Below are 57,671 nucleotides of genomic sequence, written 5' to 3'. Positions count from 1 at the left end.
TTGAACTGCGCTAACCATTGGCTAAACGAATCGGAAACTTTTTCAATGGTGCACAGCCCATGGTTATAAAACCATACAGGTACATCTACTTGCTTATTGTCACACTCAGCAAGTTTGAAACAAAACATATTTCCCTTACAATCTGAAGCAAATAAAGCATGCCCTTTTGGCATACCACTCATTTCATATAACTTGGAGAGTGAAGATACATCATCTAGGCTTAAAAAGTCTTGAACATCCGGTATTTCAGCATTTAAATCAACGATTTTAGTTAATACATTGGGTGTATGAACCAAGCCATAAGTCGATATTAAATATTTATATGAGTCGGGTAAATAGGCATTTAATTCTGTTTCAAGTGCTTCAATATCATGTTTGTCAATCGGAACCATCGTATGTTTAGTCCCCCAATTTTTTACAAATAGATCAATACTCTTCACGCAGTGACACTCCAAAACTGATAACACCCTTATTAATGGGTAAAAAATGTTAGCTAAAAATAGGTAGTAGGCAGAAATTAGCCAACTTATGAGAGGTTCATCTTGTACACAACTGAATAGTTGATAACCGTGCTTATAATAACGCACTATTTAGGGCATGGGTTAGAGAATTATTAGAGCGTTTACACGCTAATATTTAAGGCTTGTGGCGTTTTTGAATGAAAGCACATGAAGTAGAATAGAGTAAACCTACTTGAGAAAAGCAATAACCATAACAATGTAAAAATCTGACTGTGTTTGTCTACAAAGTTATAGTTATAGTTACTGTTCGCATGAGCTTATTAATAAGCTATTTCACGGTTAACAAAACTCATTTTCATGACCGTGAACTTAGCTTAAATGGTCAGGTTTTTTAAATATTAAGCTAGACGATGAAGCGCACAAATTTTGTTGTCTGATGGATCGCGTAAATACGCTAGATAAAGCTTACCAATTGCACCATCACGCGGCCCAGGAAGATCTTCACAAGTTGTACCGCCATTAGCGATACCAGCTGCATGCCATGCATCAGCAATAGCCGGGCTTACCGCGGAAAAACCAATAGTAGTACCATTTCCATTACATGCTGGTTTTCCATCTATGGGTTTACTCAGCGCAAAAATACCACTGTCAGTAAAATAAAAGCAGCGACCTTTTTCATCAATTACACCGGTTTCGTATCCCATAGCGCCAAGGATGGCATCATAGAAAACCTTTGATTCTTGTATATCATTTGCACCAATCATAACATGACTAAACATTGTCTCTCTCCTCGTTAAAATATAGATACACCGAGTAGCTGTATAATCTATAACACCCAAAGAATGGGCTAAAAATTGTTTGTTATAACATTGAGTCAGTTACAACTCACCCATTATCGTGGTTATTTTAGGTGTAGACGCTTTACGCTTACCTAAGTAATAGCAATAACTTAAGTCACCAACGATACCATAGAGTTAATAACTATTTCACCATTGATTGCTACATTAATATTGTGGTGTAGAAATATTTTTTGTTCATAACACCACGATAATGTCTAAAAAACTGTGGTTAGGAGACTGAGTTATAGCAGCCCTTTTTACGCCAAACTGCAAGACGGCCTATATGAATTAGTAAACACTGTGAGCCAATATAGAGTGACCAATTTACATATTTCGCTTCAGGAAAGAAGCCTTCCCCACCATTGCCGTAAATCCAAAACTGGCCAATAACCCCATCAGCAACCGCAGCTAACACAAGGCCAATTGAAACAAGACAAACGCCAAGTTTTATCACTGAGTTACGAAACGCAGTGAATAAGATGAATCCACTTATACCGACAAGCGTAATGAGCACAGCATAACTACCCGTTACAATGGAAACGTGTGATCCAGTACCTGACAGATGCATAGAATAAAAGGATGCTACGCCCACTAAAGATCCGATACCCCCCCAAATAAACAGTATTTTGGGTTTGATGTCATTGGCGATAACAAGCCAGCAAGCAACCGTAAGAAATAAAGCGTAACCTGGACCAAAGAAAGTAACTGAATCAGCAAGATAATCATGCTTTACAATGCCGCCATAGCGATAGTATGTCTGCGGTAAATTAAAATTAACCACATCTCCACAAACACACAAAGCTAAAGCAACAAGAGTAATCCAGGCGATAACCCGATGTGATGTTTCTGTGGAATGACGATATACCCAATTTTTCATGGCATAACAATTTGCCAGAAGAGCAAACAGCACTGCGCTTTCAATAGACAGGATAACAAAACGCTCATTTCCGGTAATAGACCAAAATCCAGCAAGGCCACCAATAGATTCTATCGTGGCAACAACCCATATAATGAGTGACGTAACAAGATATCTGTCTATAAGATTCATTGAGTAATATCGATTGAAAATGTCATGTAATAGTAGCCAAACGTACAAAAAAGACGCGCATTAACGCGTCATTTTTGCTTGTTGTTATACTTTATCTAAGGCTTGGCTAACATCAGCAATAATATCGTCGATGTGCTCGATACCAACAGATATTCTGATCAAATCAGAGCTGACTCCTGCAGCAGCAAGTTCTTTTTCGTTTAATTGTCTATGCGTTGTAGAAGCAGGATGACAAGCAAGAGATTTTGCATCACCTATATTTACTAGGCGAAGTATCATTTCAAGCGCATCAATAAATTTGGTGCCTGATTCAATTCCGCCAGTAATACCAAAACTTAAAATGCCAGAAGCTTTACCTGAAGTGATCTTTTCGCAGTTCGCACGATAAGGGCTTTCAGGTAATGCAGCATAATTAACCCACTCAACTTTACTATGCTGTTGAAGATATGCAGCAAGTTTTTCCGCATTCTCGCAATGGCGATCCATACGTAAACCAAGCGTTTCAAGACCTTGTAAAATTTGAAAAGAATTCATTGGCGATATTGCAGCGCCCGTATTTCTTAATGGCCCTACACGACAGCGACCTATGTAAGCTGCAGCGCCTAACGCTTCTGTGTATACCACGCCATGGTAAGCAGGATCAGGCTCATTAAGTACAGGGAAACGTTCTTTATTGGCTACCCAATCGAACTTACCAGAATCGATGATTACACCACCAATTGAAGTACCATGACCACCAATATACTTAGTGAGTGAATGCACAACAATATCAGCACCTAATTCAAACGGACGACATAAGTAAGGTGTAGCCACTGTATTATCTACGATTAACGGCACACCATGTTTATGAGCAATCTCTGCCAAGCGAGAAATGTCTACTACATTACCGGCAGGGTTACCGATAGACTCACAAAAGATGGCTTTAGTCTTTTCATCAATTGATTTCTCAAATCCTTCGAAATCATCATGTTTAACCATGCGAGATTCAATACCTTGCTTAGGTAATGCATGGGCGAATAGGTTATAAGTACCGCCATAAAGCTCACTAGTACTAACAATATTATCACCCGTTTCACAAATACACTGCAATGCGTAAGTAATTGCAGCCATACCTGAAGCAACACAAACAGCGCCTATACCACCTTCCATTGCCGCTATACGTTTTTCCAATACATCAGTGGTAGGATTCATAATGCGTGTATAGATATTACCCTGCACTTTCAGGTCAAATAAATCTGCACCGTGCTGAGTATCATCAAAGGTATAAGAAGTTGTTTGGTAAATAGGAACTGCAGCCGCTTTCGTTGTATCTTCGGATTTATAGCCTTCGTGTAACGCTATTGATTCTAGTTTCATTACGTTTCTTTCCATGGTTAAGTTTAAATTCGTATTTGTATTTAACAACAAAATGCCAGTCTAAAGGGCTATAAATAGTTGGTTATAATATTGAACTGAGAAAAAACCAACTATATTTTGTCTGTTTAATGTCCGTATGGAAAATAATTCATCACTTAATAATTCTGTTTGAATTTTTCACATACCGTGAGGCGACATTGTGATGGCCTACTTTTATTTGCAACCAAAACGCTTTATGCGAGAACTCGATTAGTTGCAGTGCCTTTATTGAGCTATTAATAACAACAATTAACGCTGTATTATTCGCCAAAAACTACGCGAAAATACGTAACTTTGCCACAAGTCAAAATATCAAAGCAGAGTCAGCTTATTATGAATAGCATAAATAATCAAAATGAAATTAACATCGATGATAAAACAGTGCATATCAACCAGTATTTAATGCAGGCTGTTCGATATTTATTTCACTATTAAAAACATTTAAAGTGTTACAAAAGCAAAAAAGATGCTTTTTATTAATGATTTACTTAAAAGAAAAATATGATTGAAGAAACTGATGTCAATAGAACACTCTGTCCTGGATTAGGTAAAATCAATATTGATATTAATAAAATATCCCCTAACTTTACTAACAATCAGATGACTAAACTGAATATTAAACGTAAAAAAGTAAATAATTAACCTAATAAAGACCAGTCTAATAACAATATTTTAACAGGAAATATTTACTACTCATTTAAGTTCTAAGAAAGCTACCGATGTAAACACGATAGCTAACTCAAGATACGACTAAATGAACTGATTTATTGACCCGTTTGGCATAAATAGTGTGGAAGTTGACAGTTTATTAGTGGTTTGAGATTATGATTAGATTAGACTTTTCAAATGAAAAAATTCACTTTCTAGCACCGAATAAATAGGTGGATTTAACTAAATAGTCTGCATTGCAACCGCTGGTTGACAAATTAACAACTGGACTTGCTGGTCTGCAACTGCCTGATTTCCTAAGCTTACCGCTCAACAACAGATGAAGGAATAAACTTTGTGATATTAGCAGATAAGATTATCAGATTAAGAAAACAGTGTGGCTGGTCGCAGGAAGAACTGGCTGAAAAAATGAATGTTTCCAGGCAGTCAGTCTCTAAATGGGAAAGTGCTAACAGCATACCTGATTTAAATAGAATAATTACGTTAGCGGAAATTTTTGACGTTTCAACTGACTTTCTACTAAAGGATGATATTGAAGCATTTGATTCCCTCAAGGAGGCTATTGAGTCTGGTATAACCCAAATTACCTTAGAACAATCATTAAAGTATATTGAGAATAAGGTAGAAGTGGCTAGTTTAGTCACCAAGGGGGTTGTACTTTGTGTATGCTCAGTTGTACCACTCTTTTTCTTTTTGGCAATGGCTGAAACAAATAAATTAAATCTGACAAGCGATGTTGCCGCAGCGATAGGAGTTGTATGCATATTAGTCATGGTCTCTATTGCTATAAGCTTTTTTATTAGAACCAACCAATATGAGAGTGATATCTCTGTGATAGAAAATGAGACATTTGAATTAGCCTATGGTGTGCACAGCGTTTTTAAAGAAAAATTACAAAAATTCAGAAATACCTATAATCTACGATTATCTGTTGGTATATCCATGTTCATCGTCAGCTCTGTACCGCTGATATTTGTCAGCATGTTTTTCGGTGGGTCAGATATAATTTTAATGATGTTAATTGTGCTGCTCCTCATAATAGCAACAGGAATATACATTGTGGCTCCTGTTTCAGCTGAATATGGCGCCTATAACAATATTCTGAAAGACAGTTGTACAGAGACAGAAAAAAGTAAACATACAAAACGTGCAGAGAAGCTTGCAGCTTTCTACTGGCCTTTATTAGTTGCCATATATCTTGGCTGGAGCTTATGGACTATGGATTGGGGTGTAACTTGGATTGTTTGGCCTGTAGGGTCTGTGCTTTTCGCAGCACTAGTTGGATTAATGGAGTTGCTGGATAAAGAAAACTCTTAAAGTCCATTTTATGGCTAATTTCAGCGAGAAGCGGAAGGATAGTGATCATCTCTGCTAGCTACCACTTAGTGCAGTGAACAACCTTTTAATAAAAAGGTTGTTCACATCAAAGTAACCAATTGAATCATCAAATAACCTGAAAAGTGACTACTGTCACCCCGTTGTAGACATTTCTGGTAAGCACTAAATAATGCTTATCAGTCCTTATAACGCGACCACCCCACTTTATGTCACATACTAGTCAGCATCAACTTCTTCTTTATAGATTTTAAAACCACGCGCTTTATAATTTTGCAAAGCACTCTGGTGGTCAAGGCTACAGGTATGCAACCAAACACGTTTTACATCAGGCAGTGACCATGCTGATTTAATGGCACAAGTCAGAAAATAGCCGCCAAAACCTTTGCCAATAAAGTCTTTTGCCAAGCCAAAGTACATGATTTCCACATCACCTGATGAAGTATTTTGTAGTTCAAAATAGCCTGCAATAGCTCCTCGATAATAGGCTACATAAGTACTGACCATTGGACTCTCAGCATAAGTTTTCCATGAATCATCACTATGGGAAAGTTTATCAGTCCATTCCCATGGCTCTCCCACATATTGATATAGAAAACGATTGAACCGAAAATTCTTAATTTCAACTTCTGTAACGGTTAAACCTCGAACATCCGGCTTGGGGTTTACTTCATTTAGAGTGTTCATTTCAAGATAATAAATAATGACTTCAGACATCTGTTAACCTTTTTAAGTAACGAAATACAACCAACACTAATAAGTGCTCATTATGTTGTAAACATAAATCCAAGCATGCCAAGCACAAAGCCTAGTACTGCGCCCATTGGTGGAGCCCAGTGTTTTTCTAGTTTCACTTGAGGAGCTAAATCTTGGAAGATAGAATAGAGAATACCGCCTGAGGCAAAAAGCATGATCGCTGCAATGACTGCTGGGTAATCTGATAACCATAAATAGCCAGAGATACCAGAAATTGGGCCAAGTAACGCCATTAACGTAAACATAATGATGATTTTTCTCGGTTTATAAACCGCTGTAGTACTCAATTCTCGATAAGCGCTAAAGCCCTCAGGCACGTTTTGAAGTGCAATTAATCCAGCAAGTAAATAAGCGCTACTATCTCCCGTAGCAAATGCCGCGCCCAACGCAATTGATTCTGGAATAAAGTCTGAGAGCATTGCTGCAAGTTGACTCGCTGGGGTATCAATTTTTTTAAGATAAATATCAAGGAACATAAAACTAAGTCCCCCGACGATAAACCAAAAACATACCGATAATGGATCAAGCGTAGCCATGCCTTCAGGTACCAAAACTAGCGCAACAGCTGACAATAACGCCCCGCCCCCAAACGCCATGACACTGTGCCTAAATTCTTCTTCAATCCATTTTTCTTTGATACTTTCAAAGTGTGCAATGGCAGCACCTAAAGGCATAGCTAAACCAGCTACTAAGGTTGAAACGATAACGGTTAGTAATAAATACATGTGCTCATCCGTATTGAAGTAAAGCGGCCATTTAAAGGCAGGTAATGGTTGGAATTTAACTGGTTACGTTGTCAGCCATACACTGGAGGCTGTCTCCTTCAACACTATGAACATTTGTAGTGTAGTAATTCAAACTGTATTCAATGTTTAACGAAAAATATAAGCTTTGTTTCAAGTGAGCTTTTATTACCTTCTCTATTTCAGCACTTAACATCTGCGTAAATGCTTTATCTCGGTGCGGCTTTGTTAATAAAGAGACGGTAACAAGCATATGAGAGTATTTATATTGAGAGCAAGGATATGCTCTTGATTTGCATTCGCCTGCACTCATGTCTTTTTTATTGATGACCTCTTCTACAGCATTAAAGATTTTATTCGTATCGAACTCTAAATTATCAGAATATTTAATTTCTACATGAGGCATATGAGTAATTCCTTAAGCGCATAATCTTAATAAAGGGAAAAAATTGATCATTAAATATAGAAAACAATAAAACTGAATTACTACTAATACACTACTATGTATCTACTAGCAGTCTCAATTTAATTGCCGGTTACTTTTTTTAATTGGCGATTATGAATTTTTGATAATAACAGTAATGAAAAAATGGCACCTAACAAAGCTAAGCCCATATCTGACTGAGTATCCCACACATAACCTTGTGTTCCTAAAAAGGCTTCAGCATCTTCGCCAGACATCAACGCAACCCACCATTCAATTAATTCATAGAAAGCACTGAATGCTAAACAAATAGAAACAATAATAACATTTCGCCAAACGTTACCATTGACGACATTTTTACGGATTAAGATTTCTCTCGCTAATAACGCAGGCACAAAACCTTGGAATAAATGGCCAACTTTGTCGTAATTATTACGTTCCGCACCGAATAATCCATCAAAAAAAGGCACTTCAGCGTAGGTATAATGACCGCCAATCATTAACACAATGCAATGTAATAAGATGAAGAAATATAGCATTGAAGTAAGTCGAAACGAATTGTACGTTACCAGTAATAAAACCCCAGCTATTAACGCAGGGAGTACTTCAAGAAACCAAGTGAACTGATCTTTAGGGGATATTCCCGACCAAATCAAAACAGTTATAAATATAACAATCCATAAAGACTTAATGATTAGATACTCCTTATAACGGTAACGTCCACCGAAGAAAACAACTCACTGAATTTCTTCAGTTTAAAATATTGTTAATCACTTTTAAACAAAAATATAGTTCATAACAGAATGGTTTATTCATTGAAATAATTTACCACTTAAATACCGTAATCTCGTTCTACTTTTGAAATACGCACTTTAAAAGAATCATACCAGGCCTCTCGACCTGTCTTTTGAGCTGCTAAATGTTCAGAGTTCGCCTTCCAAACTTTAATGGAATCAAGATCTGCCCAATAAGATACTGTGATACCAACCTCTTCTCTTGCTGATTCCACCCCCAAAAATCCTGATTGCTGCTGTGCTAGTTCAACCATTCTATTGGCCATTTCACCATAACCATTATCCCCTTCAGTCCGTGTAGAAGTGAAAATAACAGCAAAGTATGGAGGTTTAGGTGTATTCGCGATCAATGACATTGTTGCTCCTAGGTAAATTATTTTGCCCCAATAGGGCTAATGTTAATTAAAAATTGTTAGCTAACTTTAGCGATAGCATACAAAAAGAACTAAATATAATATGAGTTAGCGAGTGCTGATGTGACTTACTTCACATTAATTCAAACGGGTTCTCACTATACTGCTAACATAAATGGTGTAAACCCCATTGATTTTAGAGAAGTAATTATGCGCTTAATCATCTCATTAATTTTATTGTCATTCAGTATGAATATATTTGCTAAATCTAATGCTGAAGAAAAACCATGGGGTTTAGGATTACTGGTTAGGAGTGCGAACATTCCATTTGCTGCCGAGGACGATAAGGTTAACAGTATCGTACCTATGATGTTTTATGAAGGTGATACTTTTTTTCTACGCGGCATTGAGGGTGGTGGTCACTTGTTAAAAAGAGCGGATTGGGAACTTAATGCCCTAGGACGTCTGCGCTTTGTCGATATTCCTACTGAATACCAAAATGAAACACAAGCAGATACCTTTGATTTTGGTTTTCAATGGCGTAAAAACACCAGTGACAAGCACCATTTTGATGTGGAAATCTTTAGTGATCTTGACGGTAAACCGTATGCTAACTTCAGCAGTAGCTGGTACTTTCAATACGATAGCTGGGAATTTATGCCGAAGATTTCAGCGCGGTATAAAAGTGCTGAGTTTAATAGTTATTATTATGCCTTGAGTGAATTAACAGATGAACGCATTGGTGCGGGTATTGATGTAAACGCAACTATTGAATCAAGATACCATGTAATTTCAAACTTATACTTCATCGGTTCACTTGGTCTAACTGGATTAGATAATAATGCTTATCAAAGTACTATTGTTGATAAGCGCTGGCAAAGTGAGGCTTATCTCGGGGTTGCGTTTTTTAATGATAAAACTAAAAGTAAAAAAAATACACTCAATAATGGTAGTTACCTGCGCGTTGCACACGGCTGGGCAACCCCATCAAATATTGGCGATATTCTCGCGGGCGATACTGAAAAAGACGAATTTAACAACCAACTCACTTCTGTTTTCTATGGTTTACCGCTAACCGATGAATTATTTAGTTTACCCATTGAATTGTATCTAATAACCGGTTTGGCTTGGCACTGGAAATCTGATGTTCAAGATAGCGAACAAGAATATCAAATTGGAATCAAAGCTTTCTACACCATCCATTGGCCGGTCCGATGGCGCGTAGGTTTTGCCGAAGGGTTATCATATATCTCTGATGTAACTTATATTGAGAGAACTGAGATGGAAGAAAAAGGTTATAGTCCAAGTAAACTTATGAACGCAATAGATTTTTCTATAGATATAAATTTAGGTGATATTTTTAATGTTCATGCCTTAAAAGCTACTTGGCTTGGTTATGGCATTCACCATCGCTCTTCTATATTTGAATCGGCTTCACAATTTGGTCGTATTAAAGGGGGCAGTAATTACAACACGGTTTATCTGCAATTTGCTTTTTAACAACTAATTGATGGAAACTTGATTTTAGTACAGTCTTTAAAAACACTTTATGGCAACACCGGGCGTTTTCTTATTCCCATAGTCAGAATGACATTTATAGCGTAAAATTTACCATTCTTTCAGTATTAAATTCTTCAGGAATAACGTCTTTTCAATGACTTTGAACATTCCACATTATCTCGACACTCTATCAAGGATTTTTAAACCAAAAATCAGACTGTTAGCCGTATCGTTCTTGTCTTTATTTTTCACCGATGTCGCTTTTGCAAGCAATTTAACGGTGACTCTTGATGGCGAACTAGCAAAGGCAGTTGAAAAAAACATCTATTCATATTTAGGTACTTTGCCTGAATCTGATTTAGAACGCTCTGCATTTATCTATTCTGCCAAAGAAAATTCCTTCAAGGCTCTAAATTCATTAGGTTATTACCAAGCAGACATTGAAGTTGCTGTTGAAAAAGATCCCTGGAAACTACTACTGATAATCAAATTAAACGAGCCAACCTTACTTGATAATATCAAGGTCAATATAACAGGCGCTGCGCAAAACGATCCGGCTTTTATTACCTTACTTAATGATATGGACATTCACCATGGCGATAAACTTCATCACGGTAAATATGAAACTATAAAATCTGACTTATTGTCCTTAGCGCTTCAACGTGGTTACTTTAACGGGAGCTTAGTAGACAGTAATATAACCATCAAACAAGGTTATCATTATGCAAACATCAACATTACTTATAAAAGTGGTCCAAGGTATCGCTTTGGTGAGGTAAATTTCAATGATTTTGATCTAAAACCTCAGTTATTAGAGAGTATGATCCCTTTCAATAAGGGGGATTTTTATAATACCCATGATTTTCATAAATTACAGCAACAACTTCAATCGACTCAGTACTTTAGTAACGTGCAGGCACTGCCTGCCGAGAAAGCTGAAGATAAAGTAAATGATGATTACACCATTCCTATTAATGTGACGCTGACCCCTGCAAAAAGTCATCAATTTGATTTTGGTATAGGTTATGCCACCGATACTAAGTTTCGCCTTTCCGCTGGCTGGCGTACACCGCTTATCAATAAATATGGCCACTTTCAAGAAACAAAAATTGAATACTCCTCGATCAATCCTACTGGTAACTTTATTTACAGTATCCCGTTAGGTCACCCGACTGAAGACCTCCTACAATTTAAAATTACGGTCGAAGATGATGAATACCCTGATTTAACGTCAAAAGTTTATTCTGCTCAAATCGGTCGGGTGCTCAGCAAGGATGACTGGAATAGACAAATCTATACCCGATTTCATCAGGAAGCATGGGAGTATAACTTGGACGAAGTCAAGCCTAATATTGATTGGTCTGATAAGGACAATGTTCAATACATTATCCCCGGTATTATTTGGTCTAGAACCATTCGTTCAGGCTCTGCTTTGGATCCAAGTTCGGGCTTTAGACAAATATATAATATAGAAGGAGCGCACTTAAAAGCAGGTTCTGACAATAGCTTTTTTAGAATTCACGGACGATGGAATTACATTACTACGTTAAAACCAAAGCATCGTTTAGTTACCCGCGCGGAATTAGGCGCTATTTACATTGATAGAGACGCCGAATTAGCCCCTTCATTACGATTTTATGCTGGTGGGGATCAGAGTATTCGTGGATTTTCCTATCAGTCCATTGGTTCTACCGTGCCTTCATCATCTGACCCTGAAAACTCTACTCAAGTGGTCGTTGGCGGTACTCGGTTGATGGTAGCAAGCATTGAATATCAATATTATCTTACCAATAAATGGCGTATAGCCTTTTTTTCCGATGGCGGCAGTGTGACAAATAAGGGTGAATTTAATCCGGTCTATTCATTTGGCTCAGGTATACATTACCTGACGCCTGTTGGCGCAGTTAAATTTGATTACGCTTATGGTATTGACGGCGATAAGAAGAATGGGCGTATTCATATTAGTTTAGGTGCTGAGTTATGATGTGGCGCAGAATTAGTTTAGTGGTATCTAAGTACTTGGCAATATCACTTTGCTTTATCACCGTACTCGTTACTACTCCTTGGGGCACAAATATCACCTTAACATTACTCAATAATATTGATGGTGTTACGATTGACTATAACAGCGGAGCTTTAGTACGAGATGTTCGATTAAACTCATTTCAGTTGCAGTTAGATAACCTTGATATTAGGGTAAATGGCTTATCAACTGAGATTAACTTTGCTTGTGTCTGGAATAAAACCTTATGTATTAAATCAGCAAAAGCTGACTATTTCTCTTTACGTTACTTGTCTGACGATGAGAGTGAGGAGCAAGTTTCATCAGTAAATAATACCGCATCTCAACTTTTTGAAATGCCCTTTTCAATTAACGCTGATTCTGTTGAGCTTAAAGAAAGTCTGATAGTTATCAATGATACTGAGATCACAATTGAGCAATTTATTACACAATTGTCGATCAGTAAAAGTGAGTTTAACTTCTTACAACCCAGAGCAAAGCAGCTGACGTTATTACTCGTTGGAGAAGAACAAACAACGCCTGTTACCAAACAGAGTACAACTTCATTAGTTAATAATACTTTTACTCAGTTACCGGAAATTAATCTACCTATTTCGCTGAATATTGACCAATTACAACTTGAGACGTTGGCTGTAGACACTTTGACTGTAAACACTAAGGTTCAGCCAAAACATAATACTTCAAAAGACAATGACCAAAAAAATTATTCACTTTGGCTTTCAAGCAATAATCAACTAAGCGCTACTTGGATTAATACCGATGTAAATATCAGCCAATTTAAAACCACCACATCAGCGTTCTCTATCAACCAATTAACTGCTGAGGCAAAGCTACTACCGCCCTACCAGCTTACAACTCAATTAGAGAGCCAACTGCACAAGGTGGCATGGTGGTCAGAAATTGATAACAGTACTCAACAATTATCAATACAAGGCTCATTTGAAGATTTAACATTTGATGTGATCAGCAAAGGTAACTTAGCGCTTAAAAGCCAAGGTAATATTAACTTCATTGATGAAGCCATGCCGTTTAATCTAACCATGGACGCTCAGAAAATCCCAACACCTTTATCATTAACTGAGTATGGTGAATATTCCTCATTGTTGTTATCACTCTCGGGTAATGTAAAAGAACAAACGATGGATTTAAGCAGTCAGATTAAAGGTTATGGCTATAACAATGCAAAAGTGAAACTCAAAGCGAGCTACCTTAATAATCACGCTACTATTGATGAGTTTATTTTTAACGATGAAGATTCAGTAAGCCAATTACATTTAGCCGGTGATATAGGTTTAGTACCCGACCATATTAGTTGGCAGTTATCAGCTCAATCAACTGGTTTTACCTTGCCTGAAATAAACATACCGGCTTTATCAAAGTTAGGCACAAGTAAAGAACAAGTAGATGTGTTGACAGAGAACCTACCTGATTTAATTACTGGCAGATTACAAGGCAGCATCAACAGTCATGGTGCATGGTCAGAAAAATCATGGTCTGTCTCGCTGAATGATACCGACATTTCAGGAAATATAAATACACTAGACTTAATCATCAAAGCAGATATTGGTTTAAATCAATTAGGTAATTTACAACCAGGTAAACTGTTTATCGACTTCAATAATAGTGCCTTAACACTGCAAGCCTCGGATAGCGATTTTTGGGATATTAAGGGGAAATTAACGGTAGACAATATTAACCAGTGGCATCAAGAGATAACTGGCAGCATTTCTAGTGATTTTTCAATTACTGGAGCGCAAGACAATCCTACGGTTAACCTACAAAGTCAGTTAACCCAGTTAAATTTTCAACAATGGTATAGTGATTCGTTAGCAATTGAAGCGAGCTATCAACCATTGAGTGATCACGACATCCAATTAGCAGTAAAGAATAAGCAATTGGATTGGGTCAACGAATCTACACGTTATCGTATTGAAAACATCCTATTTGATGTAACAGGCAATGCGAGTGATCATCATGTAAAAGCTCAGTGGTTAGGTGATTTTGCAGGTGCAATTGCCCTGTCTGGTCATTGGGATGAGGAATTTACTCTATGGCAAAGTATTATTGAGCAAAGTGCATTAACCTATAAAAATATTACCCTTGAAAATGATAAAGATTTCGATGTTAATTTCGATTTAACCAAACAAGAAAGTATGGTAGCAAGTCATTGTTGGCAAGGTGAAGGGTTTGGTCTTTGTTTGCCGCATCAAGTGAACCTTGGTAGTGCTGGTGATGTTGCCCTTAAATTGAAGATTGATCTTGCTGCCATTGACGAATTATTCTTACCAAAAGACACTGAAATAATTAGTGAAATTGACAGTGATATCCAGATCAAATGGTCTCCCCAGCAACCTATCGCAGCAAAGGCGCGCTTTGACATGTCGCCGGGTTATTTAAAAGTGAGTGATGATTTTGGCGAGCATGTGTTGTCACAGTGGTCGCAAGGTTTGTTTGCTTTGACTGTTGATGAAAAGCAATTAACGAGTACGTTAGCGTTAATCGCGACTAATAACCTCCCCTTAGTAGAGGTTAATACAACCGTTGATTTCATTGACGATCGTTTTATTGATGATAGTTTGGTTAGTAATTCCGAAGCCGACTCTTCTTTTACTGATTCCACGGTAAATGCACAAATATCATTGAATCAAATAAATTTATTACCTTTCCAAGGCATTTTAACAGACGTGATTACTTTACAAGGTAAAGTAACAGCAGATATATCGATTGATGGCACACTTGGCTCTCCTTTGTTTAATGGTGATATAGCACTAACTAAAGGAAAATTTCGATTACTACAAAATGCCAACACCCTAGAAAATATATCCTCCTCAGTCATCATTAACAATAATCACGCAACACTGGACGCTGACTTCTATCTCGCCGATAAACAGGCAAAAGTACAGGGAAATATATCATGGCAAAATAGTTTGTCGATGAATGTAGATTTAACAGGCGACGCGTTGCCGTTAGTTTTTCCTCCACAATTAGTGATGAGCATTTCACCCACGTTAAATTTTTCACTGGTAGAAAAAGCATTAACCATTAGTGGAAATATTGACGTTGTCGACGGTACGTTTAATATTGAGAAACTGCCTGAAAGCAGCGTTTCATTGAGTGATGATGTTATTATTCTTGATCAATATGGCAAAGCGGTTGTCAAAAAATCTTCTGGTTTTGATATAAAAACTGACATCAGCGTTAATATCAAACCCGCCTTTGAAATATCAGGCCAAGGATTATCAAGCCACTTATTCGGTCAATTGCAAATTAGCCAACAAGAGAAAAATCCGTTCCAGCTGTTTGGCAATATACAATCGTCTGATGGTACTTTTCAAGCGTATGGTCAAAAACTTAAAATAGAAAAAGGAGAGTTCACCTTCAACGGGCCAATGGATAATCCTTATTTTAATCTACGTGCCAGTAGACACATTAAATCTGAGGATATTGATGTCGGCATTCGGGTAACCGGATTAGCCAACGCATTAAATATGGAGCTTTTCTCAACCCCAACAATGGAAATGCCTGAAATTTTATCTTATCTAGTCAGAGGAAGAGGTTTAGATGCAGGGGCAGAAAAAAGTACCGTTGCAGCCAGTTTATTGGTTGGCTTTGGCGCGACCAATAGCGCTGGATTATTTGACCAAATAGAAAAAATACCACTGATTAGTAATATAGCAGTTGATACTGAAGGTGAAGGCGATCAAATTCAAGCAACGGTTAGTGGTTATGTTGGCAATAGAGTTTATTTAAAATACGGTATTGGCGTATATGAACCCATTAACGAACTCACAGTGAGAATGTTCATTTTAAATCGATTTTGGTTAGAAATTGTCAGTGGTATTGAGCAATCAACGGATCTTTATTATTCCTTCTACATTGATTAATACACGGAAATAGATGTTGTTGATTCTGCCACTTAATCTTCATAAAACAGAAGATTAAGTGGCAGATAACAATTAATCATTATCTGCAAAAGAAAGTAAACGTAACATATCAATTGACTTGCCTACCTCCCATTGCATGGCATAAACAATACTGTGAACAGCAAGTAAAATCCTATCAAATGACTGTTCTTGGTTGGATAACAATACTGTTATTTTTTCTTTAGCTTTTACGATTCCTTCGTCTTCGTAGATTGTTAATATACTGATAGTATTTTCTTCAGCAGTGATTTGACGTTTAACTGGGAGATAACCTAATTGTTTAATCATCGCTTCTGCAACTAACCAAACAGACCAAGGGTTTTGCCCTGTAACTAAATTGCCATCTTGAACCAAATTACCCAAATACACAGGACCCGCATCAAAGTTTGCCCCTTGTTCAGTCAATTTATTTTGCAACAAAAACGGAAAGACTTCTTTTGCATCCGGAATTAACAAAAGCTCCTCATCGTTAGTAAAACTAGCCACTGTTTTATTGGCTAACAAAGCGCTGCCATCGTCAAGAGTGACGTTGACTAACGCAGCCGGTCCATGACAAACAGCGCCAACAACCTTACCCGATTGATAATAATCACTCACTATGGATTTGATCGCTGCGTTTTCTGGAAAATCAAACATCGCGCCCTTTCCGCCAACAAAATAAACTGCCTGATATTGGCTCTTATCAACATCAGCAATGGCAAGGCTATTATCAACTTTGTACTGCGCAAATTTATCATTTAGAAAAGCAAAATCAAATTTGCCCATATCATCATCATCTATCACCACTGGTGGCTTACCACCCTTAGGGCTAGCAATATCAACATCAAAGCCATTGGCTTTAAAAACATAATAAGCGCGAGCCAATTCGGTTAATTCATAACCGGTATCTTTGCCAGTAGACCCCATAATGTCAGTACTGGTGACCACGGCAAGGATTTTTCCGCGGATATCTTCTACTCCTTGAGATAGATAAATCAGATCTTGAGGTTGAGTAAGCTTAAGATCTATCTGATTGGTAGTAGAAGGAAAGAGACTACGGAGCCAGAAGACAAAAGCCACAAGTATGATAGTCAAACTCAGCAGGCTGATTAATGACACTTTGATTTTGGGATATTTATTTAGCATGGGCTGTTCCTCGTTAATTTTAAACGAGTCTACTTATTGCCATGTGAAATCAGTGTGAAATGACATAGCATTTACTTACCTTGATATAAGTAATCTGAAAAGTTATCTAGAGAGGTTTCATTTATTTCGGTGAAATAAGCAAAACTACCTTTCATCTTCATTTCATTTGTCTTGGTTAAAACTGCCCCGTTAATCTCTAAAAAGGTAAACGTTATCGCTAAGTCAGTAACGTTTGCAGTAAACATGGGGGAAAACTCTGCACTGTTCCATATCAATATTTTTTCGATGAATTGTTTTTCTTTTTGGTAAATTAACTCTCCTTGGATCTTACCAAAAGAGTCTTTCCCCAGTTTTTTAAAATTAACATTAAATGCCATAACTATATATTTATCGTCAGTAGAGACTAAAGACAAGCTTTCTTGATTGATAAGCTCGCGTAACTTGAGTTGAATGTTACCCCCTTGCTTTTTCACGTTTGTTTGCGCTTGTTTCTTTTCAGCAAAATGCTTAATTTGTTTATCTGTTGGTTGTTCGCCATTAACTTGTTTAAGGAGCCATGGTTTACTTAATTGTGGGGAATATTGCTCAATACTACTTGTTATGTCGCCCTCCTCGTCTTCATAGCGAGAAATGCTGTAAGACCAACGGTCTCTTTTCGTCTTTTCAAACTTTATAATAGCGCTATTTATTATTTCCTTGGACGAGCCAAGTTGCTCGGGTGTATTTTCCGCTGCAAGGGTGGTAAGTGCTGATGCAACGAAAATCATTAATAAACAGGATTTCCTCAGGTAATACGTCTTCATTTTTTACTCTTTTGAGTTGTTTTTTGAGTTATTAAAACTGAACTATATTTATCTTTGTGTGAAATAAAAGTGAAACCAATAAACTTGGTCAGTTCTCGATTCGATAAATCAGCATTACATTTTAATTCTCTTTAGTTTTTCTTGAGTTTCACATTCGTTTCACAAGCAGCTTCATACGATAGCAGTATGAATTATTACTGTGGTGCAAATTTATGCCTTGTTCAATTGAATTAAAAAACGTTTCTCAATCCTTTGGTAACCTTGCTTCTAACAACATGACTTCTGAAAGTAAGTCACCGACTATTACCTTATTTGAAAACCTCGATTTATCAATAAGCCAAGGACAATCCTATGCCATAACAGGTCCTTCAGGTGCCGGTAAATCAAGTTTACTTATGCTGCTTTCAGGTTTAGAAAAACCCAGCTCTGGTCAAGGTAGTTTTATCAATGATAAGCACATCTCAACACTTGATAACTTGCGTTCAGATATTGGTTTTATTTTTCAACAATTTCATTTATTACCTGAGTTAACTGCTCTACACAACATTGCTTTACCTTTAAAGTTACGTGGTGATAAACAAGCAATAAGCAAAGCGAGACACTGGTTAGAAAAGGTAGGTTTGTCTGATAGAGCTGATCATAAACCATCTCAATTAAGTGGTGGAGAACAACAACGCGTTGCAATCGCCCGTGCGTTAGTCTTTTCACCTAAGTTTATATTTGCCGATGAGCCAACGGGTAATTTAGACCAACACAATGCAAATGAAATCTCTGATATTTTATTTGCCTGCTGCCAAGAAAATAACGCCGGTTTAATCATAGTGACTCACAGCAATGCGCTGGCTAGTAAAGCGCAGAACATTTATTCACTTGCCGATGGAGCGCTTACCAAAACATCATCGAGAAACTCCGCCGGCGATCAACAAACTGAAAAAAATGCCACACATGACCTCACCAAAAACCTCTCAACAAATGAAAGGCTGGTAGCATCATGTTAAACCATCATATGCAATTGGCTTGGCACTACTTTGCGCAAGAATACCGTCAGCCTCATCAACAATTACTACGCTGGGTTCAAGCCATTTTAATGATTTTTATTGTCACGTTATCGTTATCAAGTAATACCATTCAAAAATACTTGCAAGGAAATTTACAGAACCTTTTGGGTGCCGATGCGGTTTTAACTCAAAAAGATAACTTAACCACGAATCAATTCACTTCATTAACTCATTTGAGTGAGAATGTGGTCAAGACATTGCAGATTAATGCAACGTTAACCTATAACGGTAAATGGCAACGTTCAAAACTTAAAGCGGTAGGAAGTGATTACCCCTTACAAGGGAAACTACTCACTTCAACGTCTTTGCAGAGTCCTGCAACTGTTACCAACGGTGGACCTAATGCAGGTAATATTTGGTTAGATAGCCGCCTATTTGCCAGCTTAGCGCTGTCGATTGGTGATGCTATCAATATAGGTGAGCTAACCTTTATCGTATCAAAGGTGTTAATTCACGAGCCTGATAGATTGATGGAAGGACATAATGTTTCTATGCGAGCTATCGTCAACATTGATGACATGGAAAAGTTAGCGTTTCCAACAGATCTTATTCAGCATCGTTACCTAGTTTCTGCATCAAAATCACAAATACAGCAACTTATTGAGTGGCAACAAGCGCAACTTCCCGCAGCGAAGATTCATCATAAACAAGGTGATCATCCGTTAGCTTCATTTTGGCAACGTACTGAGAATTTTTTAGGCTTAGCATCAATTATTTTATTCTTTATGGCCGCTATCGCTATTGAACAAATAGCGCAAGTACACTTGAAGAAAGAGCAGTACTTTTCAGCCGTTTGTATGAGTTTAGGTGCTACAAAAGCAACAGGTTTACAGTTATCACTCATTAAATGGCTCATTAATATACTGCTACTAATACCGGTAGTGGCAATTTTATCCAGCGTATTTCATTGGTTGATCCTTGGTTGGTTATCTGAAACATTTGTCGAGATTACTTGGCAATTAGAGCTTTGGCTTACGGCTAAAACGATAGCGATCTGTGTATTACTCTTTGCTGTCTTTCATGCGCCCGTTTGGCTAACCTTATGGCAAACATCCGTTGCGAAGTTATTTCATCAAAACCAAAAAAACATGTCTTTAGGTTTCATCAAACTATGTGCCCTAGTGGTTCTTGTTTTAGTCGCAGTGAAGTACTCAGATAATGGTTTATTAACCCTGATGTTAGTCGGCAGTATTTCAATCACTATCCTGTTAATGGCAGCGATTAGTTGGACAGTGTTAACCTTGGGTGAGAAAGCTACCCAAGGATTTTCAGGGCTCATCCCTTTTACGCTATTTATGATGAAGCAGCGTTTATTAAGTAAAAGCACTCAAATTCTGGGGATTGGCTTAAGTACATTTCTATTATTGTTTACGCTCATGCTTTTAAAAGACTTAGGCGACACCATGGTTTCATACCAGAGAACACATGACGGTAATGTGATGGTTTCACAAGCAAGTCAGCCTGAAATGGAAGCGATCAAACAATGGTCTAAAGACCATAATATTAGTCTACGTCAAACTAAACCCTACTTGTATGCCAAAGTAGTGAAAATTAATGACCAAGCACTCAGTAAATTTACAGAGAAACCCAGCGATAGCTTAGCGACGTTATCACGCTCTATTAGACTACATTGGAGTCAAACTATTCCAAATAATAACCATTTGGTTCAAGGGCAATGGTGGCAAAAAGAAACTAAAAACTGGCAACAAATATCCCTTGAAGAAGAAGTAATGACAGATTTAGGTTTGTCTCTTGGAGATAAGCTTACGTTTATTATTCATCAACAAAGTTATACCTTCACTATTACGGCAAGTCATGTATATAAATCGGGCGCGGGTTCAATTACCTTCTGGGTGCAAATGCCCCAAGCAGCCATCCAACATATCAACGCACCTCAATACAATATGGCAAGTTTAGAACTCAACGATGATCAATGGCCACTACTTAGCCAATTGTGGACAAATCATCCCTCAATAAGAATGGTCTCCCTACAGGAATTAACAAAACAATTTGATGACATCTTAGGCATGATCACCAAAGTCATTAGTGGTTTTGCCGTGATGATTATTTTACTCGCCATTATTGTCATTCTGTCCTCAATCAATGCACTTGAAAGTAAAGAAAAGAAGAAGAACAGCGTGATTATGAGCTTTGGTTTTTTAAAAAGCACCTGTTTGCAGTTAAATATTATCGAATGGTTAATTACCGCATTAATCATCGCAATAGGTTCGATAGCCGGTACTTACATTACCGGCATGTTAATTTATCAATCTCAATTTTCACTGACTTATCAACCAAATTTATTCATCTTGTTCATTACGTTAGCTATTATTTTGAGTACGGTAACATTATTAGGGGTATACGCGAGCCGACATAGTTTGAAAAGTTCGGTCAAGCAACTAATGTTTGATGTTTGAGTCATGTTTGTAAATTATTGATTTTCAGCCAAAGCAGTTTCACATCTGTTTCACGTTGTCTTTGTCACACTTGATTCATACTAGATTCAGACTTAAGAGACAGATAAATGAATATTTTAAAAAAATACGTATCAGTATTAATCACGTTATTCGCGACGCTGATAGTAACAACATTACAAGTACAGGCTGATACAAGTAACCAAAAAGTGTTAATGATCGTTAGTGGTAATGGACAAGGTGAAGTGCAACCTGGTTATGAGTTTGATGAATTTTCAAAAGCCTATTCAGTTTTTAAAGACAATGGCATTACCGTTGATATCGCCAGTCCAAAAGGCGGTCAAGTTGAAGCAGATAAATATGACCCAAGTAAAAGTTATAACGCAAAGGTATTACTTGATGAAGCTATTATGGCCAAACTTAATAATACACTTGCAACTCCCTCAATAGATGCAAAAGCGTATGATGCAGTGTTTGTTGTCGGTGGTAAAGGTGCGATGTTTGATTTACCTAAAGACAAGGCACTACAACAAGTTATTGCCCAGGTATATCAACAACAAGGCAGTATAGCTGCGGTTTGTCACGGCCCTGCGGCATTAGTTAACGTAAAACTAAAAGATGGCAGTTATTTGGTTGCCAATAAAGCGATAAACAGTTTTACTAACCAAGAAGAAAAGTTGTTTGGTCAAAAGTGGATAAACGATTTCGATTTCATGCTTGAAGATAAACTGACCGAACGTGGCGCTAACTTTCAATCAAGCGAAATCATGTTAAGTCATGTCGCCATTGACGGGCGTTTAATCACAGGGCAAAACCCGACTTCAACGGTAGATGTCGCGACGGCTTTAGTGAAGAGTTTAGGATTAACACCTGTAAAAATCGAACTAGAATTAGAAGATAAGACCTTGGCTGTAATAGCTAAATTTATTGCAGGTGACAAATCAGCACTTGAAACACTTGCGAATAACCAAGAACAATACCTTATATCTTTCGTCGGTGTATACGGCTTCTATTTCCTAAAAGTGGCCAATACACCGCTCGACTTTGAGCAATCATTAGCCTTGATGTTAGTAGCACAAAAAGCGCTTAACAATCCGAATATCGATATGAAAATAGCAAAAACGCAGTTAAGATTAGGGCAAACAGCTAATGCAAAAGCCACATTAAATCAGTTAATTACTGCAAAGCCTGATTATAAAGCTGCGCAAGAAATGTTAAAAACGTTGTAATATAATCTGTCCTTAGCTATTCAGTCCTTAGCTATTCAGTCCTTAACGATACCTTTAAACAAAGAAAGCGTTAAGAACACTTAAATTCGAGAAATGGTATGAATAATCAGTCTTTATATATTCTAGTCGTCGAAGATCAGCATAATATCGCCCAAAACATTTCTGACTATATGGAAAATAAAGGTCACGTATTAGATTTTGCTACCCAAGGCGATCAAGGATTGGAACTGGCGTTAACTAACCATTATGATTTAGTCATTCTGGATTTAAATTTACCAGTAATAGATGGACTTGAGGTTTGCAAACAATTACGTAAACAAGCTAACCATCACGTGCCAGTTATCATGCTAACTGCAAGAGATAGCATTGAGGATAAAATTTCGGGTTTTACTCTTGGTGCTGATGATTATTTAACAAAACCCTTTTCTCTAGAAGAACTAGAAGTTCGCTGCCTCGCTTTATCAAGACGCTATTTACTACAAACCAATCATTCCTTAACATTTGACCAGTTAATTATTGATAGGAAAAGTCAGCAAGTCACACGTGCAGGAACGCCGCTTGAATTACATAGTATGGGCTATCGCATTCTATCTATTTTAGCTGAAGCATATCCTCAAGTAGTGAGTCGTTCAAAGTTATCCCAGAAACTATGGGGAGATGAACCCACAGAGTCAGATGCGCTCAGATCTCATATATATCAGTTGCGAAATGTATTAGATAAGCCTTTTGATTACCCTATGATAAAAACGATGCACGGCATTGGCTTCGTATTAAATGTAAAAAGCGATATAAAAAACGATGAAAAATAAAACAAGCAATAGCAATAATCGACCAATAAAGTTTCATAGCTTAAGCAAAAAAATTGTCAGCCAATTTTGTTTATTTACCCTGGTAATCTCCACAGTTTGGTGCATGTTTTGCTTCATCTTAATGTATAACATTGAGGATGAGTTTATTGAACGGGAAGTTAGACAAGAAGCACAGTATTTACAACAAGGTTATGACCAAAATAAGTTTTGGTCAGATTCTCGCGTCAGCTATATGCAGTTATACTTCTCAAAAAACACCTTACCTGATGATATCAAACAGCGATATATTGATGAACCAAATAGAAAAGAATTTTCAGGGGAAGATGGTCGGCACTATCATTTGTTAGCACTACCAAAATCAGAAAACATTTATCTTGTCGCAGAAGTCAGTGAAATGTTGTTAGTTCGCCCTTTCACAAAAGGTATTTTAAAATTAATGTTGATTGCAGGATTAATATTAGTATTACTTGCCTTTGTAATCGCGTGGCACCTAGCCAGGAAAACCGCTATCCCATTGAAGCAACTCGCCGATTTAGTTGATGGTGTTGCCCCTGAAAATATACCAGATAAGTTTGCTGAACAATTTCCAAATAATGAAATAGGAATTTTAGCGCAAACGCTGGAAACCGCTATGATGAGAATTAACCAAAGCCTGGTTAGAGAGAAATGCTTTACTCGTGACGTGAGCCATGAACTTAGAACACCTGTCGCCATTATTAAAAATGCGGTAGAGGTGTATCGAAATCAACACTCTGCTGATGAAAATAACCCTGTTATCGATCGTATATCCCAAGCGAGTACGCAAATGGAACAAACAGTTACCACACTACTTACGCTTGCGAGGGAAGAACATACCGAAGTAGACAAAAAACACATAAAAATACTGCCATTAATTGAGCAATCTATTATTGACCAGAATCACCTCATCAATAACAAACCGATAGAAGTGACAGTAAATGACAATTGTAATGTAGAAGTATATGCGCAATCAGGTATGTTAACGGTATTACTAGACAACTTAATCGGCAATGCCTTTCAATATACACAACAAGGCAAGGTCACCATTGAGATGCAAGATAAAACACTTATTGTTGCTGATACAGGTCCAGGTATTGAACCAAGCATTTCAGATAATATAACCGACCCCGCAGTTAAAGGTAGCCAAAGTACTGGCTATGGTTTTGGCTTATCGATTGTGAAGCGTTTATGTGAACAACAAGGTTGGTTATTAACGTTTTCAAGTGAGCAAGGAACTAAAATTTCTATCACGTTGAAGTAAAGACTTTGAATAAATCACTTCGAAATAATTGAATGCTAATGTATTACTAATGGCCTGATTAATCAGGCCATTGTGTTATAGATAAGCTATTAAGGTGTTTGAACCAAGTTGGGGGAACTTTCAACTTCGCTGTTGCCAGAGTTTTCCTCTTCGGTCTCAACAATTATATCGCCATCAGGAAGAACCGCATTTAACAGCAACGCAATTACTGAGCCAGTAGTAATACCTGAAGCAAGAATGATTTTAAGGAAATCGGGTAAGTGACTTAACAATTCAGGACGTACAGTTACTGCCATACCCGCGCCAATAGTTACCGCGATAATAATGCCATTTCTTTTAGTATGTTTAGTGTGAGATAAAATATTTACCCCTGCTGTGATTATCATTGCAAACATAACTAAACCAGCACCGCCAAGCACAGGAAGAGGTATAGCTACCACTAAGGCACCAATTATTGGAAATAAACCAGCAAGAATCAACATTGCACCAGTAATAGCAACAACATAGCGACTTGCTACGCCTGTCATACCAACAATGCCTACATTTTGTGAGAAAGAGGAGAAAGGTGTAGTAGAAAATAATGATGCCAAAGCTGAACCTAACCCATCGCATAATATTCCACTAGATAATTTTTTTCCGGTTAATTTTGTTTTTGTCACATTTGATAATGCTAAGAAATCACCTGTAGATTCGACTATTGTAACTAAGTAGGCAATAGACATACCGATAATGCCACTAATTGGAAAACTTAAGCCAAAATGAAAAGGACTTGGCAAAGCAAATAATGGAGAATCTTGGACTGGCTTAAAGTCGACTAATCCTAAAACAACACATGCCATGAATCCCAGTGCCATGCCAATGACAACAGCCGCTGCCGATAAAATCCCTTTGCCGAAAATAGACAAAAGAATAACCGTTGTTAAAACAAATAATCCAATCGCTAAATTAGGTAGTGATGCATACCCTTCTTGCCCTACTTGACCACCTGCAAACCAATCGACTGCGACTGGAATTAATGACAGTCCAATTAGGGTCACAACCGTGCCTGTAACTATTGGTGGGAAAAATTTTCTAATCATAGGCATAAAAAAACTGCCAATAATCATAACAAGTGATGCAACTAAAGCGGAGCCTAAGATTCCTGCGACTCCGTGCTCGAATCCAATAGCGATAGAAACGCCGACAAAGGTAAAACTCGTTCCCATAACACAAGGGAGCCTAATGCCAACTGGCCCAACCCCTTTACATTGAATAATAGTAACCACACCTGAAACCAGCATAGCAGCGTTAACCAATACAACAATATCCTCTACCGGAAGATTCAAAACGCCACCAACGACTAACGGCACAGTTATTATTGCTCCCAGAGCAGCGAGTAAATGCTGTGCTGCAAGTAATATTGAAGTACCCATAGGCGGCTTATCTTCTACTTGATATAAAATTTCCATACTCTCTTCCTAGTTTTTTATTATATTTTTTGATATAGATTAAAAATATTGCTGATAAATTGTTATATCAGACTCGCACGAACTTGACACAAGTGTCAACTGAGTAGTGATTGAAATTCGGAAAGATGATTTCGTATAGTGAAATGTAATTTTGCTGAGACTTAACCTAAAACACCGTTACTTGCCAACAGCGTTAGATAGAACGGATGATTCACTAGTGATGCACACAACATGGTTAATTAAGTCATTATTTGAAATTGAACTAAAGCGGTTTTATTGTACCAATGAAGGTTAATCGCGAATAAGAAGCCGTCTTGTGACAGGCGTAGAAGCTAACTTTTTACTGTCGCAGAAATTGTGGTCGCCGGAATAAAAGGCGTATTAGCACAAAATGGTTGTAATTGTAGTGTAGAAACCTTCCGTACTGACGGTCTTATTGCATACAAGGGGAGCTAATATATAACTTCCACCTTTATTTTCTCGTAGTTTTCTAAGAAAATCTTTACGATCTTTGGATCAAAATGCTTTCCTGAGCCTTCTTGGATGTAGTTCAGTACTTTGTTTTCTGGCCAAGCCGATTTGTAAACTCGAGGATGAATAAGCGCATCCCAAACGTCTATCACTGCAAATAGTCTTGCCGCAATGGGTATTGATTCGCCTTTGATACCTGTTGGGTAACCACTGCCATCCCATTTTTCGTGATGGTAATATGGAATATCAATAGACGGGTTAAGAAAGGTTATATTGGATATGATGTCATGTGCTATTTGTGGATGCATTTTAATTTGAGACCATTCGTCTTCATCCAGTTTTCCTTGTTTAAGCAAAACAGCATCAGATATACCAATTTTTCCTATATCATGAAGGACTGCCCCGCGCCCAATGATATCAAGTTCTTCTTTATTGGTTATCCCATATATCTTGGCCAACTCAATCGTCATTATAGTTACACGCTGAGTGTGATCTTTGGTCTCTTTATTATGAAGATCCATCACATGGACCCAGCCCTTAATTGTTTGTTCATAACTGTTTATTAATTGAGTATTTGCTGCGCTTACTTTATTTATATCCCTACTGATAAGTACGAACAAAAGTAATCCAGTAAATGTAATAAAGCACCAACCCTTAATCTTCTGTGCAAAAATTAGTTGTTCTTTATTTTCAAATAGAAATTCTACAGCCATATCGGAAAAGAATATCCATAACAATCCTAATATAAGGTAAATGGACACAATCCGATATTGTGATTTTATGATCATTTTGGACTTTTCTCAGTTAACATATTTTTAGAGTATTAAGAGCACCGTAATAGTCATAATATTTTATAACTTTAACCTTAAAAATCACAGTGTAATATTACAAAATGCCAATATATGAGGCTAGTTCAGATTAGACTTCTAAGTAATCCGTATTTACATGATGATACTTAATAATAACAAAGGGTTCATAAATCACTTTAAATGCGTAAAGTTGACCTTCAACTAATATCCTTACAAGTAAAATTATCAGGTTAATCAACCTTTAAATCGTCTAATAAATAACCTACTAGTGATTTCATCAATGGATTTATCATTAACTTAGCAGGATAAACTAATGAAACAGGAATATGTTCAAATTCGAACTCAGTTAATATTGGTATCAATGTCCCATTATCTAAATACTGTTTAGTTAGAAAAGTTGGTAGATAAGCAATGCCTAGACCTTCTGTTGCTAATTTAGCAACGATGTCGCCGTCGTTCGCTTCAGCAAAAGAATCAATGGGAGCATGATACTCCTTCCCTTCTACTTGATAACGCCAACGTAAAGGAAAACGATTAGAACTATCTACAAGGCAATGATGTTTCAAAAGCTCTCTAGGGTGTTTAGGGTTACCATGTTGATTGATGTATTGCTGGCTGGCGACAAAATTAATCTGGGTTGAACCGTATCGCCGCGCAATAAAATTAGAATCGGGTAACTCACCAACACGAATAGATAAGTCTATCCCCTCCTGCACCATATTCACAAAACGATTAACGAATAACCAAGATATTTTTACCTTGGGGTGTAATTTCATAAAAGCACTGACCGACTTTAGAAATCCTAACGATGCAGAGCCACTGGGTGCTGAAATTGTTAAGTGTCCTGATAATACTCGATTTAAATCATCTGACTTATTTTCTAATCGTTCAACACTACCTACTATATTTCTAAATTGTTCAAGGTACTGTTTGCCTTCAGCTGTGAGACTCATTGCTCTTGTGCTTCTATAAAGTAATTGACACACAAAGTGATCTTCTAAATCTGAGACTTGTCGACTTACCGCAGAAGTAACTATATTAAGTTCTCTTGATGCTGCACTAAAACTTCCTTTGTCAACGACAACAATAAAAGTGTTCATAGCTTTCAATAAATCTATCTTTCGCTTCATGAGAACAATCATTTCTTTTCAAGGTTATTTTTCTATTTTATACAATCAATATAATACACACAACTTAAACAAGAAAACCCTTTGGAGATTTATATGAAAATTTTATTAGTAGGCGCTAGCGGTACAATTGGACAAGCAGTTGAAGCAAACCTTAAAGCTAACCATGAAGTCATTTCAGCAAACTATGCTAACGGTGATGTAAAGGTTGATTTAGGTAAGCCAGAATCAATCCGTAACATGTTTGATGTAGTTGGCCCGGTAGATGCTGTAATTTCAACTGCAGGTGTAGCGGCTTTTGCAGGGTTTGATGACTTAACCGATGCAGATTATCAAACTGCATTAAATAACAAATTAATGGGACAAATAAACTTACTGCGTTTAGGTAAGGACTTTATAAACGAAGGCGGTTCAATAACATTAACATCAGGTATTTTATCAAGAGAGCCGATGCATGGTAGTGCAGTAATAAGTATGGCTAACGGTGCATTAGAGAGCTTTGTTAAAGCAGTAGCCTTAGAAGTTAACAACTTAAGAGTTAATGTTGTTGCGCCAGCTTTTGTCAAAGAAACAATGGCAATGATGGGAATGGATACTGAGTCAGGTCTATCTGCAAACGATACGGCTAAAGCTTATATTGCAGCAGTTACTGGTAATATGCATGGACAAACATTAGATGCACCAGACTATTTATAAGAATACGAACTAATTATATAAGTTAACTACATATAAGTTAATTGCATTGATGAATCTGTAGACCTGCATAGGGCTGCAGATTTTTATGTTTCTAAGAAAACTTAATTAAAAAATAATCAATAACTAGAAACAAAAAAACACTAATCGCTATGATCAGTGTTTTTCTAAAATAAAATTATTTTAAAAGTAAAGTTTATTTATTAAAACGACGTGACGCTAACCCAATAATACCTAATGCAAAAATAGCAATTGATGTAGGCTCAGGAACGTCTACTGTTAATGCAATATTATTCAATCCTGCACCTTGATAAACAGGTGCTGAACCAAATACAACTAAGCCATTATTTGTTGAGCCACCATTTACCCAGCTACGAACTATATCAGTAACATCAAGAGTATAGGTTTCAAAAGCATCAGTTCTTACATTATCTACTAAGGTTGCTTGATTCGTTGATAAACCAGCCAATTCAAATAAAGGCAAAGAACCTGGTATTGCATCCCAAGCGCTGCCAACCTGACCTAACATAACACTCATGTTATTTTTATTATTTAAACGAGAATCAAAGTCAGCTTCAAATGAAGCTGAAAAGAATGAAGAATTTACTATGTTTGCGGTAAGTGAACTTACATCGAATTGAATAAAAGAAGCAATTCGCATATTTTCTTGAGATTGGTTTTTTCGTTCACGAGCAACAACCTCACTCCCTGATAAACTGTCAGTTTTAACAGTACCAACTGAATTGATATCGCCATCTAATGAAACATTAACAATATAGTCTGATGACATTGTGATTAATGTTGCTTGAGCGTTTGGTAGAATGAACATTGACAATAAACATAAGCTAGTTGTCACAGCAGTAAGGAGTTTTTTTGAATTTAGCATGAATATTTCCTTTTGATCACTTACCTCTAATATTGGTAGGTCATCGTTTAAATAGTAATTATAAATCTGCTTAAAGCATAAATCATACCACAAACAAAAATCAACCAAATTTCAATGTGATAACAGTTTTATTTATATTTGTAAAATTGATATGTAAATAATTCTGACACAAGATAACTCGTCAACCAGTTGAATTTATTACAAAAAGTTAAAATATTCATTTGATTTACGCTAGAAATAATAATGCGCTTAAATTACAGTACAGTTATTAGTTAATTTGCTAACGTGTTTAATCAATAAAACTATACTTTCATCTGATTAGCAATAAGCGTTTATACCTCTAACCTGTTTGGTAGTTTTAATTAAGAAGGTGGTATTAAGCTTAATAGCTTAAATCCAAATAACGGTATAGATGGTTGAATGATGGTAATAATGTGAGTGGTAGCTAGTCTGTTGGTATCATATTATGAGTTTGAACAATCATAATCTTGTCCAAGAAAAGTCACTGATGTACCAAACCCCATATGCTCTTCAATATAAACAGTATCAGCGCCAACTTCACCCGCTTTATTCTTCATATCATTAATGCTGGCATGAGTGAGTTCGATATTAGAAATGAAAAAGAAGGTATACCAATGCCCTTCCGAACTCACTAATTCTTGAATGTAGTGGCAACCTTTTACTTGCTCGTAGTTACTAATAACGTTAATTTGGCTGGTTTTATCTTTTAATTGATGAGTGTTTAACAAACTACAAGAAGCCAGTGATAAGCAACTCAATAACAGCAGTAATTTCTTTTTATTAACTATCTTCATATTGCCCCATTCTAATGCAATTTATTATTGTATAAAAATAGTGTAGTCACCAATAAATTTTAATTAAATTTATCAACTAGTTAAGATATTTTCACTGTATTTATTAATCAGACAATCCCTTCATATTAGGTACATGACAATTATAAACTAAATAATTTTAATGACGAAGATAACCAACGCTATGTTTCTGTTTTCATAGTAGCTAGCTAGCTAGTTAAGTTTGTTTTGCAAAATATGCCATTATCTCAGCGGTGGTCATTTCTTGTGTTTCATTAGCGAAGCAGTAATAACTAGGACGCATGTCACTAAAGTACTGCATATCCATTTCTAAGCCTTTCAAGTTGGGAAACAAACCTACCGGCATATTATATTCACCCGTTCCTTTAAGTTTATAAAACAAATGAGTTCCACATTTAGTGCAAAACCCACGAGATGCCCAAGATGAGGATTCGTACATTTTAACGTTATGCTCTCCTTCAATTTTAACGTTAGTACCACATTTTACAGCAAAGAAAGGAGCACCACCCCAGGTTCTACATGATTGGCAATGGCATACGGTAAATTTAGGGTTAATTTGCTCTGCGGTAATTTTGACTGCACCACAAAGGCAGTTTGTTTCTGAATGAGACATTGATAAACACCTTAAAGAATAAAATATAACGCAAAGCTAAGCGGAGTGAGGTAGTTAGCCCTTTTAGCGCGCTTTGTTATTTTCCATTGTTCACTTTCTTGTTATGTTTTTATTATAAAATGTAAATAATAAAAACTAAAATCCATTTATAACCGTATTAACCTAGATAACCAACTTAAAAGTGATTTAAATGTTCTCGATATTTAAGAAAGACCCAGTAAAAAAATTGAATAAACTTTATGAAGCTAAACTTGAGCAAGCGATGCATGCACAAAGAAATGGCGATATTAAATCCTATTCAATGATTACCGCTGAAGCAGAGAAAATAGCAATTGAAATACAAGCACTAGAAAATTCGACAAAAATATAACGCCCTACTAATGACACGCAAAGGTGAAAGGTTGCGTGACATTATTCATTACTTAGATTCTAATAATTCACGCAGTGCTATAGGTAATATTTTTCTCGCTTTATCGGTGATTCGTTGCTCATATTTTTGCCAAAGAATTCCAAGGTAAATAACAAACAATCCTAAAACGGTTAATGTGATAGGAAATAACCAACTATCTTTAAATATATCGAAAGCAAGATGACCTATGTAACCACTGCAACCTAAGGCACCGAAAACAACAAAAACCCTACGAACCAGTAATACCCCAACAAAGATCATGATGAGATTAATACTAAAGTAAATGAATTTAGATAGTTCGCTAGCAGAGTATTGAAGTGACATTCCTATCCAAAAGGCAATTACACCGAATAAATATATCCAAAAGGCATAATCAGCCTTGTTTCGTGATCGAATATCAATCCAAAAAGCTAATGCGATCATCAATAACCCACTGTACATAGAAACTAATTTTCTTAGCTCCCAATCAAAATCCCCACCAGAAATCATTGCGGTGATATCCATTGATAAATACCAAAGCGTCACAGCTATCGGCATCATTAAAAATGGGTACTTGTATTTCCACGCGAGAATAACGCCAACAGCTAAAGTACTTAACTCCATATACAGCCAATGCCATTTAATATATCGATGATAATCTCGATAGACACTTTCATCTGGCCACACACCTAAGGCATGTTGCAATCCATAAACAGCTAATGGTGTTAACGCAATAACAAAAGTGCCACATATCCCAGCAGGGATATCATAACCTTTGGCTTTAAAATTGTTGGTAAGTTTCAGACCAATAGCAGCATACAATAGCGAGATGAATACAATACCGAGGCCACCAAATGATTCCCAGCCTAAGCTCATAAAGAGCGTCATAGCACCTATTGCGATCATCCCCCCAAAATAATAAAGAATATGAGTAAAGTCGAATCTCGGTCCAATATTAGGTTGAGCTTTCAAAAATTCAATGAGTTTTTCTGATTGCTCAAACGAAAGAATATTTTCTTTTACTGCGTTTTCAAGGTTCTTCTTAGTTAAGTTCAATCTAGACTCCTTCTATGATCAACAGGTAACACCCTAGTTAACGAGCAACATATTGTCGGTTAAAAATGTTGATAAAAACACAGCCAACTATATCTTGTGCTTATTATAGGCTTGACTCATGTTGTAATATTGTAGTTTTACTTTTCACTGATTTATCAAAATACTTTGCTTTAACAACTAAGTAATCAGGGTTTGAAAAAAATTCATCCATCTGCTTTTGATTAGGAAAAGCTATGGTGAAAACTCGATTAATATTGTCTGCTGTATTTGATAACAACACTTTAGAAACGATGAAATCAAAACCAAATGAACCACCAAAAGATTTTAGGATAGGCGTCATTGCCTCCCGATACTTTTGATATTCTTGATCATCGATAACGTCTAGTCCCATTACTATTTCATATGCCATTGAAAAATCCTTTAGAAGGTTGATGCTTAGATCGTCCCACTTAAAGGACAATATTCTCACACTATTTATTAAGTATTTTTTAACTTAATCACAAATAGATCTATAAAGCTACTTAATGCCGAGTAATACTAAACATTCATAAGCTGGGTAATTAACGTAGTATTTTACTATAAAATACAAAGGCTAAGCTATGTACGTATAGACTAGGAGAAAGGGGAAATATCTTGCATTATGAGAAAGACATAGGGCCTAAATTTATCTAGACCCTAAGCGATGATAGTAAGTAGCATAACAACACGACTTAACTATTGCGCCAACTGATGAGAGGGATCAACGTTGACTAAATTATCAGTTTTCTATTGATATGTCTTAGCGATAAAACGCTTCAACTGTCCCTTTTACCGTTCTCATAAGAGGTTGTCCGCGACGATCCAATGCTTTGTGCGCTGGGATTTTTACCCAACCTTCACTGATGCAATATTCCTCAACATCAAAATGCTCTTTGCCGTTAAGCATAATACCAATGTCATGCTCGAAGATTTCTTCCACATGATGTGGGCTGCGAGGGTTAACAGAAAGGCGATCAGGTAAAGCTGGTAGCGATGTAGTATCGTTCATGTGCGTGACTTGTAGTAGAAATATAAAGTGCGCTATTGTAGACAATATGGGCATAACGCTCAAGAGCTTCAGCAATAAATGTTAATCCCCTATGTCATAATTTTTGTAAACCCTCTAGTTTATTAACACTTCAATCTATTTATAAATACCATACGTTGTAAATCACTCTTAAACGGTTTGTTAGGTTTCTAACCGAGTATATTTATTTTGCAACATAAGAAGTACTTTACCCACTAAAACGATAATAACTGCCCCCATTAGTACTGGCGTAATCAAAAACCCCCACCCCTGACCTGACAGCATAATGAGAATAGGATTAGCTCCTGCTGGCGGATGCGTCGTTTTAGATGCCAACATTGCTGTTACACCAAACCCTGTAGCAAGTGCTAGCGTTAATGGTGTAACACCCACATAGTGAACAAATACCAAACCAATAAACGCAGTTATCAAATGGCCTAAAATTACATTTTTAGGTTGAGCTAACGGACTATCTGGGACCCCAAACACCAATACTGCGGTTGCTCCAAACGGTGCCATGAGTAAAGCAACATCACCTAAACTAGCTTCCATATAAGACAACAAACCTATAGCCAAGGATGCTCCAATCCCAGCTATAACGGATAGCAAATAATTATTCATATAAACCTCATACAAAGTAGACCGATTTGTCTACACACTATAGTAGACAAGTCGGTATACTTTTGTCAATATAGATATTGAAAGCAAAGGAGAAATAAATGAATAAGAAACGTGAACTTTTGATAAGTACTGCACTAGAACTTTTTTATGAAAATGGCGTCAACTCTATAGGTATCAATGAAATATTGAAAATATCAGGTGTTGCTAAAAGAACACTTTACAGTCATTTTGAAAGTAAAAATATTTTAGTTTTAGCGGCATTAAGACAAAGGCATGAAACGTTTATTGCGTGGTTAGAAGAACAATTATCAGACACTAAGTCTGATCAGGAAGTTATTAAGCAACTATTCAATGCTCTTGGAAACTGGTTCGATAACAAAGAGCCAAGATTAGGTAATTTTAGAGGATGCTTCTTCATTAATACTGCGGCAGAATTTAGTGATAAGGGCAGCGATATCTCTCGCTATTGCAGTGAGCACAAAGAAGAAGTAAGACTATTAATACAAAAGAAGTTAACTTCAGATCACCCTCACCTACTCGATGCTATATGCATTATGAAAGAAGGAGCTATAACTACAGCTTACGTAACAGGTAGAGGATCCGACGTTACGTCAAAATGCATCAAGGTATTGTGTGCACTTTAAGTGCTAACGCCCATTTTATGTTGATTCTATTAACAATGTATAAGATGAAACTCTGCCGAAGAAATCACTACTTGGATTAATTGAAATAACTTTCCAACCATCCTTTTCTATAGTTAATATTTGTTGATTTAACAGGTCAATATTGACATCACCAATCCAGTAACGCCTCTTTTTAAACTCCAGTACTTTTCTGATACGCTACTCTCCTTGTAAACACAATGCCCTGTTCATAGGCTGATTATAAAGCCGACTGTATTCAGTCCTTTTGAAAATATTGTTAGCTTGCGAGTTCTTCATTTAAAACTTTTACTATTTTATTTATTGATGAAGTACCATAACCAACATTATGAAATAACAGCTTGCCATTCTTACCGACAATAAATAAATTTGGAATGCCTTTAACACCAAAACTCTTCCCTATAGCACCGCGTTCATCATGTGTTAGCGTTAACTTTAATGTGGACAGTTTCTTTTTAATGCGACGATATTGTTTACTATTTTCTTTATAATTTATAGCAACAACTTTAACGGTGTCGTCTCCAATTTTGTTTTGGATACCTTCTAAAATAGGAAGTTCTTTTAAGCATGGGGAGCACCACGAAGCCCAAAAAGATATAACTACAATTTTTCCCTTATTATCTTCTAACGTAACATCGTTGCCATTAACATCCCGACCTAAATAATTGGGTGGATATTCACCTAACTCCAATACAGTCTCGGCATTAATATTTAGTGACATCATTGCGATTATTAGAATAACTATACGACTTAACATTTTATGATTCCTTTCAAACTAACATCTACAATAACAAGTTATAGTTTTATTTAAATGTGAAAACAGTACCTAACATACTGTTTCTATATCCTTATTTGATTACTTTATTACTTTATTACTTTATTAGATAAATTGAACACTCAATTCTATTATTACAGGGATTACTGATATAACTAATAATCCACCCATAGAATAGTTAAACACTTTTCGGTGTTGTTTAGATTTTAGTCGCTTTTTCAATGTCGATCCGAAAAACAACCAAATACCTACACAAGGAAAAGAGATAACCAAAAATGTTAAGGCAATGATAATATTTTGAGTATAAAAATCTACACCAACGGTTGTAAATGCAGCAATTGCTCCCGTTGCTACCACCCAAGCCTTTGCATTTAACCATTGGAATAAAGCACCCTTCATAAAAGTTAACGGCTTGGCTGGAGTATTCGACATAGTTATCTCATCAGCAGTAGCTATTAAGAAAGCTAAATAGAGTAAATACAAGGTACCAATAAATTTTATAAATATATGTAAAGCTGGAATTTTATCAAATATTTGACCAAAACCAATACCTACGAGCAGCAACATTACCGCGAATCCAACACAGATCCCCAAAAATAATGGCATACTTTTACGAATGCCAAAATTGACACCCGAAGCCATAACCGTAATATTGTTTGGTCCAGGGGTAACTGAGGATGAGATGGCAAAAAATACAATTGCGATTAAATAATCCATAACCTCTCTTATACTCCTAAGGCCTCATTAAAAGGCAAATAAAAGGGACTAAATTAGCGATATAAATTGACCGCTCAATTTAGCCCCTAACAATGACTAGTTATGACAATTATTACTGTTTATTTATCATCTGTCCCAAATAAGAGATCAAATAAAATAGCTTCGAAACTCAATGAATCGTCACGGTTCTCCTGTGCCATTTCACGTGACCGTTTAGCTGCTTCTGGTTGGCCTATAGATTCATAATAATCACCAGCTTTCGCATCATTGTCGGCTCTCTTATTTAACTCTGAATTTGATGCACAACCACTCAAGATTAGGGCTAGCAGAAAAAGTATAATGTTTTGTTTTAGCATTCCATGCTCCATTTTATAAATAAGTAGTGCTTAGTTAACACTAACACTTAACGCCCAACTGAAGGGCTTTTAATTAGTTGACTAAAAAGTGATACACGAACAGTAACTAACTGTTGTCTATAATGTTAATTCACTTGTCCTATTCATTACTCGCTTCTTGAATGTGCTTTTTTACCGAATCAACTTTAGCAATACATTGCTCTCTTCGTTCACCTGACATATCAGAGCACTTTTGAGAAGGTGGACTATCATTAGTAGCCATATCTGCAACTGCTGCTATGGCTAGGCATACTGGAGTTGCGGAGCCGCAAGTACCGCCTTTATAATAATTTGGATTTGAACTACAACCACTTAATCCAATAACTAAAAAAATGAAGAATAGTTTTATAAATGACATACGTATTTAATCCTTTAAATATAACGTCACACTAATAGAAAAATCATAATTGGCTATTAGTGTACAGAGTGGAAACTGGCCAACGTTCAGAAATCCCGCTTGAATCAATTGTTATATGTCCTTTACCATTCTATTTGGATTTTTGTACCTACTTTTACCAAAGACATGAATTGATCCATTTCTGAATTTGTTAATGCGATACAACCATTTGTCCAATTGAACCGCTGAGTAAATCTAGAAAGCCCGGCAAGTTTATTTCGTTTTCCATGAACCATAATTAAGCCCCCTGCTGAAAAGCCTTTAATTTTTGCATTATCTAAATCAGCTTGATTAGGGTAACTAATATGCATTGCACGATAAAAGGATGAATCTTCCTTCTTGTAATCTAATATGTAAATACCTTCTGGTGTTTTCTCATCACCTTCTTTTTCTTTATGCCCTTTCGGGTTTTCACCAAAAGCAACATGATATTCTTTAATTGTTTTTCCGTTTTCAAGCAAATACATTCTGCGTTCAGATTTATCAATTTTAACAAGATCAATCTCTGCAAAGCAGGAAAAGGATACAATACTGAGTATAAACACAAATATTTTCATGGAACATAAGGTCCTATTAAGAGGCAAAAAACTGTAGAACAAAAAAACCAACTGCATTTTGACCGTTTGAACGCTTTGTTAGTACTACCCAAAAATTTCAATTATAACTCTTTGACCATAAAATACTTACAACCTGTTTTAGGATAATCCTGTTGTATCCACTTAGTTTTATAGCCGTGTTTTTCATAAAATGGCATTGCTTGAAAATTTAGCGTATCTAAAAGACATTTGATACATCCGCGTTTTTTACCTGACGCTTCTATCTCTTTTAGAATTTTACTACCTATATTTTGTCCTCGTAATTCATCTGAAACCCACAATGTATCTAATAACAACCAATTACCAAATGAGCGAGCCGCCGCACCAGCAATAACTTCACCTTGATCATTTTTAATTTGTACAGCCAAGGGAATTCTTTCATTTACTTCCCAATTAGCCCAATTGAAGTCACTAATTTGTTTATTCAAATAATCGATTAATTCTTGTTCTGGGTTTTCTAATACTTCAATATTCATTAATACTCCGATTTATCTTATACCAGTTAATTTACTTGTTATATTTCTGTTCTACAAGCCATCAATCAGCTTAAAATATCGACTTAATACTCATTTCATTGAAATGGGTAACTGATGTATCCAAGATAAGTTCTTTTAACTGGCTAAGTAAGAGGTTGGTTAAATGTGTAGCTAAGAGGAGCGCAGCTAACTGCTGCATGCCCTACTTTATTTTCTTTGTAGATCCGAATTAGTTCGTTGATAAAAGTTCTTCAAACACTCTGCTTCTCTTATATCTACGCATTGTATTAAAGTATCTTTAGCATTAATCGATGCATCAACTTGTCCATTATCCTTAGGAATAAAAAATAGTAAAGCGAGAAAAGAAAAAGTAATTGAAAACGGAATATGAACAAGTGCATAGCCAATATGCTCGTTTTTAGACATAGAGTTATCAACGATAGCAATATAAATATGAATTGAAGTCACCACTATGATTGGTAAGCTAAAAAGAACTAATAAATTTCCTGAGTATTGAATATCAAATAAATATAATAGTATTGCTAAAAAAACGTGCACCATTGAAATAACAGGAGGAAGTATTAACAGTATTTTTAACATATGTTTTGAAAACCTTTAATAACTTTGTAATGGAGTGTTTTTGAAAAAGAACAAATAAGACATCATTGTTAGTTTTAAGCACATTCTCAACTCAACGATTTAGCAGTCACACTCTACATTTTTGTTACCAGTATACTGTTACTAAACTCTTGCCACATGAAAAAAGTTAACTTCTTTTGACCTAATTAATACGCTTATTATGTGTTTTTAGGACAAACTAGATCAGTTAAAACACGCTTAATAAAATGTGCGCATGCACCTACAATTGCTAACGGCATTAATAAAATCAATAATGAATCAAGTTGAGTTTCGCCAGAAAAAAACACAATGCTTTTTATAAAAATAACAGGCATCATTGCTAAGAACATAGCAAAGCCTAAATGTTTTTTTACAATGGATTCGATATTATTTTGAGTTAATATATTCATATATATTCCTTTATTAGATAGTCCTTCATTCCAAACAGATAGCTCCGCCATAATAGGAAAACTTCACTCGATTAGATGGTGTAGTAAAACGCAATGTAGCTTATCGTCACCTGCCCTAGTTTACTTTATTTTTAGATGTTCTTTCCCTAAAAACATTTAATAGATTACTGATTTTGTTACGAAATGTAAAAACAACAAAGGATGAAAATATTGCGACTAAAATAGCTCCTAAAATATCGAGAGGGAAATGGATTCCACCAAAGACTCTTGATAAACCACTAATTAAGCTAAGTACAAATAACACAATACCTAAGACTCTTGTTGTTTTATTGAATAATAGCATTACTGATATAGAGAAAATAAACGTTGTATGATCAGAAGGAAATGAAGAATCTGGAGCATGCTCAATTAGTTGTGTGCCCAAGTTCTCAACAAATGGACGTGGGTGGCGATAAAAAATAGATATAACGTAACTAATTAACATTCCCAGTAATACTGAAAGCCCTGCATTAATACTAGAGCGTTTTCTTTCTACATTGGAATTGATACATAAGTAAATCAAGACCAGTATGAAAACGTATGGCATTACTTCTGCAGCGCTTATTAACATAATATCCAATAGGTTATTTTTACCTGCATATTGGTTTATGAATAGAAAAATTGTTCGGTTGAGACTTTCCATTGAATGAAAATTTAACTCCGTTGAATTTCAATCGCCCTAATACTGGACAAATAAATGTTGGTTAATGTAAGCAACACAGAAGCAAAAACAACGGTTAATTGTCCTGATTTGGTAGCTAATTAAGGGTACTTTGCTTTGATCATCTTATGCAGTTTGTATTTTATTATCTGTTCTATCTTGTTAGATATTGAACTACTTGCAAATGCAACCACGCTAAAAGCACACCAATAAAGAACACTTTCGAATGGTTTAGTTCCTTGAAATGCAATTAATATATTTAAAAGCAGCATTAAAGCTAACATGACTGCCACTCCAATGAAGCTTCGCCAACTATTCCGTATAATTCAATAGATACTCCTTGTTGCATAACTGGCTAAGTAATAGTTTGATAAAACTTTAAATTTTCGAATACAGTCAACAAAAAGTGAATATACTCGCGCAATACAAATCCAAATGCGAAAAGCTACCGTACAATAATAAGAGAGACAATTAACTAAGAGAGCTTGTCATGAAAAAATTTGCCCTTCGGATATACGACTATTACAAATATGTTTTTGACTCTAGTAAAAACCCACTTAGGCATATTCCTGACCCAGTCAGCAGATTCTATATTATGACAATTCTAGCGCTTATGTGGAGTGGAGTTTTTGCGACCTATCTCGGCAGTATCATTTACTTTGGCATAAGCCTAGCAGCCCACATCATATTATTACTCATGTTCTTCTTCACCATGGCTGTGTTTTATGATGCCGAAAGAAACCACACGTCATGGTTGCTTAAGTTACGTAGGGATAACCGATAGAATTGGATTGGAATTTACCTTGTAGGGATGTAATCATTGATAAATCACACCCTACTATGCCGCTCAAAATAGTTGGCTACAAGTAGCGTGAAACAGGTACAAAGCCCCGCCTAGTTGGCTTCTAAAACGCCATCACTGTTTGTTTAATATTATCATTTCTTTAGCAACAAGCGCTGCTGACGGTAAAAACATTGTTGAAACAATTCGTTGGTCAACTACCACCTCATGCTTATCTTTTAACGTTTGTTTATTTTGTGCAATAGCACCATTTTTATTCAACTGACTTTCAACAAAGAAAGGTAATAAAGTACCTTGTTTTGCCCACGATTTAGACTTTTCAGTCGAGTTAGGAAAACCAGCAATTCTTTTACCCTTAACTAGAAAGTGACCAGAAGATAAAGTTACATTAGCAAAAGCACCTGCTCCGTGACCTCCTGAACCAACAACACCATTTGATTCATAAATTTTAGCAATAATTGACTGTAAATCTTTATTGTTAGCAACATCAAATAATGGACCATAACCACCACCAATATATACTCCCCAATAATCATCTGTAATAACTTGTTTGGGCTCTAAAGAGTTATTAGCCTTATCTAAAAATCCTTCATATATTATGGTATAACTACTGATGCCTAATGGATCCATCATGAATTTTACTTGCCCTCCTTTAGGAGAAACAAAATCGACGTCATAACCATGACTTAAAAATATATGGTAAGGAGGCGCTACTTCCCATAAGTTATTTCTTGCATCATGCTTTTCAGGATCTCCCATATCAATCATGTTTGATGCAATAATTAAAACCTTTTTCGGGGGAGTCGCATTTGAACTAAACGAAATTAATAATATTGTTATAAATAAAATAGAAGTTAAATATTTCATTATTTTCCTTAATAAATAAATTTTTAGTTTAGATGCATCAAAGTGATAAAAGGTTTAAATGAAGAGACATAGGCACTTAACCTCTATATAACAGACTAAGTAATGGTTAGCTAAAATTTTGTGCAGCAAAACGCAGCCAACGACTACGTTTCCTAGGTTATTTACATATTAGGTGAGTTATCCACATTCATTCAAAGTAATTTCTGGTGAGCTAGATATTCCATCGACTTGCTTGTAACCAACCATACATTCATCTTGCAACCCAGTTGGCACCTTTTCTCCAATATATATAACAAAATGACCGCCAACTATCGTACTTGAAAAAAATTCACGATCTAATTCAATTAGATCGTCCCAACTACCATTTGCTGATGCATAGTTAGCTAATGGATAACCATATTTAATATCTAGCGTCGTCCCATTTATATCAACATCCACGCCAGACGCTCTAGCTAAGTTTTGATTACCTTTGATAATCGACTTAGAATATACAAGCTTTATAGCACTCTCCAATGCTCCTTTTATTGCCTGTAAACTAGCTGTTTTCGCATCATCTTGTAAATCAATATATTTAGGTACTGCAGTGACTGCTATAACCCCTAAAATAATAATAACCACAACAAGTTCTATTAAAGTAAAACCATCTTGTTTATTTACTAGTTTAAAATTTGATTGTGAGATATTCATAATTCAATCGAGTCTATTTTCATAATACTTTTTAAGGCTGATAAATCGTCAGGTTATAAACTTTCCTAACGCGAGTGTCCGTTTAATGTTTTGTAGATGGCGAACACTGATTAAGGAAAAAAACAAACAGAATTTATAAAACCTAGTGGGAGTTGAGCGATGTGCACTAAATCCATTTAGGCAGAAACTGATCTTCCCCCGATAAAGTGGACACCATCCACTTTAATTCACCGCCAATTCAAACTCAGCAGGTGTTTTATATCCTAAACTTGAATGCAATCGTTGTCTATTGTAAAAATAGTTCATGTAACCTTTTAATTTTGAATGTAATTTATCAGTAGTCGCGAAGACATTCCCTCTGATTAAATCAGCTTTTAATGAATGAAAAAATGATTCAACTTCAGCATTATCAGTACAACAACCTGGACGGTTCATACTCGCCGTAATGTTATGTTTAACTAAGAACTGCTGCACTACATGTGCTCGATATTCAGCGCCTCTGTCAGTATGAAATAACAAGGGTTGTGTTGGCTTACGCTTCTTTATTGCTAGCTGCAGCGCTTTCAGTGTCAGCGCTGTTGATTTGTTCTGACCAAAAGCCCAACCAATGATACGACGTGAAAATAAATCTAATACAACGGCTAAGTAATACCAGCGCGCTCCTACTTTCAGATACGTAATATCTCCCGACCATTGCTGATTGATAGCATCAGGCTTACTTATGTTTTTACGATTGTTTTTGATCGCTTTATAAAAGAGCTTCACCTTAGCTGGCCTGCTATAAGTCTTGAGCGCTCTAGCGCGTAAACCATTTTCTCGCATCAACCGTGCAACACGCTTCTCACTCGTTGTAATACCTTCACGCTTTAATGCATGAAATACGCGAGGGCTGCCGTAGGTTTGATGATTGTTATTAAAGACTTTTTTGATATTTAAAAGTAAATCCGCATCATTAATAGCACGCATTGAACGTGGACGTCGTCGCCATGCATAAAAGCCACTACGAGAGACATCAAGCCATGAGCAAAGGTATTTAACACCTAAGGCTTCTTTGTGTTTTTCGATGAATCCAAATCGTTCTGATGGACTTCCGCCAGATACCGTTGCCACTTTTTTAGTAAATCATTTTCCATTTTTAAACGGTCGTTTTCTTTTTGCAGTTGTTTAATTTTATTCAGCTCTTTCTTTGTGGGGATTTTACTCATGAGTTCACTATTGCTCTGATAGCGTTGGTTTTTTTTAAACTTCCCTTCTCGGTATTCTTTACGCCAACGGCTTAGCATTAACGGATGAATATCCAACGCTTGAGCAACATCCTTAGATAACATGTCGTTTCGTAAGCTTAGCTCGACAGCTTTAATTTTGAAATTAACAGGGTAAAACCACGTCTTTTTAGGTTGGGTATATCTAGGCATTTTAGCCTCCTCAATGTTATGAGGAGGTGTCCACTAAAACGGGGGAGCTTCACCTGTCCCGTTGATTCACTTGTTATATGTAGCTTACGTCATTGTATTAGAATTTAATTTTACCGATGACCATATCCTTAAACATAACCCAATCCCCTAACAAACTGTAAATTGGATATTCGAAAGTAGCAGGTCTATTTTTTTCAAATATATAGTGTCCCATCCAAGCGAAACCATAGCCAATCAAAGGTATAAACCACAATAGATGGAAACCTCCAAACATTGCCACATAACAAATCAATAAAAGAATGAAAAAAGAGCCAACAAAATGAAGTCGACGACATATCAAATTCGTGTGCTGACTCAGATAAAATGGGTAAAACTCGGCAAAATTATTATATTTCTTTGGCATTTGACTCAACTTGAATGTTTACACTATCAGTGTTGGATAAAACAGCTAACGCCTAAATAACAGGCAATGTAATGGTTACGTGTCCTCGTTTATTTTTCTGTTAGGTTTCGAGGCTTGAGATACCCCAAAATCCATTGCTTTTGGAATTTAATTTCCAACCTTTTTTCATTAACGATCTTCGGATATGTAAGTTTAAATACCCGTGACCAAATAAAACCACTTTATCTTGTTCTTGAGCTAATTCAATTAAATTATCCGAAGCCAATTCAGCACGAATTTTTGCTTGTTGATACGATTCAAAAGAACCTTTTAGTCCGAGCATCCAGAAAGCTCTATTGAGATAAACCCAAGTCATAGCTTTTAATCGAAAAGGAAATTTATATCTCGGTATTTCCATTTCCCTATAAAGTTTAGATGTTAATTCAGGTGATTGTCCGGTATAGATATTTGCAGAATGTATCGCTCGTTCAAGATCACTAGAAACAATATAATGAGATTTATATTCATCAAGTATACGTTCAGGTCGGCTATTTGTTGAAACATCAGAGAAGTTATACCGACGAACCCATTTTGTAAAATCGACTGCATTAAGAACAGGGTTATTTGCCGAAGTAGGCTTTCCATGCCGAATTAATATTATTTCCATTACAAACCTAATACCACGTGAAGCGGCGAATAATTGCTGGCTTAATATTTGACGGACAAACAACAGCCAGCTGTTATTTGTCCTATTATTTTGCTTGTTATATTTTAAACTGACACATACTCTTCTTTGATTATTTTATCGTTTTTCCAAGTTTGAATATGCTTACCCGTAAACTCATTTACAGTAGAGTCCGAGCCTGTCATTTTATAATTAAAAGTTAACTCAACAATATTACCCTTAATGTTTTTTGATACTAATTCAACATTAAATTCTTTAACCGATTTAACAAAACCTTTTTGCTTATCATAAGATTCACGCATGGATTCTGCAAAAATTTGACCATTGTTAAGCATGATGACATTCTCATCATAATACTTTTCACATAACTCAAGAACCAAACCCGCTTGGTTCATCGCAATGAAATCATCTATTAATTTATGCACGATAGAAGACCTTAAAATATAACGCCTCACTAAAAGGCAAAAAATTGTTTATTAAAATATTGTGAAACAAAACAGTTAACTATTTTTATTCTTTTGAACGGCTTTTCATATGCCGATTACTCCATACCTATATATTTGGGATTAGCTTGAATACGAGCAATCCATTGTTGAATTGATGGGTATTCTGACAGATCAAATCCTCCCTCATCAGCCACATGCGTATATCCATATAATGATATATCAGCAATAGTTAATTCAGAACCAACAAGATAAGGTGTACATTGTAATTGTTCTTCCATTACTTTAAGCGCCTTATGGCCGCCTAATTGCTTAGCTTTATACTCTGATTTACGATCTTCAGGTAAGCCAAGGTATTTGGCAATAAATCGAGCAACTGCTATGAAAGGTTCATGACTATACTGTTCAAAAAATTGCCACTGTAGGACTTTTGCAACTGTAAAACGACAAGTACCAACTAATGAAGTCTCAGATGCCAGGTAGTTCAAAATTGCATTAGATTCTGAAATAAATGTTCCGTCATCTAATTCAAGTAATGGTATTTTGCCATTTGGATTCTTTGTTAAATATGATTCTGTTTGAGTTTCACTAGCTAAGATATCAACTTCAATCCACTCATGATCGATATCTAAAAGTGAAGTAAGAAGTTTTACCTTATAACAATTCCCTGATTGAATATCTCCATAAATTTTCACTGAACTCTCCTTAGGCATATAACGCCACATTAAGCGGCAAAATTGTTGGCTAAAATGTTGAACGCCATATTAACCAGTTTGTTGCTCATATTATTATTGAATACCAGCCATGTTAAATAGGAAGAGTCCAAAACCTCCGACAAAAACAAGTCCAATAATTACCATAATGGTTAGCGTCTTAGACTGCTTCATAGACTTACCTAATTCTTTTGCTGGTAATAAGCCAAGTGATATTAGAATAGCTTCAATTAAACCCATCGTATCTCTCCTGTGAAACAATTAGCAATGTCGATTTTTATACAAAACCTTTGAGAAATATAACGCCCAAATCATTGGTAAAGTAATGGTTGGCTCAAATGTGTAACAAAGCAAAAAGTAGCCAACGGTTACGTGTCCTTGTTATATCTCGCTTTATAAAGCCACTTGATAGATATCTACTTTAAAACCACGAAATACAGCAGGTTTAATAAATACAAAACCTGTTCTATCCACCACTTTAACAGAGCTAATATTTGCTGACTCTATTAGTGCATGTACAGCTTTAAGTTTTAAGGTGTTTTTAGCAAAATCTAAAACACCAAATGTAGATTCAACAGCATAACCTTTACCTTGTTGGTCTGTGGCAAGGCGATAGTTAATGTGTATAACATCATCAGTATCCACTTCATGTTTATTAAGACCGCACACACCAACAAACTCATTAGTTATAGAGTTATAAATTGCCCAATGGCCATAACCATTTAAGTCATATTGGTTTTGGCAATTAGCTATATAATCATTAATCTGTTTTTCTGTGTGAACACCTACTGTCGAATACTGCATTACCATAGGATCAGCTAACACCTTTGTTAGGTTTATAGCATCCTCATTCGTAATTTGACGAATACTTAACCTTTCTGTTTCAACAATAATCAACGCAAACTCCTAGAAATATAACGCCACGTAAACTGGCAAATAATAGCTGGCTAAAATTGTCCACCAAAGTGATACAAGATCAAAGCGAAACGTAGCTAACTGTTTTTTGTTCCGTTTGAAGTGCTTGTTAGTTTACTTTATCTACTATTTTTTCTTGGCTATAAATGTTTTATTGATAATTCGCCATTTATTTTCACGTTTGTACATTACAAGGTAATCGATGTAATGTGTTTTTGGCGTATTAAAATCAAGCTTCACCATAGCCATTTTGTCATCAACTATATCAACAGATAAGATGTTCGCTACCCACTTATCTTTGGTCGCTTTTTTGAAATAACCAGAAAACTCTTTTAGCGAAACAGTTCTAATAGTTTCTTTTCCAGTTTCTTTGTTAATTGTAATCATTTTTACATGACCAAACTCTTGGTCAAAAGCTTGGGAAAGAAGCTTTTGATCTCCATTTGCAGCACCATTAAAATAATTATAAGCCGTTTCTACAACTGCTTTGTATTCTTTACCTGTTACAGACTCAGCGTAGCTAATCGTTGATAAAAATAAGGTAAAAACAGCAACTGTGATTGAAAATAGTTTAATTTTATTCATTTTACTTATATCCCTCGAGTAAGTTTTGAGTTGCGTTGCTAAGAAACGATGATATGGCTATGCTATTTGATATACAAATAGTAAACCATTAAAAGTGTTACAATTTATGAGCAAGGAGATATAGGGTAGGTTTATGCTATTAATAAAAGTGCGCCAGACTTTACCTAGTAAACTAACGCCTTTATACGTAATCTATCCGTGAGATTTTATATGGCCTTGTGAACAAAAATGATCGTGTAAATCGTTTCTACCCATAAAAACCGCAAGTAATTATTTTAATAAGTTATTAATATTTTTATGTAACCTCAATGCCCTTCCTGATTTTATAAAATGAAGTGAAGAGCATTTAAAGTCGACACTTTTCACGGTTAACGAGGTTTAGCAAATACTTGTGTCCAATAATAGGTATAAGTTACATTGCTATTTTCGCTGCAAGCTAAGCCCATTTCCGTCACATTTTCACTCATAATATTCTTACAATGTCCATCACTCGCCATCCACGCATCCACTACAGACTGCGCCGTAGTCTGACCTGCAGCAATATTTTCTGCCACAGAAGACCAAGTGTAGCCTTGAGCTGTAACCCGAGTAGAGACTGTACTTTCGTCAAGACCTGTATGACTAAAAAAATCATAATTAGCCATATTATCCGAGTGCTCTTGTGCAGCCGAAGTCAGTAAAGCATTCCACGTTAGCTCATCCACAGGACCATAGCTTTCACTGCCGCAAGTTTGCTCCTGTGTACGCTGCTTATTAATCAAAGTCAAAACGGTAGTCAGGTCATCGCTACAGCTGATTTGGCTATAATTGGTATCATCGACATCATTGCTAGTATCGGTACTCTCATCAGAGTCTTCATCACTCAAAACAGTTTTATCAGATACCTGATTTTCACTTGATGCACCATCATCACTATTACAACCTGAAATTAGGCCCACACAAAATAATCCCACTAACCAATAACGCATATTACTCCCGACTATTATTAAATAAAACGTTCCTCATAATAGCAAAAGTTTTAAAGTAATTGATTTAAGATTTTCTAGTTTTGATCAATCAAATGTTGATAGGCACTTAACGCCAGAATAACAGGCTAAGTGATTTTCGAGGAACGAGCGCTAGGTAACTGTTTAGCGTCGGTTTTAATTTATTGTTAGGCATTTACTTCACCGAGAAATTCTTCTACAGCACAGATCACTTCTCGTGATTTTTCTTTATGAGGCATATGACCACAGTTTTTAAGGAGTAACATACTAGACTTTCCACCTGCATTTCTTGAGATATACTCAGGGAATGCTGTTGAACCGTATTCATCATTTTCACCGTGGATTGCTAGAACTGGGCAACACACATTGCTAATAGAAGACTGTAAACTCCAATTTGCGAACTCGGCTGACAGCCATATATCAGTCCATGCATGTAAAACCCATTTTGCTTTAGACCCGTGCCATTTTTCCAGCCGTGTTATCTGCTCAAGTTTCTCAAAAGATTTCTTTGCATCTTCTATTCCCTTAATTGTAATATCTTCAACAAATGCCTGAGCCGACACAGTGATTACAGCCTCACAATCTGGATCGCGAGATGCAATATTAACTGCCATACTACCACCAACACTATGCCCCAAAAGAATATAGTGTTGAATAGATAAGTATTCTTTTATGGCAGGAAAATACTTAACAGCTTCCTCTGCTATAAAGTCCATAGAAGGTAATTCGACGCGTGAATCAGACATACCAAAACCTAAGCGATCATAAGCTATAACACATCGAGATAGATTTTCAGCCAGCACTGACGGAAAATCTTTCCATAAATCAACACTACCAAGCGAGTCATGAAGTAAAATTAATGGAGAAGCTGTGGATGTAGTTTCTGGTATCCATACTTTTACGTATACCTTTCCACCAGTAACATCAATTTTAAACTCTTCAATTTTTGTTCTACTCATAGCTTTTCCTGACTGATGCCTAGCGCCTCACTAAGAGACAAGTAATAGTTGGTTAAAATAAGCGACGAAAGAGCAAAAGCCAACTGTTATTTATCCTGATTAAACAGTTTATTTTATGCTAATTGTTACATGCGCAAGCTAGTTTACCGTCTTTTTGATACCACTCTTCATAATTACCACCAGAACAGTTACGCTTAATGTTTGGACAACTTGCGCCATTGTAACTGATGTCAGTTCCCGTAGCATGCTCAAGCGCACGCTCTGCTATTTGCTCACTAAGGGATCGAGAAGAGCAACCTGAAAGTAGAATAAGTATAAATATTAGCGATAGGTATTTCATGAAGACTCCATTGCATATAACGCCCAAAACAGGCTATATAATTGTGTACCGAAGCGAAACGTAGCCAACAATTACGTATCCTGGTTTAATTTCTTGTTAGGTGAAAATCGCCCAATAGACACGCCTAACCGAATATACTACGACCTTAAATTGGTTTTAGGTCTACAATAAACGGCTTACCACCAAAACCATGTTTATTACATTTGGCACGTACAATTACCTTAGATATTTCTGTTGGGATTTTGATATCACACTGACTACGGGTAAAGGGTTGCTCATTATCGTGAGGGTGAGCAAGTTGACGTTGTCCAAGTTGATTACCCTCTAAATCTATCACTTCCCAGCCATCTGCGTAATGCTCCCAGCCTTGGTCATTGTGTCGAACTGAAGTACCAAAACACCAACTACCGCTTAATTTCTGAGTAGCTAGAACATTTGTAACCTGAGCATATTCTAAAGAAGTTGAATAAGCATCTATGTCAAATTTTGATGCAAATACAGATGATGTAAACATCGATAATATTAGTAGAAATCGCATGTAACCCTCATTTCACCTAACGCCCAAATAACGGGCTAAGAAATAGTTGGCCATAATAGCGAGGAACGAGCACGGCCAACTGTTGCATGTCACGTTGTTTTACTTGTTATATGCCATAATTCGCATCAACAAGTTCACCAATATTAAACTCTGAAACGATCTTTCGCTCTTTCAACCAATTAGATATGCTTGATATGTGAGATTCAGTCACTGAACCATAACGTTCATTAGAAGAAATAAACCCTGCGAAGGAAGTCAGATCCCCACCACCGCCAATACACAAGTTTAGAGAGTCGACATAAAGTAAAAAGTCATCCATTATTGTTGCTAATTCGGACTCCTCCTTACAAGTTAAACTACAATCTAATTCAACCCCCTTTACAGAAAATTCATCTAAATAAAGCTTTTTTCTTAATCTACGAGATTTTACAGAGTGCATAATTTTTCCTTGGTATAAAAAACCCCAATAAGGGGCTGATAATTGTTTTCTAACATGTGAAGCTAAGCGGAACCGATCAAACTGTTAGCAGTCCCACTTCAACTTCTTGTTATATTTCTATTTTACCAATTTAGGTGGTAAGTAAATAGTAAATTCATTTATTGGTTCAACAAGTACGCTATGCGGAACTTGCTGTTCCTCTTCGGTAACTAACCCCATACGAGTTAACAACCCGAATTTGGCTGACTTTAACTGAGCAACCTTAACATCCAATTGCTTATGCCACACACGATAAGTACCTAACTTACCATCACGACGATGATAAAACCCAGCTAGAGGGTGAGTTAAATAAACTAAACCCGTTTCATTATCAGGGAAACCATCAAGTGCGAGCGTAGACTTTATATCTTGAGTTAATTCGACCTCTGCTGGGGCCCAGTCTGCTTGAGTAGACATTTTATATTTAAGATAGATATTTTTAGATTCATCATAATCACATTCGAATTTTACATCACCACTATACCAAGGAAGGTTCCATAAGTACTTAGGTACAGCTAATGTCCAAGAATCTAGCGTTGTACCTAAAAACCAAACACATCTTTCATTTGTCTCTGAATCAAGGATGTAAATACGATAGTTAGTTTGTCCCATAGTGAATTTGGGAAAAGGATAAACGGCAGAAGTAAAATCGACATCGATAAATGGAACGACAGAGATTAAGGCCTTTTCTTCACCATTAATTTCAAGCGTATCGAGTTTAAATCTATTAGGAATTAATCCATCAAAACGAGAAGGTGGTACTGCATAGGTTATTATGGCGAAGTGTTGTAACTGACAAAGGATATCAATGCCTTTTGGCACTGGTTTATCATGTAAATAATCCATTAACTTTAGTGAATCCAACGCCAATCTTCCTTAGAAATATAACGCTTACATAAGCGGAAAAATATAGTTGGCTAAATTGTTTTAGGAACGAAAAACAGCCAACTGTATTTTTCCGTTTGAAGTTCTTGTTAGTGTTGTTTACACATGCTGATCAATTAGAATCGAATTTCCATCGGGATCTTTAAAAGAGAAACTTGAAGGTCCACTTTCACCGTTAATAGACTCTTGCGCTATATTGACACCTTGGGCTTCAAACTCTTTTAAAAGCTCTCTAACATCAGTAAAAGATTCTAGTGTTTTACGGTTTTGATCCCAGCCTGGATTGAATGTCATTATATTCCCTTCAAACATTCCCTGAAATAATCCTATTTTATGATCACCATTTTTTAGTACTAACCAGTTTTGAGATTGATCTCCACCAATTATCTCGAAACCCAATTTTTGATAAAAGATTTTCGATTCTTCGATATTACTAACCGATAAACTTACTGAAAATGCACCTAATTTCATTTTACACTCCATAGTTTGATTACAATACTAACACCCTAATAAAGAGCGAGAATTTATTGGCTAAAATGTTGAGGAACGAAAACAGCCAACTATTGCGTGTCCGTTTGATTGCCTTGTTAGCAGTATATTACTCGGATTTTGAGAATTTAGCATATTCGGTTGTAATTTTCGTACCATTTTCCGTTGTTATAATTGAAGCTTTATCAATGGAAATTACTGAATGCTCTAAATAAATTTTAATACCACCACTGGAAGGTGTTGATGAATTTTTTTCCCAATTAGAATCAATTAAAACTTTATGCGGCATATCTTTTGGTAAAAATATTACAACATTTCTACTATATATACTGTAGCCTTCATTCGTATTTGTTTTTATATTCTCCGCATTAATTGTTATATTCGATGCCATACTTGTCGGTACGATAAAGAGAGCACTGCTAAGCAATGCTAAAACAAATGAGCAAAAAGCTACTATTTTAGTCTTTGATTTCGTCTTTTTATTAATAACTTCAACTTTAGGTTCGAATAACATACCTACATCTAACTCAAAACAAGATGCTAATGCTTTAATCGTCTCTAAAGAACCTGAACCATTATTTTCTACTCTTTGAATAGTTCTTAAACTCACAGCACTGGCATCAGCTAAGTGTTGTTGACTCCAAGCTCTGACTTTACGTTCTGCTATAACTTTTTCAGCGTTTATTATCATTTCCATTTGTATTTCTCACATAGATATATCGAAACTATATCCTGTAAAAAAATTCCTTGTTTGTATACGACATGTTTACGTCAATTTAACGACAGGCACCTGACATACAGCTAACGCCCTATTAAGCGGACAAAAATTGTTAGTTAAAATGTCGAGGAATAAAAAAACAAACTGTTTTAAGTCCTAGTTTATTTGCTTGTTAGTTGCTTTTACTCTATTCATTGCGCCTTGAACCAAGCGTTCAGTTTTAACTATGGCACGTGTGTGAATACCGTTACCAGCTAAACCTGCTTGGTCATAAAGTTCCACTTCAAACTTATGTAATTTTCCTTCCGCCCCCTGATATGTGGCAACAGCTTTGACCTCAACATTATTTGGTGTAGCCGCCATATGAGTTACGTTTACTTTTACTCCCACTGACAGCTCACCTTCAGATAACAAAGGTTTCATTAGCCGCGCAGAGGCAAGCTCCATCAATGCAATCATTCTTGATGTAGCGTAAACTTCTGGAAAATCATCTTGTGGATCCGTAGACAATTCTTTTGCTAAATCACTTGATTTAACCTGATAACATAATTCTAATTTACTGCCAATTTCCATTAATTACCTCTGTAGTATGATTGAGCAACATAACGCCTTGCTAAGCGGACTAAACTTGTTGAGGAACGAAACGTAGCCAACTGTTTTTGTTCCGTTTGAAGTGCTTGTTAGTTGCTAAACCACTCAAGAGCTAATTTTTCATGCTTTTGAATAAAGTCATTTTTTAGTGCCATATATACATTGATGTTGTTATCGCTTTTAGAAATAGCCTCTTTTTTAATAGAGCCATACTCTGAAGCTATTACAGGGTGCGCAATTAAGTACTTTTTAAATACCCTATGCCGATGTAAGTGTAAATCACCACTTTGGAATGCATGCACATGATGGCTACGTTGATTGCCACCTTTTTGAAAGTAGCGCCGACCTGAAATACCATTTTCACCTTTTATTGTATAACCAAGTGCGCTAATTTTTTTATGTGCGGTATCTAGCTCTTCAAGGTTTGAAACCTCTATTAGAATATCTATGATAGGCTTTGCTGCTAGACCAATCACGGAAGTACTACCAATATGATCAATTTTTACAACACTACTTCCAATAGCTTTAATTAGTGCTGATTTTTCAGTTTCATAAATATTATTCCAACTTAGATCGTAATCAACAACCTCAATAACTCTATTGCTCAAATTGACCTCCATTGGCAACTAACGCCCTAATAACGGGCTAAATAATGCTTGCTAAAATGTTAAACGAAGCGGAACCGAGCAAACTGTTAGCAGTCCCTTATTGGCTTGTTATATTTTTTAATGGCTCACAGTCTTTGAAAACATATTAATAACAACGACACCCGCCAATATTAATAACATACCTATAATTGCAGGAAAATCAGGTATTTGTTTGTAAATTACAGCACTTATTGATGCAATTAATACAATTCCCATGCCTGCCCAAATAGCATAAGCGATTCCCACAGGAATAGTCTTAAGTACTAAAGCTAAGAAATAAAATGCAACGGCATAACCAATGATACAAATAGTACTGGAGGTTAAGTGAGAGAAACCATCTGATGCTTTAAGTGCTAATGTTGCGATAACTTCAGCACCAATAGCTATTGCTAAATACCAGTAACCCATACACCGATCCTCAATAAAAATATAACGCCCAATTAACAGGCAAAAAATTGTTGGCTAAAATAGGCAACGCAGGAGCAAAAACCAACTGTTATTTGTCCTGATTAATTTGCTTGTTAGGTGAAAATTCCATCAGTTCATTTACGATCCCTGATGGGTCTTTAAAAGCTGCATAGCGGCCCCATCTATTTTCATTAGGTGACTCGTGAACAAAAAAAACCCCCTTTGATTTTAACTCTTTAATTTTGTTATCCAAATTTTGAACAGTAAAAACCAAGGTGGAATTAGCATTATAACCATGCTCATATTCGATTGATTCCATCCCGCTCTGAAACATAAACACTATATGATGACCAATATTAAATTTTAAACAGTCGTTATGCTCTTCCATCAATTCAAGGCCTAAAACATTCACATAAAACTCTTTTGAAATATTAAGGTTATGAACGACTAATAACGTTGATGGATTCTCCATAGTTAACTTTGCTCCTAACGCCTAAATAACAGGCTAAAAATAGTGGGCTAAAATGGAGCGGAGCGAACAGCCCGCTGTTTTTAGTCCTTGTTGATTTTCTTGTTATATTTTTAATGACTCACTGTTTTTGAGAATACATTAATAACTACAACACCAGTTAGAATTAAGCACATGCCTATAATTGCCGGTAAATCTGGTATCTGTTTATATATCACTGCGCTTATTGATGCAATTAAGAAAATACCCATGCCAGCCCAAATAGCATAAGCGATGCCTACTGGAACAGTTTTAAGAACTAAAGATAGGAAATAAAATGCAACCGCATAACCAATGACACAAATAGTACTGGAGGTTGAATGAGAAAAACCATCTGATGCTTTAAGTGCTAATGTTGCTATCACTTCAGAACAAATCGCTATCGCTAAATACCAATAACCCATACTCAATCCTTTGATAAAAATATAACGCCCTCGTTAAGAGGCAAAATTTAGTTGGCTAAAATGTTGAGGAACGAAAACAGCCAACTGTATTTCGTCCCGCTTTAACAGCTTGTTATACCTATTTTTAAAAGCCACTTACAACAATTAATATGAGAGCTAGAATAAAATATAAATAGCTTTCTTTAGATATTTTATTCTCCGATCCTAAACAGTTTTTAATTGGCATTGATAATAAACTAGGAGAACAAAGGAACCCACGTAGCATTGATAAAATACCAATAGCACCTGCCACCGAACCAAAATCAATAACACTAGTTGTATAAATATTAATTGCCAGAGTGAGCATAACTAAAGCCATAAAGCATTTAATTAATATTGCACTCCGCTGAATTTTTGAACTTTGACTATCCATAAACTCGATCCTTGTTGAGAAACGAAACATGGCGAACTGTTTTTGTTCCGTTTAAATTTCTTGTTAGCTTTCATTTGATAGTAAAGCAAACCCGTATTCCCCTCTAGGAATATATTGAGAATGGCAATTACTGCAACTGAACTTATCCAAATTTCTAATTTTTTCTTCCGGGATAACAATTATTTCCTCACAACTTTGGCAAGCAACATCATATGTTTTGTAGGTGAACGTTACCTTCGTTGAAGTTTTATCTACATTAGCAGTGAATAATGCACCACATTTAAAGTTACTGCATTTACGAGTAAGGCCATGTTTAACTTTATTTGTTGCAAATGCAAAATCGTGTTCACAAACAGGACATTGGTTAATTTCAATGTTATTGATTGTTAATACGATATTCCCCTTAACATATTGTTTTAGTTGTATAGCAATTGGTAAAATTGATTTTTTAATTTCTCTCTGTTCTTCATTTTGTGCTTTCTTTGGTTCTACTAAATGAAGGAAATTACCAAGTTTATTGTAGTTTTTAGCTAACCATTTTACTGGCGGGATTTTTTGCTCACCTAACAGCAACCAACCATCTTTTGGTGGAACATCTGTTTTTGCAAGATTAAACTCAATTTTACAATCACTGGCTGCTAATTCATCAATTTCTGAGAGCATTTTGATAGCTTTGTGGGGTTGCCAAGTTTCAACAATAGAACTGGGAATATTTTTGATACCATGTAAAAGCTTTTGGTAAACGATTGCTTCGATACAGAATCTAAGTTCAAGGCAAGCATAAATATGATCAGTAGTATTTTCTGAATCTAGAAGCTGCATTGCTCGCTGTAAGTGTGATTCTTTTTTATAAATACTAAATACTGACACGGAATTCCTTGAAAGCTAACGCCTCAATAAGGGGCTAAAAATTGTTTGCTAAAATGTTAAGGAACGAAAACAGCAAACTGTTTTTAGTCCTGCTTGATTGGCTTATAGTTCGACCAAGCCACTTATTTAATAAAGTAACTTACTCTTATATTAGGTGGAACATGCTTCTGTTGGTTACGAATATTGAATGGCAAACATCCAATGTTTCTAACAAGACGTTCGAGCCAA

68 protein-coding genes (1 of these 68 running past the window's edge) are annotated in these 57,671 nt (G+C 36.1%); 13 read left to right on the top strand and 55 right to left on the bottom strand.

Translation table 11 applies throughout. The features are described 5' to 3' along the window. The 4 genes from ESZ36_RS18275 to ESZ36_RS18260 form a co-directional block, all read right to left on the bottom strand. On the bottom strand, positions 1-440 hold the 5' portion of the coding sequence (locus ESZ36_RS18275; RefSeq protein ID WP_146790533.1) for an SMI1/KNR4 family protein. 19 nt of this gene lie to the left of the window's left edge; the window shows 440 of its 459 coding nt (coding positions 1-440); its start codon is at positions 438-440; the stop codon falls past the left edge of the window. Positions 441-859: 419 nt separating this feature from the next. After that, positions 860-1,240 (bottom strand): VOC family protein, encoded by a 381-nt coding sequence (locus ESZ36_RS18270; RefSeq protein ID WP_146790531.1) that lies wholly within the window; start codon positions 1,238-1,240, stop codon positions 860-862. A 289-nt stretch (positions 1,241-1,529) separates the two neighbouring features. Further along, complete coding sequence (locus tag ESZ36_RS18265) at positions 1,530-2,348, bottom strand: hypothetical protein (protein ID WP_146790529.1); 819 nt, start codon at positions 2,346-2,348, stop codon at positions 1,530-1,532. 84 nt (positions 2,349-2,432) lie between these two features. Continuing rightward, positions 2,433-3,704, bottom strand: coding sequence for an O-acetylhomoserine aminocarboxypropyltransferase/cysteine synthase family protein (locus ESZ36_RS18260; RefSeq protein ID WP_146790527.1), 1,272 nt, complete (start codon positions 3,702-3,704; stop codon positions 2,433-2,435). A 540-nt stretch (positions 3,705-4,244) separates the two neighbouring features. On the opposite strand from ESZ36_RS18260, the gene ESZ36_RS22580 reads away from it, so the two are divergent. Further along, positions 4,245-4,385 (top strand): hypothetical protein, encoded by a 141-nt coding sequence (locus ESZ36_RS22580; protein WP_170235881.1) that lies wholly within the window; start codon positions 4,245-4,247, stop codon positions 4,383-4,385. 363 nt (positions 4,386-4,748) lie between these two features. Further along, positions 4,749-5,729, top strand: coding sequence for a helix-turn-helix domain-containing protein (locus tag ESZ36_RS18255; RefSeq protein ID WP_146790525.1), 981 nt, complete (start codon positions 4,749-4,751; stop codon positions 5,727-5,729). A gap of 237 nt (positions 5,730-5,966) precedes the next feature. On the opposite strand, the gene ESZ36_RS18250 is transcribed toward ESZ36_RS18255, so the two are convergent. From ESZ36_RS18250 to ESZ36_RS18230, 5 genes are all read right to left on the bottom strand, one after another. Further along, positions 5,967-6,464 (bottom strand): GNAT family N-acetyltransferase, encoded by a 498-nt coding sequence (locus ESZ36_RS18250; protein WP_146790523.1) that lies wholly within the window; start codon positions 6,462-6,464, stop codon positions 5,967-5,969. Between the two features lie 50 nt (positions 6,465-6,514). Then, the gene (locus ESZ36_RS18245; protein WP_146790521.1) at positions 6,515-7,228 is read right to left on the bottom strand and encodes a ZIP family metal transporter; all 714 of its coding nucleotides are present in this window, start codon (positions 7,226-7,228) and stop codon (positions 6,515-6,517) included. Between the two features lie 55 nt (positions 7,229-7,283). Beyond that, entirely contained in the window at positions 7,284-7,652 is a 369-nt protein-coding gene (locus ESZ36_RS18240) for a tautomerase family protein (RefSeq protein ID WP_146790519.1), read from the bottom strand. Positions 7,653-7,771: 119 nt separating this feature from the next. After that, entirely contained in the window at positions 7,772-8,362 is a 591-nt protein-coding gene (locus ESZ36_RS18235; protein WP_146790517.1) for a DUF2238 domain-containing protein, read from the bottom strand. Positions 8,363-8,502: 140 nt separating this feature from the next. Next, positions 8,503-8,820 carry an antibiotic biosynthesis monooxygenase family protein gene (locus ESZ36_RS18230; protein ID WP_146790515.1) on the bottom strand — a complete coding sequence of 106 codons (318 nt, stop codon included), beginning with the start codon at positions 8,818-8,820 and terminating at the stop codon, positions 8,503-8,505. A gap of 207 nt (positions 8,821-9,027) precedes the next feature. On the opposite strand from ESZ36_RS18230, the gene ESZ36_RS18225 reads away from it, so the two are divergent. From ESZ36_RS18225 to ESZ36_RS18215, 3 genes are all read left to right on the top strand, one after another. Further along, complete coding sequence (locus tag ESZ36_RS18225) at positions 9,028-10,317, top strand: MipA/OmpV family protein (RefSeq protein ID WP_146790513.1); 1,290 nt, start codon at positions 9,028-9,030, stop codon at positions 10,315-10,317. A gap of 154 nt (positions 10,318-10,471) precedes the next feature. Further along, on the top strand, positions 10,472-12,301 hold the full coding sequence (locus ESZ36_RS18220) for an autotransporter assembly complex protein TamA (protein WP_146790511.1): 1,830 nt from the start codon (positions 10,472-10,474) through the stop codon (positions 12,299-12,301). Continuing rightward, a complete protein-coding gene (locus tag ESZ36_RS18215; RefSeq protein WP_146790509.1) occupies positions 12,298-16,224 on the top strand; it encodes a translocation/assembly module TamB domain-containing protein in 3,927 nt (1,308 codons plus the stop codon). The genes ESZ36_RS18220 and ESZ36_RS18215 overlap by 4 nt, the downstream gene beginning before the upstream one ends. A 72-nt stretch (positions 16,225-16,296) precedes the next feature. Here the strand turns inward: ESZ36_RS18215 and ESZ36_RS18210 are convergent, their stop codons facing one another. Together ESZ36_RS18210 and ESZ36_RS18205 are read right to left on the bottom strand one after the other, a co-directional pair. Beyond that, positions 16,297-17,388: a type 1 glutamine amidotransferase domain-containing protein gene (locus ESZ36_RS18210; RefSeq protein ID WP_146790507.1), complete on the bottom strand. Its 1,092-nt coding sequence runs from the start codon at positions 17,386-17,388 to the stop codon at positions 16,297-16,299. A 71-nt stretch (positions 17,389-17,459) separates the two neighbouring features. After that, positions 17,460-18,155 carry a hypothetical protein gene (locus tag ESZ36_RS18205; protein ID WP_146790505.1) on the bottom strand — a complete coding sequence of 232 codons (696 nt, stop codon included), beginning with the start codon at positions 18,153-18,155 and terminating at the stop codon, positions 17,460-17,462. Between the two features lie 248 nt (positions 18,156-18,403). Between ESZ36_RS18205 and ESZ36_RS18200 the strand changes: the two genes are divergently transcribed. From ESZ36_RS18200 to ESZ36_RS18180, 5 genes are all read left to right on the top strand, one after another. Next, entirely contained in the window at positions 18,404-19,189 is a 786-nt protein-coding gene (locus tag ESZ36_RS18200) for an ABC transporter ATP-binding protein (protein ID WP_146790503.1), read from the top strand. Further along, positions 19,183-21,666 (top strand): ABC transporter permease, encoded by a 2,484-nt coding sequence (locus ESZ36_RS18195; protein WP_146790501.1) that lies wholly within the window; start codon positions 19,183-19,185, stop codon positions 21,664-21,666. The genes ESZ36_RS18200 and ESZ36_RS18195 overlap by 7 nt, the downstream gene beginning before the upstream one ends. A 107-nt stretch (positions 21,667-21,773) precedes the next feature. After that, positions 21,774-22,892: a type 1 glutamine amidotransferase domain-containing protein gene (locus ESZ36_RS18190; RefSeq protein WP_146790498.1), complete on the top strand. Its 1,119-nt coding sequence runs from the start codon at positions 21,774-21,776 to the stop codon at positions 22,890-22,892. 98 nt (positions 22,893-22,990) lie between these two features. Beyond that, the gene (locus ESZ36_RS18185; RefSeq protein WP_146790496.1) at positions 22,991-23,701 is read left to right on the top strand and encodes a response regulator transcription factor; all 711 of its coding nucleotides are present in this window, start codon (positions 22,991-22,993) and stop codon (positions 23,699-23,701) included. Continuing rightward, positions 23,691-24,980: a sensor histidine kinase gene (locus ESZ36_RS18180; protein WP_146790494.1), complete on the top strand. Its 1,290-nt coding sequence runs from the start codon at positions 23,691-23,693 to the stop codon at positions 24,978-24,980. The genes ESZ36_RS18185 and ESZ36_RS18180 overlap by 11 nt, the downstream gene beginning before the upstream one ends. A gap of 89 nt (positions 24,981-25,069) precedes the next feature. Here the strand turns inward: ESZ36_RS18180 and ESZ36_RS18175 are convergent, their stop codons facing one another. The 3 genes from ESZ36_RS18175 to ESZ36_RS18165 all read right to left on the bottom strand — a co-directional run bounded on the left by ESZ36_RS18175 (position 25,070) and on the right by ESZ36_RS18165 (position 28,838). Further along, positions 25,070-26,428, bottom strand: a complete 1,359-nt coding sequence (locus ESZ36_RS18175; RefSeq protein ID WP_146790492.1) for a nucleobase:cation symporter-2 family protein — start codon at positions 26,426-26,428, stop codon at positions 25,070-25,072. A gap of 452 nt (positions 26,429-26,880) precedes the next feature. Continuing rightward, positions 26,881-27,612 (bottom strand): HD-GYP domain-containing protein, encoded by a 732-nt coding sequence (locus tag ESZ36_RS18170; protein WP_246129165.1) that lies wholly within the window; start codon positions 27,610-27,612, stop codon positions 26,881-26,883. A 326-nt stretch (positions 27,613-27,938) separates the two neighbouring features. Continuing rightward, positions 27,939-28,838, bottom strand: a complete 900-nt coding sequence (locus ESZ36_RS18165; RefSeq protein WP_246129164.1) for a LysR family transcriptional regulator — start codon at positions 28,836-28,838, stop codon at positions 27,939-27,941. 93 nt (positions 28,839-28,931) lie between these two features. Here ESZ36_RS18165 and ESZ36_RS18160 point away from each other — a divergent pair, with 93 nt between their 5' ends. Beyond that, positions 28,932-29,531, top strand: coding sequence for a short chain dehydrogenase (locus ESZ36_RS18160; protein WP_146790486.1), 600 nt, complete (start codon positions 28,932-28,934; stop codon positions 29,529-29,531). 193 nt (positions 29,532-29,724) lie between these two features. Here the strand turns inward: ESZ36_RS18160 and ESZ36_RS18155 are convergent, their stop codons facing one another. The 3 genes from ESZ36_RS18155 to ESZ36_RS18145 form a co-directional block, all read right to left on the bottom strand. Continuing rightward, positions 29,725-30,414, bottom strand: coding sequence for a PEP-CTERM sorting domain-containing protein (locus ESZ36_RS18155; protein WP_146790484.1), 690 nt, complete (start codon positions 30,412-30,414; stop codon positions 29,725-29,727). A 464-nt stretch (positions 30,415-30,878) separates the two neighbouring features. Continuing rightward, positions 30,879-31,229 carry a DUF4156 domain-containing protein gene (locus ESZ36_RS18150; RefSeq protein ID WP_246129163.1) on the bottom strand — a complete coding sequence of 117 codons (351 nt, stop codon included), beginning with the start codon at positions 31,227-31,229 and terminating at the stop codon, positions 30,879-30,881. Between the two features lie 214 nt (positions 31,230-31,443). Then, positions 31,444-31,860 (bottom strand): GFA family protein, encoded by a 417-nt coding sequence (locus tag ESZ36_RS18145; protein WP_146790482.1) that lies wholly within the window; start codon positions 31,858-31,860, stop codon positions 31,444-31,446. Between the two features lie 190 nt (positions 31,861-32,050). Here ESZ36_RS18145 and ESZ36_RS18140 point away from each other — a divergent pair, with 190 nt between their 5' ends. Beyond that, positions 32,051-32,230 (top strand): DUF6435 family protein, encoded by a 180-nt coding sequence (locus ESZ36_RS18140; RefSeq protein ID WP_146790480.1) that lies wholly within the window; start codon positions 32,051-32,053, stop codon positions 32,228-32,230. A gap of 48 nt (positions 32,231-32,278) precedes the next feature. On the opposite strand, the gene ESZ36_RS18135 is transcribed toward ESZ36_RS18140, so the two are convergent. The 4 genes from ESZ36_RS18135 to ESZ36_RS18120 form a co-directional block, all read right to left on the bottom strand. Next, positions 32,279-33,304, bottom strand: coding sequence for a DUF2157 domain-containing protein (locus ESZ36_RS18135; protein ID WP_146790478.1), 1,026 nt, complete (start codon positions 33,302-33,304; stop codon positions 32,279-32,281). A 103-nt stretch (positions 33,305-33,407) separates the two neighbouring features. Next, a complete protein-coding gene (locus tag ESZ36_RS18130; RefSeq protein WP_146790476.1) occupies positions 33,408-33,713 on the bottom strand; it encodes a DUF1330 domain-containing protein in 306 nt (101 codons plus the stop codon). Positions 33,714-34,082: 369 nt separating this feature from the next. Then, complete coding sequence (locus ESZ36_RS18125) at positions 34,083-34,331, bottom strand: DUF3297 family protein (protein ID WP_011043322.1); 249 nt, start codon at positions 34,329-34,331, stop codon at positions 34,083-34,085. A gap of 180 nt (positions 34,332-34,511) precedes the next feature. Then, the gene (locus ESZ36_RS18120; protein WP_146790474.1) at positions 34,512-34,970 is read right to left on the bottom strand and encodes an HPP family protein; all 459 of its coding nucleotides are present in this window, start codon (positions 34,968-34,970) and stop codon (positions 34,512-34,514) included. Positions 34,971-35,068: 98 nt separating this feature from the next. Between ESZ36_RS18120 and ESZ36_RS18115 the strand changes: the two genes are divergently transcribed. After that, positions 35,069-35,614 (top strand): TetR/AcrR family transcriptional regulator, encoded by a 546-nt coding sequence (locus ESZ36_RS18115; RefSeq protein WP_146790472.1) that lies wholly within the window; start codon positions 35,069-35,071, stop codon positions 35,612-35,614. A gap of 277 nt (positions 35,615-35,891) precedes the next feature. Here ESZ36_RS18115 and ESZ36_RS18105 read toward each other — a convergent pair whose 3' ends face one another. From ESZ36_RS18105 to ESZ36_RS17940, 34 genes are all read right to left on the bottom strand, one after another. Continuing rightward, on the bottom strand, positions 35,892-36,389 hold the full coding sequence (locus tag ESZ36_RS18105) for a TlpA family protein disulfide reductase (RefSeq protein WP_146790470.1): 498 nt from the start codon (positions 36,387-36,389) through the stop codon (positions 35,892-35,894). Positions 36,390-36,512: 123 nt separating this feature from the next. Continuing rightward, positions 36,513-37,124 carry a LysE family translocator gene (locus ESZ36_RS18100; RefSeq protein WP_146790468.1) on the bottom strand — a complete coding sequence of 204 codons (612 nt, stop codon included), beginning with the start codon at positions 37,122-37,124 and terminating at the stop codon, positions 36,513-36,515. 119 nt (positions 37,125-37,243) lie between these two features. Then, entirely contained in the window at positions 37,244-37,480 is a 237-nt protein-coding gene (locus tag ESZ36_RS18095) for a hypothetical protein (protein WP_146790467.1), read from the bottom strand. A gap of 139 nt (positions 37,481-37,619) precedes the next feature. Then, positions 37,620-37,877, bottom strand: a complete 258-nt coding sequence (locus ESZ36_RS18090) for a hypothetical protein (RefSeq protein WP_146790465.1) — start codon at positions 37,875-37,877, stop codon at positions 37,620-37,622. Between the two features lie 122 nt (positions 37,878-37,999). Further along, complete coding sequence (locus tag ESZ36_RS18085) at positions 38,000-38,473, bottom strand: L,D-transpeptidase family protein (RefSeq protein WP_146790463.1); 474 nt, start codon at positions 38,471-38,473, stop codon at positions 38,000-38,002. Between the two features lie 101 nt (positions 38,474-38,574). Next, a complete protein-coding gene (locus ESZ36_RS18080) occupies positions 38,575-38,988 on the bottom strand; it encodes a GNAT family N-acetyltransferase (RefSeq protein WP_146790461.1) in 414 nt (137 codons plus the stop codon). Between the two features lie 207 nt (positions 38,989-39,195). Then, positions 39,196-39,588 (bottom strand): hypothetical protein, encoded by a 393-nt coding sequence (locus ESZ36_RS18075; RefSeq protein ID WP_146790459.1) that lies wholly within the window; start codon positions 39,586-39,588, stop codon positions 39,196-39,198. Between the two features lie 197 nt (positions 39,589-39,785). Continuing rightward, a complete protein-coding gene (locus tag ESZ36_RS18070) occupies positions 39,786-40,016 on the bottom strand; it encodes a hypothetical protein (RefSeq protein WP_146790457.1) in 231 nt (76 codons plus the stop codon). Between the two features lie 115 nt (positions 40,017-40,131). Beyond that, the gene (locus tag ESZ36_RS18065; RefSeq protein WP_246129171.1) at positions 40,132-40,626 is read right to left on the bottom strand and encodes an undecaprenyl-diphosphatase; all 495 of its coding nucleotides are present in this window, start codon (positions 40,624-40,626) and stop codon (positions 40,132-40,134) included. 1,006 nt (positions 40,627-41,632) lie between these two features. Next, the gene (locus tag ESZ36_RS18055) at positions 41,633-42,385 is read right to left on the bottom strand and encodes a type 1 glutamine amidotransferase domain-containing protein (protein ID WP_170235879.1); all 753 of its coding nucleotides are present in this window, start codon (positions 42,383-42,385) and stop codon (positions 41,633-41,635) included. A 177-nt stretch (positions 42,386-42,562) separates the two neighbouring features. After that, positions 42,563-43,072, bottom strand: a complete 510-nt coding sequence (locus ESZ36_RS18050; protein ID WP_146790451.1) for a prepilin-type N-terminal cleavage/methylation domain-containing protein — start codon at positions 43,070-43,072, stop codon at positions 42,563-42,565. A gap of 222 nt (positions 43,073-43,294) precedes the next feature. Then, a protein-coding gene (locus ESZ36_RS18045; protein ID WP_146790449.1) for an IS3-like element ISCps9 family transposase occupies positions 43,295-44,487 on the bottom strand; the annotation gives its coding sequence in 2 pieces (ribosomal slippage) (positions 43,295-44,179 and positions 44,182-44,487; 1,191 coding nt in all). A 97-nt stretch (positions 44,488-44,584) separates the two neighbouring features. Then, positions 44,585-44,890 (bottom strand): Mpo1-like protein, encoded by a 306-nt coding sequence (locus tag ESZ36_RS18040; RefSeq protein ID WP_146790447.1) that lies wholly within the window; start codon positions 44,888-44,890, stop codon positions 44,585-44,587. Between the two features lie 100 nt (positions 44,891-44,990). Next, positions 44,991-45,599 (bottom strand): histidine phosphatase family protein, encoded by a 609-nt coding sequence (locus ESZ36_RS18035; RefSeq protein ID WP_246129162.1) that lies wholly within the window; start codon positions 45,597-45,599, stop codon positions 44,991-44,993. Between the two features lie 41 nt (positions 45,600-45,640). Next, on the bottom strand, positions 45,641-45,979 hold the full coding sequence (locus ESZ36_RS18030; protein ID WP_246129161.1) for a hypothetical protein: 339 nt from the start codon (positions 45,977-45,979) through the stop codon (positions 45,641-45,643). Positions 45,980-46,095: 116 nt separating this feature from the next. Further along, positions 46,096-46,692 carry a glutathione S-transferase family protein gene (locus ESZ36_RS18025; protein ID WP_146790443.1) on the bottom strand — a complete coding sequence of 199 codons (597 nt, stop codon included), beginning with the start codon at positions 46,690-46,692 and terminating at the stop codon, positions 46,096-46,098. Between the two features lie 93 nt (positions 46,693-46,785). Then, a complete protein-coding gene (locus ESZ36_RS22575; RefSeq protein ID WP_170235878.1) occupies positions 46,786-46,950 on the bottom strand; it encodes a hypothetical protein in 165 nt (54 codons plus the stop codon). A gap of 153 nt (positions 46,951-47,103) precedes the next feature. Then, on the bottom strand, positions 47,104-47,607 hold the full coding sequence (locus tag ESZ36_RS18020) for a GNAT family N-acetyltransferase (protein WP_146790441.1): 504 nt from the start codon (positions 47,605-47,607) through the stop codon (positions 47,104-47,106). Between the two features lie 144 nt (positions 47,608-47,751). Beyond that, positions 47,752-48,210, bottom strand: a complete 459-nt coding sequence (locus ESZ36_RS18015; protein WP_146790439.1) for a nuclear transport factor 2 family protein — start codon at positions 48,208-48,210, stop codon at positions 47,752-47,754. Between the two features lie 368 nt (positions 48,211-48,578). Then, positions 48,579-49,178: a CAP domain-containing protein gene (locus ESZ36_RS18010; protein WP_146790437.1), complete on the bottom strand. Its 600-nt coding sequence runs from the start codon at positions 49,176-49,178 to the stop codon at positions 48,579-48,581. Positions 49,179-49,363: 185 nt separating this feature from the next. Continuing rightward, complete coding sequence (locus ESZ36_RS18005) at positions 49,364-50,155, bottom strand: alpha/beta fold hydrolase (protein WP_146790435.1); 792 nt, start codon at positions 50,153-50,155, stop codon at positions 49,364-49,366. A gap of 118 nt (positions 50,156-50,273) precedes the next feature. Further along, positions 50,274-50,495 carry a hypothetical protein gene (locus ESZ36_RS18000; RefSeq protein WP_146790432.1) on the bottom strand — a complete coding sequence of 74 codons (222 nt, stop codon included), beginning with the start codon at positions 50,493-50,495 and terminating at the stop codon, positions 50,274-50,276. Between the two features lie 145 nt (positions 50,496-50,640). After that, positions 50,641-51,033 (bottom strand): hypothetical protein, encoded by a 393-nt coding sequence (locus ESZ36_RS17995; protein WP_146790431.1) that lies wholly within the window; start codon positions 51,031-51,033, stop codon positions 50,641-50,643. A gap of 106 nt (positions 51,034-51,139) precedes the next feature. After that, entirely contained in the window at positions 51,140-51,472 is a 333-nt protein-coding gene (locus ESZ36_RS17990; RefSeq protein ID WP_146790429.1) for a 50S ribosome-binding protein YggL, read from the bottom strand. 117 nt (positions 51,473-51,589) lie between these two features. Further along, a complete protein-coding gene (locus ESZ36_RS17985; protein WP_146790683.1) occupies positions 51,590-52,357 on the bottom strand; it encodes a DUF2071 domain-containing protein in 768 nt (255 codons plus the stop codon). Positions 52,358-52,495: 138 nt separating this feature from the next. Continuing rightward, the gene (locus ESZ36_RS17980) at positions 52,496-52,867 is read right to left on the bottom strand and encodes a VOC family protein (RefSeq protein ID WP_146790427.1); all 372 of its coding nucleotides are present in this window, start codon (positions 52,865-52,867) and stop codon (positions 52,496-52,498) included. Between the two features lie 127 nt (positions 52,868-52,994). After that, positions 52,995-53,582 (bottom strand): helix-turn-helix transcriptional regulator, encoded by a 588-nt coding sequence (locus tag ESZ36_RS17975; protein ID WP_146790425.1) that lies wholly within the window; start codon positions 53,580-53,582, stop codon positions 52,995-52,997. Between the two features lie 177 nt (positions 53,583-53,759). Next, complete coding sequence (locus ESZ36_RS17970; protein ID WP_146790423.1) at positions 53,760-54,176, bottom strand: thioesterase family protein; 417 nt, start codon at positions 54,174-54,176, stop codon at positions 53,760-53,762. Between the two features lie 107 nt (positions 54,177-54,283). Further along, entirely contained in the window at positions 54,284-54,802 is a 519-nt protein-coding gene (locus ESZ36_RS17965) for a GrpB family protein (protein ID WP_146790421.1), read from the bottom strand. A gap of 117 nt (positions 54,803-54,919) precedes the next feature. After that, positions 54,920-55,249: a DMT family transporter gene (locus ESZ36_RS17960; RefSeq protein WP_146790419.1), complete on the bottom strand. Its 330-nt coding sequence runs from the start codon at positions 55,247-55,249 to the stop codon at positions 54,920-54,922. Positions 55,250-55,337: 88 nt separating this feature from the next. Then, positions 55,338-55,721: a VOC family protein gene (locus tag ESZ36_RS17955; RefSeq protein ID WP_146790417.1), complete on the bottom strand. Its 384-nt coding sequence runs from the start codon at positions 55,719-55,721 to the stop codon at positions 55,338-55,340. A 110-nt stretch (positions 55,722-55,831) separates the two neighbouring features. After that, positions 55,832-56,161 (bottom strand): DMT family transporter, encoded by a 330-nt coding sequence (locus ESZ36_RS17950; protein WP_146790415.1) that lies wholly within the window; start codon positions 56,159-56,161, stop codon positions 55,832-55,834. Positions 56,162-56,285: 124 nt separating this feature from the next. Beyond that, entirely contained in the window at positions 56,286-56,573 is a 288-nt protein-coding gene (locus tag ESZ36_RS17945; protein ID WP_146790413.1) for a hypothetical protein, read from the bottom strand. A gap of 63 nt (positions 56,574-56,636) precedes the next feature. Further along, the gene (locus ESZ36_RS17940) at positions 56,637-57,443 is read right to left on the bottom strand and encodes a hypothetical protein (protein ID WP_146790411.1); all 807 of its coding nucleotides are present in this window, start codon (positions 57,441-57,443) and stop codon (positions 56,637-56,639) included. Positions 57,444-57,671 lie beyond the last annotated feature (228 nt).

This window comes from Colwellia demingiae (assembly GCF_007954275.1).
GTDB classification, from domain to species: domain Bacteria; phylum Pseudomonadota; class Gammaproteobacteria; order Enterobacterales; family Alteromonadaceae; genus Colwellia; species Colwellia demingiae.
The sequence above is the reverse complement of the archived record's forward strand: the minus strand, read 5'-3'. Positions and strand labels throughout refer to the sequence as shown.

Coding starts and splice junctions, on each gene's coding strand:
- ESZ36_RS17970 (WP_146790423.1), bottom strand. CDS start 54,176: ATGGAAATTGGCAGTAAATTAGAATTATGTTATCAGGTTAAATCAAGT.
- ESZ36_RS18220 (WP_146790511.1), top strand. CDS start 10,472: ATGACTTTGAACATTCCACATTATCTCGACACTCTATCAAGGATTTTT.
- ESZ36_RS18010 (WP_146790437.1), bottom strand. CDS start 49,178: ATGCGTTATTGGTTAGTGGGATTATTTTGTGTGGGCCTAATTTCAGGT.
- ESZ36_RS18015 (WP_146790439.1), bottom strand. CDS start 48,210: ATGAATAAAATTAAACTATTTTCAATCACAGTTGCTGTTTTTACCTTA.
- ESZ36_RS18270 (WP_146790531.1), bottom strand. CDS start 1,240: ATGTTTAGTCATGTTATGATTGGTGCAAATGATATACAAGAATCAAAG.
- ESZ36_RS18095 (WP_146790467.1), bottom strand. CDS start 37,480: ATGCTAAAACAAAACATTATACTTTTTCTGCTAGCCCTAATCTTGAGT.
- ESZ36_RS17945 (WP_146790413.1), bottom strand. CDS start 56,573: ATGGATAGTCAAAGTTCAAAAATTCAGCGGAGTGCAATATTAATTAAA.
- ESZ36_RS18120 (WP_146790474.1), bottom strand. CDS start 34,970: ATGAATAATTATTTGCTATCCGTTATAGCTGGGATTGGAGCATCCTTG.
- ESZ36_RS17990 (WP_146790429.1), bottom strand. CDS start 51,472: ATGCACTCTGTAAAATCTCGTAGATTAAGAAAAAAGCTTTATTTAGAT.
- ESZ36_RS17995 (WP_146790431.1), bottom strand. CDS start 51,033: ATGCGATTTCTACTAATATTATCGATGTTTACATCATCTGTATTTGCA.
- ESZ36_RS18140 (WP_146790480.1), top strand. CDS start 32,051: ATGTTCTCGATATTTAAGAAAGACCCAGTAAAAAAATTGAATAAACTT.
- ESZ36_RS18205 (WP_146790505.1), bottom strand. CDS start 18,155: ATGATTTTCGTTGCATCAGCACTTACCACCCTTGCAGCGGAAAATACA.
- ESZ36_RS17955 (WP_146790417.1), bottom strand. CDS start 55,721: ATGGAGAATCCATCAACGTTATTAGTCGTTCATAACCTTAATATTTCA.
- ESZ36_RS18180 (WP_146790494.1), top strand. CDS start 23,691: ATGAAAAATAAAACAAGCAATAGCAATAATCGACCAATAAAGTTTCAT.
- ESZ36_RS18175 (WP_146790492.1), bottom strand. CDS start 26,428: ATGGAAATTTTATATCAAGTAGAAGATAAGCCGCCTATGGGTACTTCA.
- ESZ36_RS18260 (WP_146790527.1), bottom strand. CDS start 3,704: ATGAAACTAGAATCAATAGCGTTACACGAAGGCTATAAATCCGAAGAT.
- ESZ36_RS18125 (WP_011043322.1), bottom strand. CDS start 34,331: ATGAACGATACTACATCGCTACCAGCTTTACCTGATCGCCTTTCTGTT.
- ESZ36_RS18170 (WP_246129165.1), bottom strand. CDS start 27,612: ATGGCTGTAGAATTTCTATTTGAAAATAAAGAACAACTAATTTTTGCA.
- ESZ36_RS17950 (WP_146790415.1), bottom strand. CDS start 56,161: ATGGGTTATTGGTATTTAGCGATAGCGATTTGTTCTGAAGTGATAGCA.
- ESZ36_RS18070 (WP_146790457.1), bottom strand. CDS start 40,016: ATGAATATATTAACTCAAAATAATATCGAATCCATTGTAAAAAAACAT.
- ESZ36_RS22580 (WP_170235881.1), top strand. CDS start 4,245: ATGATTGAAGAAACTGATGTCAATAGAACACTCTGTCCTGGATTAGGT.
- ESZ36_RS18185 (WP_146790496.1), top strand. CDS start 22,991: ATGAATAATCAGTCTTTATATATTCTAGTCGTCGAAGATCAGCATAAT.
- ESZ36_RS18085 (WP_146790463.1), bottom strand. CDS start 38,473: ATGAAAATATTTGTGTTTATACTCAGTATTGTATCCTTTTCCTGCTTT.
- ESZ36_RS18165 (WP_246129164.1), bottom strand. CDS start 28,838: ATGAAGCGAAAGATAGATTTATTGAAAGCTATGAACACTTTTATTGTT.
- ESZ36_RS18225 (WP_146790513.1), top strand. CDS start 9,028: ATGCGCTTAATCATCTCATTAATTTTATTGTCATTCAGTATGAATATA.
- ESZ36_RS18215 (WP_146790509.1), top strand. CDS start 12,298: ATGATGTGGCGCAGAATTAGTTTAGTGGTATCTAAGTACTTGGCAATA.
- ESZ36_RS18055 (WP_170235879.1), bottom strand. CDS start 42,385: ATGAAATATTTAACTTCTATTTTATTTATAACAATATTATTAATTTCG.
- ESZ36_RS18250 (WP_146790523.1), bottom strand. CDS start 6,464: ATGTCTGAAGTCATTATTTATTATCTTGAAATGAACACTCTAAATGAA.
- ESZ36_RS18080 (WP_146790461.1), bottom strand. CDS start 38,988: ATGAATATTGAAGTATTAGAAAACCCAGAACAAGAATTAATCGATTAT.
- ESZ36_RS17960 (WP_146790419.1), bottom strand. CDS start 55,249: ATGGGTTACTGGTATTTAGCAATAGCTATTGGTGCTGAAGTTATCGCA.
- ESZ36_RS22575 (WP_170235878.1), bottom strand. CDS start 46,950: ATGGGTTTAATTGAAGCTATTCTAATATCACTTGGCTTATTACCAGCA.
- ESZ36_RS18105 (WP_146790470.1), bottom strand. CDS start 36,389: ATGTTAAGTCGTATAGTTATTCTAATAATCGCAATGATGTCACTAAAT.
- ESZ36_RS18090 (WP_146790465.1), bottom strand. CDS start 37,877: ATGTCATTTATAAAACTATTCTTCATTTTTTTAGTTATTGGATTAAGT.
- ESZ36_RS18200 (WP_146790503.1), top strand. CDS start 18,404: ATGCCTTGTTCAATTGAATTAAAAAACGTTTCTCAATCCTTTGGTAAC.
- ESZ36_RS18005 (WP_146790435.1), bottom strand. CDS start 50,155: ATGAGTAGAACAAAAATTGAAGAGTTTAAAATTGATGTTACTGGTGGA.
- ESZ36_RS18195 (WP_146790501.1), top strand. CDS start 19,183: ATGTTAAACCATCATATGCAATTGGCTTGGCACTACTTTGCGCAAGAA.
- ESZ36_RS17975 (WP_146790425.1), bottom strand. CDS start 53,582: ATGGAAATGATAATAAACGCTGAAAAAGTTATAGCAGAACGTAAAGTC.
- ESZ36_RS18115 (WP_146790472.1), top strand. CDS start 35,069: ATGAATAAGAAACGTGAACTTTTGATAAGTACTGCACTAGAACTTTTT.
- ESZ36_RS18240 (WP_146790519.1), bottom strand. CDS start 7,652: ATGCCTCATGTAGAAATTAAATATTCTGATAATTTAGAGTTCGATACG.
- ESZ36_RS18100 (WP_146790468.1), bottom strand. CDS start 37,124: ATGGATTATTTAATCGCAATTGTATTTTTTGCCATCTCATCCTCAGTT.
- ESZ36_RS18000 (WP_146790432.1), bottom strand. CDS start 50,495: ATGAAATACCTATCGCTAATATTTATACTTATTCTACTTTCAGGTTGC.
- ESZ36_RS18190 (WP_146790498.1), top strand. CDS start 21,774: ATGAATATTTTAAAAAAATACGTATCAGTATTAATCACGTTATTCGCG.
- ESZ36_RS17980 (WP_146790427.1), bottom strand. CDS start 52,867: ATGAAATTAGGTGCATTTTCAGTAAGTTTATCGGTTAGTAATATCGAA.
- ESZ36_RS17985 (WP_146790683.1), bottom strand. CDS start 52,357: ATGGATTATTTACATGATAAACCAGTGCCAAAAGGCATTGATATCCTT.
- ESZ36_RS18265 (WP_146790529.1), bottom strand. CDS start 2,348: ATGAATCTTATAGACAGATATCTTGTTACGTCACTCATTATATGGGTT.
- ESZ36_RS18150 (WP_246129163.1), bottom strand. CDS start 31,229: ATGAAGATAGTTAATAAAAAGAAATTACTGCTGTTATTGAGTTGCTTA.
- ESZ36_RS18040 (WP_146790447.1), bottom strand. CDS start 44,890: ATGCCAAAGAAATATAATAATTTTGCCGAGTTTTACCCATTTTATCTG.
- ESZ36_RS18160 (WP_146790486.1), top strand. CDS start 28,932: ATGAAAATTTTATTAGTAGGCGCTAGCGGTACAATTGGACAAGCAGTT.
- ESZ36_RS18245 (WP_146790521.1), bottom strand. CDS start 7,228: ATGTATTTATTACTAACCGTTATCGTTTCAACCTTAGTAGCTGGTTTA.
- ESZ36_RS18210 (WP_146790507.1), bottom strand. CDS start 17,388: ATGCTAAATAAATATCCCAAAATCAAAGTGTCATTAATCAGCCTGCTG.
- ESZ36_RS18130 (WP_146790476.1), bottom strand. CDS start 33,713: ATGGCATATGAAATAGTAATGGGACTAGACGTTATCGATGATCAAGAA.
- ESZ36_RS18075 (WP_146790459.1), bottom strand. CDS start 39,588: ATGTTAAAAATACTGTTAATACTTCCTCCTGTTATTTCAATGGTGCAC.
- ESZ36_RS18230 (WP_146790515.1), bottom strand. CDS start 8,820: ATGTCATTGATCGCGAATACACCTAAACCTCCATACTTTGCTGTTATT.
- ESZ36_RS18050 (WP_146790451.1), bottom strand. CDS start 43,072: ATGAATATCTCACAATCAAATTTTAAACTAGTAAATAAACAAGATGGT.
- ESZ36_RS18065 (WP_246129171.1), bottom strand. CDS start 40,626: ATGTTAATAAGCGCTGCAGAAGTAATGCCATACGTTTTCATACTGGTC.
- ESZ36_RS18155 (WP_146790484.1), bottom strand. CDS start 30,414: ATGCTAAATTCAAAAAAACTCCTTACTGCTGTGACAACTAGCTTATGT.
- ESZ36_RS18145 (WP_146790482.1), bottom strand. CDS start 31,860: ATGTCTCATTCAGAAACAAACTGCCTTTGTGGTGCAGTCAAAATTACC.